This window comes from Domibacillus sp. A3M-37 (assembly GCF_024213455.1).
In the GTDB taxonomy this organism is placed as follows: Bacteria; Bacillota; Bacilli; order Bacillales; family Domibacillaceae; genus Domibacillus; species Domibacillus tundrae.
Genome location: NZ_JANAVL010000001.1, coordinates 399,532 through 441,620, shown reverse-complemented (window position 1 = coordinate 441,620; position 42,089 = coordinate 399,532). Strand labels below are relative to the sequence as shown.

The window sequence follows — 42,089 nt, the reverse complement described above, 5'->3', positions numbered from 1 at the left end:
AAAGATGTGACAGCAAGCAGTGAAGGAACGGTGTATACAAGCAGTGCTCCAACGCGAGCAACGGTGGATGCAGAAGGAAAAGTGACCATTCCGCTCACATCAACAGCCGGGACAGTAACGATTACAGCTAAGATTGGAGCGTTCCAAAAAGCAGTAGTCCTGACTTTAGTCAAAGATCCAGCCAAAGAAATAAAAAGCCTGACAGTTACCCCAGGCACAGCAACATTGAAATTCGGAGCGAGTCAGCAGTTGACAGTGACAGCGACGATGGGAGACGGCAGTCAAAAAGATGTGACGTCAAGCAGTGAAGGAATAGTGTATACGAGTAGTGCTCCAACTCGAGCGGCGGTGGATGCAGAAGGAAAAGTCACCATTCCACTCACATCAACAGCTGGGACAGTAACGATTACAGCTAAGTATGGGACATTAATTAAAACAACTGTTATTACTTTAGTGAAATAGTGGTAAGAAAACTAATAGTGAGCTCTCTTTCCTAAAAAATACATGTAGAAGTGATTACACGGGAAGCCTGATAGTTAATTGGGGATTATATTCGATTAACACTAAGGTTTAACATATAATAATGTACCTATTTATATTTTTATGAATAATCTTATGTCTTTTGTATGATAGATTTTTCAGTTAGACAACTCATAGAGAGGTGGGTCAATGTGAAAATAAATCATAATATTATTGCTTTAAACACCCACCACCAATTATCGTCAAACAGCTCAAAAGTTAATCAGTCTATGGAGAAATTGTCATCGGGTTTACGGGTTAACAGAGCGGGTGATGATGCAGCGGGTCTTGCCACTTCTGAAAAAGTGCGCGGTCAGATCAGAGGATTAGCACAGGAACAGCGAAATATGCAGGATAGCATTTCTATGCTCCAGACAGCAGAAGGAGGAATGAAGGAAATCCATTCCTTACTACAAAGGGGCAGGGAAATATCGGTTCAAGCTAAAAATGACACGCTGACAGACAGTGACCGCAACGCCATCCAGGGCGAAGTGGATCAAATTGTGAAAGAAAGTGGACCGTATTGCAAACAGCAGGGAGTTTAATACCATTAAAGTATTAAATGTTACTTCGGCAGCCGATAATGCAGAAATGCAAAAGGCAGTCGAAGCCCTGCAGAAATATTGGCTGAAGAACAGCGAAGATTTAGTGCTCAACCATTACGGCCTGCAGGCAGGGACAGACGATGACCCCCTAGACATCCAGTTCATCCAGAACTCCGGTGATGGAAGGGTGGCATGGGTGCAGGACTCTTACTACACAACAGGCACGGACGGAAGGTACTTCAACCAAAAATTAGTCTTGGACATGAGCGATTTTTCACCTGTCTCCATGCCGAACGGCGGGGGATCGTGGATCTCGAACGACAGGATCATTGCCTATGAAATCACACATGCCATCATGGGAAGAACGACGAACATGCGGGATCTCCCCACATGGTTCAAAGAAGGTACGGTTGAGTCCATGGCAGGTGCTGACGAACGTCTAGCAGGAGACTCTAATAACGGAGCAAATTTTGCTGCACTAAAGAACGAAATTGATTCTTGGGACAGTACAAGTGCAGAATATTCAGCCGCTTATGCCGCAGTAAAATACTTAGATGCAAAGTTAGCGGGAGGAATTAAATCATTATTTGATGAAATTAAAGTAGGTGGAGCTGAAAAGACTTTCGATCAGGCGTTAAATGATCTTACGGGAACCACCGGCGGTGCGGCGACTTTCCTTGCTGATTTTAAGGCGAATGCGCTCCAATATCACTTCGGGCGATACCGATACAGGAGCCATAGGTGGGGGAAATGACAACGATACAGTGCCAGATACCCTCAATACTGATTTGCCAAATCCTTTAACAGCGTTTGTGGAGAATTGGCCTACCTTTAGCACGGCACCCATAGCCATGCGGTCTGGACCAGGGATTAACATTGAATTAGTCAATGTAACGAGCAAGTCTTTAGGTATTGATAATATTAATATCTTAAATAAAACAGATGATAACATATCCATCTTTGATGGAGCGATTGCCTATGTATCTTCTGAACGTTCCCGTCTAGGGGCATATCAAAACCGTTTGGAGAAAGCCATGGCTGTTTCGGCTATTTCTGAGGAAAACCTTACACAAGCTGAATCTCGTATACGTGATGTGGACATGGCAAAAGAAATGATGGAACAAACGAAGAATTCCGTTCTTTCTCAAGCAGCGCAAGCTAGGCTTTCTCAAGCTAACCAACAGCCACAAGGCGTTCTTCAGCTTCTTCGTTAATCTTCGCCCCGCGGCTTAGATTAGCTGAAAAGCAGGAGACTCTGGATGATTCCAGAGTCTTTTTTTTGTGTTATGCTGTTTCCTCTTCATAGGCAGGTTGTCGATATGGTGTTTTGTTTTTCATGATGCTATAAACAATGTTAACAAGTCTTCTTTCCACATAGACCATGGCTTGTTTCTTTTTGCGCCCCGAAAGTCCATCTTCGCCTCTGTATATAGAAATTGCAAAGGTAATAGAAAACAGTTTCATTCCCATTCCCAACCCTCTAAAGTGTAGACGGTAAAGAGTGAAAAGAACCAAAAGATAAATATATATTATAATTCTGAATCAATAATAAATCCCTTATTCCCTAACCGGAGTAAGGGCTATTTCTATTTGAGGAGGAGTTGTAATGAAAGAATACGGAATGAATGAGAAAGAGCAGCTGACTTTGTTTAAAATGCCCGTAGAAGGAAAAGGATATCTTTAATATGGATGTCATGAAATGGTTTGTCGAACAGTTGGAACAGATGACCGGTGAACGTGCGCTTCTAGAAGAAGTTGGATTTGAAGCGGTAGAACTGTACCACGATGAAATCGGGAATGAATTTATCCCGCTGGCCTATCTGGCGAAGCTCCCAGACCCGCTTCTCGTCGAAACGTTTGTCTACCACGACAGCGAAGGATGTAAGTGGATCGCGGGTATTGTTATAGGAGAGCATGGCGAAGGAGAGCTGTATACGTTCTGGATGAGGAACGGCGAAAGCGTTAAGCGTGAATTCACAAAGGAAAAGAGGGAGTTATGATGGAAGAAAGATACCATCGCATTGTTGTAGACGGAGAGACGTATTATAGAGAGTACTGCGAAAGGAATGACCGGTACGGGAACGAACTGCTCACAGAAGAAGAGCTGATTGAAACGTTGCTTGGGGAAGTTGTTGAGGATGAAATTACAGTGGATCATCACAGAGTTGAAATGCCCTTCGGCGCATGGTGGACCAAACCGACCAGAACCTAATCCGAAACTACATTCTATTTCTTGAAAGGCAGCTGAGTGATTGAGAGACTGCTCACGACATTACTAACAAGCATCTCACGACATTGCTAAGTACGACAAAGTATAACAGCGTAAAACTTAGTCATTCCATAGGTTTCTACCAAAAAGAAAACCGAAAAACTGACGACATTATTATAGTACTGGCGTGAGTGTGTAGCCTTGCGATTCGAAAAAAGGTGAACCTGGGGCGAGCTGCTTGTCGGCATTGCGCTCATTGCCGGGGTGCTTACAGTGCCAGCATTGATTGCGGGGGCGTTTATGAACTTGAACTTCTTGTGGACCGGCACAGTCAGTACAAACCCGACATTGCTTTTAATAGCGGTTGTTCTTCTGTTTGCGGCAAAAGGCGCGATGTATTATGGCGGCGACCGATTCTTGATGCCGGTGATGATGAAAAAAGTTCAGGAGTGGAAACAAAATCACCCGCGCAAGCATATGAAGAAAAGTGCATAACAAGAAAAAAGTATCTTTGAACCCAAAGATGCTTTTTTTCTGTTCACAAGCAGTTTGTTAGATTATCTAACAATAAATCAACGGAATTAGATAATAAAGATAAAAAATCTTTTATTTTTAGTTAAACTGCACAGTGACTCTTCAATATTTTCAGATTATACTGTAAATAGATTCATTGATGTTATGAAAAATAACATAAAGAGGTGAAGAGATGGAACTGGTTATTCAAGATGTAAAGAAAAGCTTTCGGCAGCAGCAAGTTTTAAGTGGAATTAATCTACATATAAAAACGCATGAATTCATTTGCGTGCTTGGTCACAGCGGCTGTGGGAAATCGACGTTATTGAATTTGCTGGCCGGGTTTACCCGCCCGGATTCCGGCAGCGTTGTGGTGGATGGCGAACCCGTGCAGAGTCCTTCGAAAGATCGGGGTGTTGTTTTTCAAGAGCACTCCTTATTTCCCTGGTATACGGTGCTTGAGAATGTTTTGTTTGGTCCGGAAGTTCAAGGTATCGATAAAAAGGAAGCAGAGCAAAAAGCGAGAAAGTATTTGAATATGACAGGGCTTGGTGAATATGCGGATCATTATCCCTCTCAGCTGTCTGGCGGGATGAAGCAGCGGGTTGGCATTGCCCGGGCACTTGCGGCGGAACCGAAAATCTTATTAATGGATGAGCCGTTTGGCGCGCTTGATGTGTTCACAAAAGAAAATATGCGCAATGAACTGATCGATATTTGGTCCAAGTTGAAAACGACGATTATTTTTATTACGCACGATATATCTGAAGCCATTTATTTAGCCGACCGGATCATTGTGATGAAGGAAGGGTTTGTGGCAAGTGATATGAAGGTGGAGATTCCCCGGCCGCGCCAATATACCGATGACGGGTTTGCGGAGATGGCTGTGAAAATTGAACGCACGCTCGTGCAGTAAAGGAGGCAAAAAACATGGAACAAGTAAAAAATGTGGAAAAGCCGAAGCTGCCCGTGACGACTGTTCCATTGAAAATTAATACTGAAAAAAAAGAGCATTTTGCGAAACGAATGATTCCAATCCTTACGTTTTTTATTGTATGGGAAATCGTTTCAAGGGCGAACATGGCACTAGAACTGGCGAATCCGATGTTTTTCCCGCCGCCAAGCCACATTGCGGTCCGGGCTGTGGAAATGATGCAGGAAGGCATTGTGTTTGTGAGTCTTCTGTCGAGTACGCTGCGCATTTTTGCTGGCTTTATTATCGGTGCAGCACTTGGCATTGGTCTAGCGCTTTGGATTGGAAAATCGAAGAAAATGGAAGAGTGGGCTACACCCATTTTAAATATGATTGGCCCGATTCCTTCTCTGGCTCTCCTGCCGTTGTTTATTATCTGGTTTGGCATTGGCGAAGTGCCGAAAGTGATATTAATTGCCTGGACAGTGTTTTTCCCAGTGCTGACGAATACGGTGGAAGGAATTAAATCGGTTAATTCCAATTACATCCGCTCCGCGCTCAGCCTTGGGGCCAGTGAAAGACAGATTTACCGGAAAGTCATCTTGCCTTCTGTGCTGCCGAATATTTTATCCGGCTGCCAGATCAGCCTTGGCCTTGCGTTTTCGGCACTTATTGTTTCAGAAATGATGGGGGCAACATCGGGTCTCGGCTACATTATTGTGGATGCCCGTAACTTCTTTAAATTATCGGATATGTATGTCGCGATTATTTTAATCGGCATTGAATACAGCTTGTTTTCATTCATGTTAAAACAAGTGGATCGCCGGATGCTTTCCTGGAGACAGGGTGGTTTTTCCCAGGCAGTTGAAAAATAAACTAGAGAACCGTGGAGGAAGAGAAAATGAAAAAATGGTTTTTACTGCTTGTCTCATCAATTTTACTATTTGCGTTAGCGGCATGTGGAAATGAAACAGAAGATGCGGACGCAACAGGTTCAGGATCAGGAACGGACGTGGAGTTAACTGATTTTACGCTAGTTGGTGTGCGTGATGCGCAAATTTCGTCCCAGCAAATTATTGCAGACAAAATGGGCTATTTTAAAGAAGAAGGGTTGAATGTAACGAATAACCTGGTGGAAAGCGGACCGGATATCGGGCCAATGGTTGCGGGCGGAAGCGCTCCGATCAGCTTGCAGACAAACTTCATGGATATTATTTTATCGTCAACAGGGGTTGGCGTGAAAATTGTAGCACCGCTTGCGCAAATTGCCGGAACACAGGCAGTGGTTGCGGGACCGGATGCCGGTATTAAGTCGCCGAAAGATTTGGAAGGCAAAACAATTGGTATCCCGACTGGCGCAGACGTTGTGATTGCGATCAATAACATGGCAGAAGAGTATGGCGTTGATATGGAGAAAGTGAAAGTGGCAAATTTAGCGCCGAGTGATGCGTTAACGGCACTTCAAAGCGGTGATATTGATGCGATGGCCGCTTGGGAGCCATTTATTACAAAAGGCATTGCAGCAGGAGGCACATTCTTATTCAGTGGCACATCGAATGCACTTGAAGGAGAAGCGAAGCCAGTGGACTGGATGAGTGTTCACACAACGCTTCAAGTAACGGATGATTTCCTTGAAGAAAATCCGAATACAGTGAAAGCAGTCATTCGCGCATTGAATAAAGCAACAGCGTATATTAATGATAACCGTGAAGAAGCTGTGGCGGTTTTAGCACCGGAACTTCATTTGTCAGAAGAAGAGCTGACGGAAATCATGAACAGGAACGTGTACGACATGACAGCAGACGAATCCTTTATCGACGGCAGCAACGGAACAGCTGTTACCGATTACTTAATGAGTGTCGGCAACATTAAATCCGTACCAGAGCAGTCCGACTATATTGACTTGTCTTTACTGAAAGAAGTCGATCCGACGCTCGTCACAGCAAAATAAAAAGTATGGCCTCCTGAAAAAAGGGGGCTCTTCTTTATTGGAGGAATCAGGAATGTATGATTTAATCATTCGAAACGGCATTGTTATTACGTCAAATTCAGAACAAAAAGCAGATATTGGCGTCCGGAACGGCGTGATCGAAGAAGTATCTGCATCGATTGGGGCAAATGCTGAAAAAGAAATCGATGCGTCCGGCCTGCATGTGTTTCCGGGAGCTGTTGATGTCCATGTTCATTTCAGCGAGCCGGGACGCGCAGAATGGGAAGGGTTTCGGACTGGTTCACGCATGCTTGCGTCCGGCGGGATTACGACGTTTGCGGATATGCCGCTGAACGGGATTCCGTCGACGGTGGATGAGGCGGCGCTGCTTCAAAAAGCGGCGGTTGGGGAAGAAAAGTCACTCTTGGATTTTGCGCTTTGGGGCGGGCTTGTGCCGGGGAATGTGAATGAGCTTGAAGGGTTGGCTGGTGCGGGTGCAATGGCGTTTAAGGCGTTTATGTCTCCAACTGGCAATGCGGAATTTGAAGCGGTGGGCGATGTGGATTTGCTGGAAGGAATGAAGCGGATAGCAGAGCTTGGGAAGGTGCTGGCGCTTCATGCGGAAAGCGGGCCGGTGACGACGTTTTTAGCGGAACAAAAACGCCGTGCAGGACTTGTCGGTGCCGATGATTACCTGGCAACGCGGCCGATTTCGGCGGAAGTGGAAGCGGTGGAGCGGGCCATTTATTATGCGGCGCTGACGGGATGCCCGCTTCATTTTGTTCATATTAGCAGTGCGGAGGCGGCGGCGGTGATTCAAAACGCACGCGCTGCTGGTGTGAATGTGACGCTTGAGACGTGCCCGCATTATTTGCTTTTGTCGCATGAAACGCTGAAGGAAAAGGGAGCAGTGGCAAAATGCGCGCCGCCGCTTCGGGAAAAGCCGGATCAAGCCAAACTTCGGGAGGCAATGAAAATGGGCAAAATTGATTTTTTAACCTCTGATCATTCGCCATGCACACCGGACTTAAAAGAAATGAAAGATGGAAGCTTTTTAGATGCATGGGGCGGTATTAGCGGCGGCGGGCAGACACTTCTTGCGGCAATCCAGTTTGCGAAAGAAGAGAATGTTCCACTGACGACTGTCGCCAAATGGACCGCTGAAAAACCGGCGGAGCGATTCGGATTGGCGCACCGAAAAGGCTGGCTTGCGCCGGGGATGGATGCGGATTTTGCGATCGTGTCGATGGAGCAGACGCATGTAGTGACACCGGACAATTTTTATGCAAAGCATCCGATCAGTGTGTATATGGGCGAAACCTTTCCGGCGTCGGTGCAGTCCGTTTATATTCGCGGACGGGAAGTGTTCACAAAGGAAAAAGGACCTGCTGAGGGGGCAGCTGGAAAATGGCAGCTTGATAGTGTCCGCCCCCCGGTTCTTTAAGAGGGCACTGTATGATATGCTTGTTCAAAAAAGGAGTTTATCTACATGATCTACCTCGTCCGCCACGGAGAATCAGAATGGAACGCGCTTGGACGTCTGCAGGGGCAGATGGACATTGGCTTAAGTGAAGAAGGCAGAAAGCAGGCAGCACTGCTTGGCGCTTATTTTAAGCAGGAAGGCATTTCGTTTGAGTATGTATTTTCAAGTGACTTAGACCGGGCCTTTCAAACGGCAAAGCTTGCGACGGCGTGGCTGCCGGTTGAATCAATTACGGCCAGCCGTCTTCTGCGAGAACGGTTTTACGGCGAGCTGCAAGGACAGCTGTTGACAGAGATTCTTGAACATGTGCCGAATTACGCGGACAATTTTGGTGGGCCGATGACTCACGGAATGGAATCGATTGAAGAAATGCAGGAGCGGATGGTGAAGGTCCTTTCGTCGATTTCAAAAGAAACCAATGGGGCTCTGGCGCTTGTTGTGGCGCATGGGGGCGCAATCAACGCACTCATTCATAAATTGACGAATGGACAGGCAGGAACAGGCCGCGGAAAGATTGACAATACATCGATCACACGGCTGTCCTGGGACGGAAAAAATTTAGCAATCATATCTGTAAATGAAACGCCGCATTTGAACCATGTAAAGGATACATTTGAAGGATAAGTGACCGGTGAAAACAACGATTTGACTAATACCACGAGAAATCTGACTGATAAAAGATGTTTATCGGCCGGGATTGCTTCTTTTATCGGTCAAATCAATTTTTTTACTGGTCACTTCTATTAATTACACAGGTCAAAAAGGATGCCACTCAAGAAGGCATCCTTTTTGATTTCATTATTTCAAGACTTTTTGACTATTATTTTATCACTACAAAATGGATTGTGGTATAATTTGGATATAAAAGAATGGGGGCGGAAAGATGGGAATTGGACGGATAGTGGGAAAAGGAGCGGGCTGGGCAGCTGGATCTGTACTTGGCGGCGCAGTGAAATTAGCAGGAAAAGCGACAAAACAGGACTGGCTGGAAGAAGCGGGGACGAGCGTGAAAAATGCTTCGACATCTGCGCTTGAAACAGCCGGACAGTTGATCGACGGCGGCGTCGGATTAACGGCGGGCGCGATTCGAAAAGATGAAGAGCAGAAAAAGCGGGCAATGAACGATGTAAAAGAGTCGGCAGGACGTACGGTGAAAGGAGTCGCAGGAACGGTGAAATATTCTGCTGTAAATGCGGCAGAAGTCGTAAAAGGGGCTGCTTCCGGTGATCGTGATCAAGCCATCAGCGGACTGAAAAACCTCGGCAAAGTCGTTGTTACAGCAACCGTGGCAGTCGGTGTGATTGATTTAATGGACGGTATTGATACGGCGGAAGCGGAAGCGGTTGAGACACGAAATGATCATTTAAATGGATTGGACCATACGGAGACGGGCGTACCATTCGTTGAAAAAATGGTCGAAATGCCGGATGGCCAGCTGGTGGAAGGTACATTCCCCGTGTTTTCATCCGTTTTTGATGTGCATATTGCTGAAGAATCTTATTTACAAAGTGATGCGGCTCATTTTGGTGCGGCGAACGAAGCGCTTTATGCAGAAATCGTCCGTGATCCGGGCGTTGCCACGCAAATGGGCTTTGGACCGCAAGAAGTTGGTCAGCTGTCACAGGGCGAAACACCGGACGGCCACACGTGGCATCACAGTGAAGAACCGGGCCTGCTGCAGCTCGTCGACCAGGAAACCCATCATGAAACAGGCCACACCGGCGGCCGGGAGCTTTGGGGCGGTGGAGAAGCACATCGATAAAACAAAAGGAGGGTGTTTAGCTTGAAAAAGTATTCATTTATCATGATGATTTTGGCTTTATTATTCAGTCTTTCTGCCCCACAGGCGGACGCGGCCACATTTTCAGATGTGCCGTCAACGCATTGGGCGGCGAAAGAGATTTCCTACCTGAGTGACCGCGGTATTATTAAAGGCGGGTCGAACGGTAAATATAACAAAGATGCGTCTGTCACAAAAGCGCAGGCAGCAGCGATTTTAGTACGGGCGAAAAAGCTGCCGCTTACAAACTTGCCAAACCCGGGCTTTTCAGATGTCCCGACGTCCCACCCATTTTATAAAGAAATTGCGGCCGCGGTGAACGCCGGCTGGTTTTCAAAAGGAGCTAAATTTCAGCCGGACAACCAGTTAAAGCGGATTGAAATGGCAAAAATTACGCAGCTGGCATTTAGCATTAAAGGATCTGTCCCGGTTCAATGGGAAGATATGAACTCATCGTATTCTGGCAATGCATACGTCACACCGCTGTTAGCGAGCGGGATCACGTCCGGTTATACAGCGACCACATTTAATCCATCTGCCAAAGTGACACGTGCGCAATTTGCGGTGTTTACTGCCCGCGCGATGGATGCAAATTTCCGCTTGAAAGTAGTGAATTATCCAAAGAGAGCAGCGGAAGGCATTTATTATCCACAATTTTCCGATACAACCAGCCAGAATGATTTTGCTTATTTAAACGACTATTTCCGTGAGGTCGGCTCTGGGCTTATGGCGGAGCAGAACAGTATTATGGAACTGGCTCAAGAAGACGACTGGATGGGTGAATACTATGAATTTGTCGTTGATTATTCAGTGCCGCGTGCGGATTTAAGCTATATTAGCGTTTTGTTTGAAAGCTATCAGTACACGGGTGGAGCACACGGCTATGAAATGCTGTTTGCGGATAATTATGATGTGAAAAATGACTACTTTATGAGCTTAGATGATTTAGCGCTAAAATCAGATTATGAGTGGTCTGTCATTAATCGAATTAATCAGCAGAATAAAGAAAACTATCAATACTTTGGCGGTCCGGAAAGCCTGGATGAATTACAGCATCAGTTTTACATGACGCCGTCGGGATTTGTCATGTTCCTTAACCCGTATGAATATGCACCATATGCAGCAGGCATTCGTGAATTTTTAATGCCATACTCAATGATACGATAAACAAAAAGCGTTCAAGGGAGTAGTTCTCTGGACGCTTTTTTATGTTAAACTCTAGCCCATTTTGCAATCGTTTGGATATCCGATGGCTTCGTGCGGCAGCACCCGCCCATCAGTTGGACCGGTGGAGGGTATGTTGGCTGTCCACCTCCATGTCCGGCGCACCGGACTATGTTTTTGTTTCCACGTTGTACAATTCGCCAATATTCGGGTATACGACAATTTAGTTTGTTGTCCCGGCTTTTATTCCTTGAATAAGCTCAGAAATGTACTATGGATAAATTTTGAACTTTTAGAGAGTGGAAAGAAGTGGAGAATAATACTTGAAAATTGTTAGAAAGAGTCGATACATACCTTATAAAGATCATGATGGAGGAGTAATGAGATTGGGAAAAACAAAAAGCATTGCATGGAAGTTGTCGGCATTAATTATTGGGCTGTTTCTCCTTTTGTTTGCGGTGTATGCCATTATGACGAATGTGATGCTTTACAATAAAAGCATGGAAGACTCTGAAGCTTATACGGTTCGGAATGCACAGCTGTCGGCGTCAAAAATTGGCGACCGTGTGGATGAAACGGCAGAGATGCTGCGCACGACAAAAACGGTACTTGAATCGCTTCATACTGAAGGGCGGTTGACCGCTGCGGATGCGCTGCGTATTTTACAGGCCAATTTAGCGGAAAATGAGCATTTATTCGGTGTGGCGGTCATTATTGAACCGGGAGAAGCGGTAATTGGGGGAAATATGGACCGGGCGCTTATAGATGGAGATCGGCGTTTTATTCCGTATGTATACAAAGGGGAAAAGGGTCTGGTGACAGAAGGCGTTACAGGATACGAGGAAGAGAGCACCGACTGGTACCACATTCCGAAAACGGAGCAGCGGACCATTTTAACAGAACCATATGAATATGAAGCAGGGGGCGAGACGGTCAACATGACGACACTTTCTGTCCCGCTGCTTGATGAATCCGGAACATTTATTGGGGTTCTGACAGCGGATTTTTCGGTGGGTTTTATGACGGAGCTCGCGGCTGAAAATGCACCGGCCAAAGGATATGCGCGCATTTTAACCGATCAGGGGGCGATTGTGGCAGACAGTAAGGATCCGGAACAAGTTGGTCAAAACATCGCGGAAACGAGTGATTGGGACGCCATTAAGCCGGAAATTGATAAAGGACAGGAATGGACGCTGTACGAGGAATCACAGCTGCTTGGCGGGAATACATTTAATGTGTTTGCACCCGTATTGGTAAGCGGAGTGGATGAAACGTGGTCTGTTCAAACCGTTATCCCGAAATCGAGCATTCTTGAAACATTTAACCAAACACTTTTGTTCACGATTATCTCGGCGATTGTCATGATTTTGATTATGGCAGTGGCGACGGCTCTGTTTATTCACCGCCAGCTGAAACCGCTTGTGTTTTTACGGTCATCGATTGAAACAGCGGCGACAGGGGATCTGACGCAAAAAGTGGATGAAAAATATTTGCGTAACGATGAAATCGGCGCGGTTGCTTTTGCGTTTAATAATATGCTGGACCGGGTGAGCGGTGTCTTGCAGACGGTTCGCTCTTCGACATCAAATTTAAATGAGTCGGCTGGCCATGTGCATCATGTTTTTGAAGAAGTCGTCGCATCTAGCAATGAAGTATCGGTGGCTGTGGATGAAATTGCGCAAGGGGCATCGAAGCAGTCAGAGGATACAGAAGATACCGGGAACCAAATGGCACATTTGTCAGACCGGATTGATGCGCTGTCCGAGCTGTCTGGACAAATGAACGAATTGTCACAGCAGGCGGGCGAGCGGGCGCAGGGCGGCATGGCGCAAGTGAAGCAGCTGCGCGAACACAATGCGGCAGCTAACGACATGAATGTGCAGGTAAAAGATCAAATGCAAGGATTATCCGGGAAAATTAGTGAGATTGAGACCGTGATTGAGTCCATTCATAGCATTACCGCACAAACAAATTTGCTGGCGCTGAATGCGTCGATTGAAGCAGCAAGGGCAGGCGAGCATGGGAAAGGCTTCGCGGTTGTGGCAGAGGAAGTGAGGAAACTAGCGGAGCAGTCACGCCATGAAACAGAAGTCATCCAAAAAACAGTGCAGGATATTTTGCAGGCGTCGACTCAAACATCTATTGTAGTAGACGAAAACTTATCCTTAATGGAAGGGCAAAATGAGTCAGTTTCCGATACGCAGGAAGCGTTTGAGATGCAGGCAGAAATTGCTGATCGCATCACACAGACAGTTGGAGAGCTGACGGAAAAATTAACTGAAATGATCGGCCAAAAAGAACAGGCACTGCTGTCGATTCAAAGCGTATCGGCGATTTCTGAAGAAACGGCGGCATCGGCCGAGCAAGTCAGCGCGTCGGCGGCCGAGCAGCAAAATGAACTTCAGCGTGTCGCAGAAGCAACGGAAAACGTGAATCGAATTGCCGGTGAACTGCAGGAAGCAGTAGACCGCTTTCGTATATAACCAAAAAGGCTGCCAGTTACGGCAGCCTTTTTGGTGTCCAATCAATGAAATGAATGCTCAGCACGGATTTTTTTCAAAAGGGCCGCGCATCCATCCGACACAAGGTCATATGTTTCTTGGAAGTCGCCCGTGTAATACGGGTCCGGCACGTCTTTTTGATGATCGGTCAAATCCAGAAACCGCATGATTTTCGGATGGTCCGGCTGGCCGAGCATCTCGCGGATGTTGGAGATATTGCTTTCATCCATGCCGATAACGTAGTCGAATTTTTCGAAATCGGCTGTATCCAATTGCCGTCCGGATAATCCTTCTGAAGAAATGTTATACTCTTTCAGTTTAGCCAGTGTGCCTTTATGCGGCGGTGATCCAATATGCCACGAGCTTGTTGCGGCGGAATCAACTGTAATGCGCCCGCTTAAATTTTCCTTTTCCACTACATCACGGAACATTGCTTCCGCCATAGGCGACCGGCAAATGTTGCCGAGGCAGACGAATAAAACATGAATCATGGCTTTCACTCACTCCTTTTCCACTCATTATACATCAATGAAGGTCCCGCTTCATAAGCTGCAAATCGATATAAAGCTGACAGCGTGTGTTAAAGTCATCAAAGTCAATCGATGTCAGTTCATCAATTTGATTCAGCCGGTATTTGAGTGTATTTGTGTGAATAAACAGCCCTTCTGCGGTCGGCTTCATCCGGCAGTTATTCATTAAATACACGTCTATCGTTCGCAGCAGTTCAGAGTGGCCGTCTGTATCTTTTTGACGGATCTTCAGCAAATCTTCGTTCACATAATGGGTTTTAAAATGGTAGTCGGAAATCGTTTCCAAATAGCGAAGAATGCCAAGGCGGCTGTATTCGACCGGGACCTCACCATTGCCATGCAAAAATTGGGCGGTCCGGCACACTTCAAGCGCTTCAAGATAGCTTTTTCGGAGCATCGCCATCGATGAATAGCTGTTGCCGATTCCAGCATAAAGCTGGTGATCTTGAAACTGGCTTTTCACGGTTCGGACGAGCACACGCGCACTTGAAAGCAGTACATCCGATGTCCCGCCAAGCATGACGGTTACTTGCAAATGATCGGTAAATACATGCGCTGGCTGATCCAGCGTATTGGCAAAAAGCAAAATCGTTTCATGCAGGTCATCAATCGTTTCTTCCTCAATCGAATCAAGTGTAAACACAGCCACGATAAACGAAGAAGGCAGCGCAATATTTAATTGCGCCGCTTCCCATTTCATTTCACTGTCGGTCCGGTACGACTGGTGAATCAATTTCTTGAAAAAATCATTTTTCTTTTCATCACGCCGTCGCGCCAGCCCATTTTTTTTATGCAGCACCTTGCCGATATGAAACGAAACGTCATGTAAAAAAGTAAGCTCATGATCCGTCAAAAGCGGTTCGGTTTCCTGTACCCAAATGTAGCCGAGAATTTGTTCTTTGTATTGGGCGCTGACAACAACACGCTGATTCAGCCCGATTTCTTTCATTTCCTTTACACGAAACGGCTTCGACATAGATTTCAGCTGATCGACAATGCCTTCGTCCATAAACATTTTCAAAATGGAGGTTGTCCAGCTTTTTGAAAAAATCGTCTGTTGATTCGCCTGGTCAAACTGTTCGATGTAATACGAGCTGTACGCCAAAAGAGAAAATTGCTCGTTTTCAACCACGACCGGTTTTTTTAACACACCGCTAATGATATCGGTCATTTCATTTAAATCGTTCAGCGAGAGAATTTTTTCAAGCGGCTGGTTTAAATCCATCACGGATTCGCCTCCTTATTTTGATTCTTTTAACGTCTGTTCAAACTCTTCAAACTGCTGCGCTGTTTCCACAGACGGTTTTGTCAGCAAGCTGACCACGACGATTGCAAGCAAGCTGGCCGCAAAGCCGGGAATCATTTCGTATACTGTGTCTGCTAAAGGTGTTTTCGTCCATAGAACAACGGTCACAGCACCGACAATCATGCCGGCAAGCGCTCCCCATTGGGTCATCCGCTTCCAATACAGGCTAAGCAAAATCGCCGGGCCAAATGACGAACCGAAGCCTGCCCATGCATAGCCGACAAGGTCTAAAATCGTTTTGTTTTGTTCCCACGATAAAATAAGCGCAACGATCGAGACAATTAAAACGGCCAGGCGGCCCAAGAATACAAGCTCGCGGTCCGAAGCATCGCGACGGAAAAATGTTTTATATAAATCTTCTGTGAGCGAGCTTGATGTAACCAATAGCTGAGACGAAATCGTACTCATAATGGCAGCCAAAATCGCGGAAATAAGGAAGCCGGCAATGATCGGATGAAACAAAATATCACCGAGTTCAATAAAAATCGTTTCCGGATCGGCAATTTTCATATTATTGTTTGTGTAATAAGAAAGGCCGACAAAGCCGGTTACCATCGCACCGACTACAGAGAAAATCATCCAGCTCATGCCAATGCGGCGCGCTTTTTTAATTTCTTTTACCGACGTTATAGCCATAAATCGAACGATAATGTGCGGCTGGCCGAAGTAGCCAAGTCCCCAGGCAAAAAGGGACACGATGCCGATAAAGCTTGTACCTGTAAAAATGTTTAAAAGAGCCGGGTCCACAGAACGAACGGTATCAATCGAAGGACCGATCCCGCCAACATGCATAACCGTCACAATCGGGACTAATACGAGTGCTAACACCATAATAATTCCCTGTACAAAGTCGGTCCAGCTGACCGCCAAAAATCCGCCGAACAGCGTATACGCAATGACAACACCGGCAACAATCCATAAACCGATATGGTAATCGAGGCCAAACGTAGTCTCGAACAAAACGCCTCCGGATACCATGCCGGATGAAATGTAAAATGTGAAAAAGACAATAATAACGAGACTGGAAACGAGACGGATAATTTTTGACCGGTCTTGAAACCGATTCTCAAGGTAAGCTGGAATCGTAATCGAATCTCCAGCAATTTCCGTATACATACGCAGACGGGGTGCCACATACAGCCAGTTCGCCCAGGCACCGAGCGTTAAGCCGATGGCGATCCACGAAGCGCTGATGCCGCTTGCGTACATGGCACCGGGCAAGCCCATCATCAGCCAGCCGCTCATATCGGAAGCACCTGCGGAAAGAGCTGTAACAGCAGGGCCAAGTCCGCGTCCGCCGAGCATGTAATCTGATAAGTTCGATGTTCGTTTGTACGCATAGTAGCCGATTAAGAGCATGCCGGACATGTATACAACGATCGAGACAATTAATGAAGTATCGACCAAATAAATCCCTTCTTTCAATTGGTTTTTAGAGTAAGAAAAAGGCTGCTTCAATATAAATGCATATGGATGGAGGGGCGCGATAACCAAAAAAGCGGCGCATTTTTTAACACGAATGACGCGATCTGGTTATATCTAGGATGTATAACGCTGTTCATTTGTTGTATCGCACTGGAATGAGTGGGAAATACGCCGGAAATCTGAGGAATTGCGCCTTCCATTTAAACAAGAGGTGTCTCTTAAGCCGGCGATGGCAGCGTAAGAGACAGCCTCCTTTTTTAAAGCATTTCTGATGTTGTTTTTGCCTGCATGTGAAGCTGGAGGTAATCAGGACCGCCGGCTTTTGAATCAGTGCCGGACATGTTGAAGCCGCCAAATGGCTGGTAGCCGACAATCGCGCCGGTACAGCCGCGATTAAAGTACAAGTTGCCGACATGGAATTCTTCGCGCGCTTTTTCCATGTTAAAGCGATTTGTTGTGATGACCGCACCCGTTAAGCCGTAATCGGTATTGTTGGCGATCTCTATCGCTTCATCAAAATCCTTCGCCTTTGAAAACGCGACGACCGGGCCAAAGATTTCTTCCTGCATTAAGCGGGCATCCGGTGCCACATCGGCGACAATCGTCGGCTGAATAAAATAACCGGCTGTATCGTCCCCGGTTCCTCCGGTCACAATGCGTCCTTCTTCCTCACCAATTTTAACATAACTCATGATTTTGTCATATGCCGCCTGATCAATAACCGGACCGACAAAATGATTATCGGCCGGATTGCCGACCGTCAGTTCCTTGGTCAAGGCGATCGCTTTTTCGAGCACTTCATCGTATACATCTTCTACAATGACCGCGCGAGAGCAGGCGGAGCATTTTTGGCCGGCAAAGCCAAAAGCGGACTGGACGATCGACTCGGCAGCAAGATCAAGGTCCGCTTCTTTATCGACAACAATCGTATCTTTGCCGCCCATTTCCGCGATGAGGCGCTTCATCCAAATTTGGCCTTCGCTTATTTTCGATGACCGTTCAAAAATGCGCAGTCCGACGTCACGTGAGCCGGTAAACGTAATAAATCGTGTTTTCGGATGGTCAACCAGGTAATCGCCGACTTCTGCGCCGCTGCCGGGAACAAAGTTAACAACACCTGGCGGAAGTCCCGCTTCTTCTAGTACTTCTACAAACCGCGCTGCGACAATCGGCGTCGTGGAAGCCGGTTTTAATAAAACGGTGTTGCCAGTGACAATGGACGCAACCGTTGTCCCGGCCATAATCGCAAACGGGAAATTCCACGGTGAAATAACGATGCCGACGCCGAGCGGAATGTAGCTGTATCGGTTAAATTCACCCGGACGGCTGAGCACCGGCGCGCCGTTTTTTAGCTCCAGCATTTGCCGCGCATAATACTCCATAAAGTCGATTGCTTCTGCGGTATCAATATCGGCTTCACGCCACGGCTTGCCTGCTTCTTTTGTCATCAGCGCTGAAAATTCGTGACGGCGTCTGCGAACGATTGCCGCTGCTTTAAATAACACATCTGCCCGGACGTCCGGCGAGACTTTTTTCCACATTTGAAAAGCGTTGGACGCGGCCTGCATCGCTTTTTCGGCCAGCCGCTGGTTCGCTTTTGACACCGAGCCGATGACTTCTTGTTTATCTGCCGGGTTGAAGGAAACGATTTTTTCTTCTGTTGTAATGCGCTCGCCGCCAATTACGAGCGGGTAATGTCCGCCGAGGCCGCTTTCCACTTTTTTAATCGCTTTTTTATAAGCGGATTGATTAGCTTCTTTTGAAAAATCAGTAAATGGTTCATGTTTGTATGGAATCATGGAATTCACTCCTCATTATTTTTGAGTTATGCCTTTAAACGCAAAGGCGATATTTGCCGGCCGTTCCGCGAGCCGTCTCATAAAGTAGCCGTACCAGTCCATGCCATATGGGACGTAGACGCGGACACGGTAGCCTTGTTTGACAAGCGCTTGCTGCAAGTTCGTGCGCATGCCGTACAGCATTTGAAATTCAAACTGGTCCATCGGAATTCGGTGCTTCCGCTGCATCGCTTTTGTAAACTCGATCATGTTTTCATCATGCGTCGCAATGCCAGTGTAGTTGCCGGCAAGCAAGCTTTGTTCAATGAGCTTCATATAGTTGGTATCCACGTCCGCTTTTTCTGGAAAGGCATGCTTTGGGCTTTCTTTATAAGCGCCTTTGACGAGCCTAAAAAAAGGCTTCATATGGCTAAGCGCTGCGAGGTCCTGTTCTGTCCGATATAAATATGCCTGGAGCACCGTGCTGACGTTTTCGTACTTTTCTTTGAATTGCTTAAATAAATCGATTGTCGCCTGGCAGCGTGTGACATCTTCCATATCAATCGTCACCATAATGCCGTATTTTTCTGCAGTCTCTAAAATCCGTGTCATGTTCTGTACGACAAGATCCCAGTCAATATCAAGACCAAGCGATGTCATTTTCAGCGACACGTGGGAGTCGAGCTTTTCATTGTGAATCATTTTAATCGTTTCGATGCATTCCTCGGTCCGTTCGGCCGCTACTTCAGGAGAGCCCACAAATTCACCAAGATGGTCAACTGTGACAGATAAGCCTTGCGCGTTTAATGCTTTAATACAGGCAATGGAACTCGCAAAATCAGTTCCGCCAATAATTTTACCGGTGGCGAAGTGGCTGCCTCTGCTTTTTGCCAATTGGTTTAGTGTTTTGTTTTTAGAAAGAAATAAGAAAAAATCTCTCGTCACCGCTTCCATGAAAAGTACCTCCTAAACGGAATAATGTTCTTATTCTTACTGTATGATCATTCCAATTTGTTTACAATGTTCCTGGAAACTAAAAATGTAAGCGGTCTATTGTGAGTAAGTGACAATCGCTTTGCATTTTTCTCACGAAATCCAGCTTCAGACGGCTTATGTCTGCCGGGACTGAACGGCCGCCTTGCGCTTTTTTATGCTAAAATAAAAGAAAAACTAGAGAGGTGTTTTCATGCTGGATCAGGCACGCAGTTTTTTGCAGTCGCACTTCGGCTATGATTCATTCCGGACAGGCCAGGAACAGGCGATTTCACAAGTGCTGGGCGGCGAAAATACGATATGCGTCATGCCGACAGGCGGGGGGAAGTCGATCTGCTACCAAATTCCGGCGCTCGTGTTAGAAGGTACAACGATTGTCGTGTCACCGCTCATTTCTTTAATGAAGGACCAGGTGGATACGCTGCTTGCGGCAGGCATTCCGGCCGCATATATAAACAGTTCGCTAAGCAGTGCGGATTTATATGAAACGATGAAATCTGCACGAAATGGAGAATATAAGCTTCTTTATATTGCGCCCGAGCGGCTTGAATCGTACTCGTTTGTAGAACAGCTAAAGCAGTTGACGGTTCCGCTTATTGCGGTGGATGAGGCTCATTGTATTTCCCAATGGGGACATGACTTCCGGCCGAGCTATCGTCACATTCAGCGCATGACGGATCTTTTTCCGAACGATCCGACGGTATTGGCACTGACAGCAACCGCGACGCCGCACGTACGCGAAGACATATGCCGCCTTCTTTCGATCGAAGAAAAAAATACGGTCATTACCGGCTTTGAACGGAAAAATCTATCATTTTCTGTTATTCAAGGCCAAGATCGCAATGGCTTTTTAAAAGACTATTTAAAGAAAAATGAAAAAGAATCCGGGATTATTTATGCGGCAACACGCAAAACAGTTGACCAGCTGTATGAACGTCTACAAAGAAGTGGTATTTCTGTGGCGCGTTATCACGGCGGCATGAGCGACAGCGACCGGGTTGACGAGCAGGATCGCTTTTTAACGGACGAAGCGACTGTGATGGTGGCGACAAATGCGTTTGGAATGGGGATCGACAAGTCGAACATCCGCTATGTCATTCATTTTCAGCTGCCGAAAAACATGGAAAGCTATTATCAGGAAGCGGGACGTGCCGGACGTGATGGACTCGACAGTGAATGTATCGTACTTTATTCGTCGCAGGACGTGCAGACGCAGCGGTTTTTGATTGATCAGGCACTTGAGCGCGAACGCATTCCGCAAGAGTTGGAAAAGCTGCAAGGGATGGTCGATTACTGCCATACCGAAAAGTGTCTGCAGCAGTTTATCGTCTCGTACTTTGGTGATCCGTATCCAAAGCCGTGCGGACGGTGCGGCAACTGTACGGATTCCAGGGACAGCGTCGATGTGACAAAAGAAGCGCAAATGGTGCTCTCGTGTGTCATCCGGATGGGGCAGCGATTCGGCAAAGCAATGACCGCCCAGGTGCTGACAGGATCGCGGAATAAAAAGCTCATTGAACTCGGTTTTGATGGGCTTTCCACGTATGGGATTTTGAAAAAACAAAGCGTGAAAGATGTGACCAGTTTTATTGAATTTTTAATTTCGCAGGAACTGATCGGGGTGGAGCAAAAGCAATTTCCAACCATTTTTGTGACTGAACAGGGACGAGATGTTTTGCTCGGTAAACAAGCCGTCATGCGAAAAGAAGCGGTCCGGACGAAAAAGATTGCAACAGACGATCCATTGTTTGATGTGCTGCGCGCCCTTCGAAAAGAGATTGCGGAAAACGCAGGTGTTCCGCCGTTTGTTATTTTTTCCGATAACACGCTTCACGACATGTGCGCCAAGCTGCCGATGGATGAAGAAGATTTCTTAACGGTGAGCGGCGTTGGCGAAAGCAAAATGGCGAAATACGGCGAAGCGTTTTTGCAGGAAATTAAAGCGTATAGTGAAGCGAATCCAGAGCGGCAAAAAGATCTGACTGCGGAGCCGGTGGCCGCAGCCCCGAAGAAAAAGTCCGTGAATTCGTACCTGGATACGCTGGAACTGCACCAAAAAGGGATGTCTGCTGAGGCAATCGCGGTTGAGCGGGAACTAACGGTCAGCACCGTAGAAAATCACTTAATTCAGTGTATGGAAGAAGGACTGAATGTGAATCTCGACCTGCTTGTGCCGTCAACGTATTACGAAGCGCTCCAAAAAGCGGTTAAGGAAGCGGGTGCGGACCGGCTGAAGCCGATTAAAGAGCTGGTGCCGGAAGATGTGACGTATGGCATGATTAAAGTCTTTTTGGAAATGCGGAGACGGAACCATGTTTGAGGTGAAAGAATTCCCTGAGTTTTCCTGGTCGTTCTCGCGCCATAAAACATTGATGACGTGCGCCAGGAAATATGGATACGACTATTACGCGGGGCATAACGGCTGGCTGTATGACGCCGATGAATCTGTGAAGCACGTGTACCGGCTGAAAAAGCTGAAAAACGTGCCGATCGCCTTTGGGCAAATTGTGCATGAACTCGCCGAAAAAGCGGTCCGTCTTTTTCTGGAGCACGGCTATGTCATGACGGAAGCGGAATTGATCGGACAAGCAAGGGAGATGCTGAACCTTGCTTATACCGACTCGCGCGACCGAAAGCCGCAATGGACGCAAAAGCCAGCTCGGTTTCATATGCTGTACGACATGTATTATGGCGGCGAATTAAACCGGATGGAAGCGGAAGAATACAGACGCCGTCTGCATATTGTTTTTCAAAACCTGCTTTGGAGCGGATCGTTTCGCGACATAACCGAACGCCCGCAGACGATGCAGTTTCAGCAAGCCGAAGAATTTCGCTTTATGACGGTTGACGGCGTAAAAATCTTTGTTGTTATGGATTTGCTGTACCGTGATTTGGAAGCGGGCAAATGGGTGATCGTCGACTGGAAAACCGGCAAAGAAGCAGACGATGACCGGAGCCAGCTGGCTTTGTACGCGTATTACATCATGCAAAAATACGGCGCAAGTGTGGAAGAAATTGAAATCCGCAACGAATACGTGCTGACCGGCGTGCAGAAATCGTATCGCTTGAGCGACGCGGATATTGAACTTATGCTCCAAAAAATGAAGCAAAGTGTTCACATGATGCGCCGTTACCAGCTTGATATGATTTCAAATGAACCGGTCGAGCTGGGGGACTTTCCGAGAACCGATCACGAACGTCGCTGTGAAACGTGTAACTATAAAGAAATTTGTCTGGCATCGTCTTAAGGGCGATGTCTTTTTTTATTTTAAAAAGAGTGTACAGGTGACAGTCACGTGAGAGAAGTGACTGATAAAATAGCAGGTTCGACCGATAAAGCAATGGATCTGACCGGTAAACTGATTTTATCGGTCAGATCGTCAGGTTTATTAGTCATTCCAAAAGATTTATCGCTCAGATCAACAAGTCCCGGTCTTAAAAAGAGTGAGCTTTTTTGTTGCGCAGTTATCAGTTTAGTATTAAACTGATATCATCAACAACGTAAAGGAAGTGAGCCGGATGCAGAAGAGAGAGCGGATGATCAGTATTCTGGCCTGGTTTCGGCTGTCGCGGTTTTACAATGAAAGCATTCGCCAGTCGAACCAATATTTAAAAAAGTGTGGGCTGTCGATCGCCCAGTTTGACATATTGGCGCAAGTCGGAGCGAACGAGCGCATCTGCCAGCAGGACCTGGCTGAAAAGCTGCTCGTCACAAAAGGAAACATGACCCATATGCTGTCGAAAATGGAGCAGATCGGCTGGATTCAGCGGGAGCGTGAGTGGAAAACGAAATACATTACACTCACAGAAGAAGGGCGTACATTGCTGGATAACGTACTGCCGGTGCAGGAACAGTTTCAAGCGGATCAGTTTGGAAAACTTTCAATAGACGAAAAAAAGCAGCTGCTTTTTTTGCTGAAAAAATTACAATCTTGAGGAGTGAATCACATGGAATTTAAAGGAATTCATCACGTGTCGGCGATTACAGCGAATGCGGCGGAAAACGTGAAGTTTTATACAGAAGTTTTAGGAATGCGGTTAATTAAGAAAACGGTCAACCAAGATTCCACATCTATGTATCACTTATTTTATGGTGATGAAAAAGGAAATCCCGGCACGGAATTAACCTTTTTTGAAATTCCGATGGCAGCAAGAAATCACAACGGCAATAACTCTATTTCAGGATTGTCACTCCGTGTGCCGAATGATGCAGCACTTGAATACTGGAAAAATCGATTTAATGAATTTGGCGTAACGTATCAGGATGTCATTGATCAGGGAGGGCGCAAAGCAATGCCATTCCAGGACTTTGAAGGACAGCGCTTTTTCTTAATTTCAGATGAAACAAATGATGGCATTCAAGGCGGTTCACCTTGGAAAAAAAGCCCGGTTCCAGCTGAATTCAGCATAATCGGTCTCGGGCCTGTTCATTTAACCGTTCCTTCTTTCAATCCAACCGCGGATACGTTAACGCAAGTGATGGGCTTCCGGGAAGTAAACCGTTATCCGTCACCAGTAGAAGGACAGCCGGATGTAATCGTATTTGAAACAGGCGAGGGCGGTACCGGGGCGGAAGTGCATGTGGAAGAGCGCAACGACCTGGCGCCTGAACGGCAGGGGCGCGGCGGCGTTCACCACGTGGCATTCCGCGTGGAGGATGAAGAAGAACTGCACAAATGGATCGCGCGCCTGCGCGAGGCACGCATCGGCAATTCCGGCTTCGTGGACCGGTTTTACTTTAAGTCACTGTATTTCCGTGAAGCAAACCGTATTTTGTTTGAAGTAGCGACAGATGGACCTGGCTTTGACACGGATGAAGAGCTGGAGCATCTCGGTGAATCGCTCGCGCTTCCGCCATTTTTAGAGCCAAAACGTGAGCAGATTGAAGCCCGTTTAAAACCGCTGCCAACAAGTTTTAAATAAACATAAATGACACAACAAATGATGGCATCAAATAGATTTAAAAAGCCCGGCGGTGCAGCAAAAATCAACGAATTTGCAAAGGAAATTCCCTAGAGATTCAGGCATCTCCAGAAAGTAAGTCAATCTTCCGCTTAGCCGGTTTAAAGGATGGCTTACTTTTTTTTTATACCAAAGTAAAAATCGATACAGCAAGCAAACCTGCATAAAATGTATGCAAGACTATAAAAACACGAGAGTAGCTCGTATAGACAGCAATAAAGAAAAATAGTATAATCTTATAGTTCAGAATTTTCAAAAAAGGGGTGTTGGGATGATTAAAAGTGAGTATTACATACAAGAAATCCATGGGCCTTATGAAAGTTATGATTTAGGTGATTTTCAGTTAGAAGAAGGTGGTGCCATTCAAAATGGCAAGCTTGCGTATGTGACGTTTGGTGAATTAAATAAAACAAAAGACAATGCCATTCTAATTCCCACATGGTTTTCCGGTACCAGCAAAATAATGGAGACCTACATAGGAAACGGAAGAGCGCTGGATCCAGAAAAGTATTTTATTATAATCGTTAATCAATTAGGAAATGGGCTTTCAAGCTCTCCACACAATACGCCGGCCCCATTGAACATGGCAAACTTCCCCAAAGTACGGATTAGTGATGATGTCCGTGCCCAGCACAAGCTTATTACTGAAAAATTTGGAATCGAAGAATTAGCTCTCGTTGTAGGCGGGTCAATGGGAGCCCAGCAAACTTATGAATGGGCAGTTCGTTATCCTGATATGGTTAAACGGGCAGCGCCGATTGCAGGAACCGCCAAAAATACGATTCATGATTTTTTATATGCGGAAACATTAATCGAAGCAATTACATCTGATCTAAATTGGAATGAGGGTAACTATCAATCCTGTAAAGACGTTTCAGGCGGGCTGAAAAGACATGCTAAATTATGGAGTGTCATGGGACTGAGCACTGAATTTTATAAACAAGAAGCCTGGCGCTTATTTGGTGTGAACTCTTTAAATGAATTTATATATGACTTTCTTGAACCCTTATTTTGTGAAATGGATCCGAATGCTCTTCTTTGGATGGCATGGAAATGGCAGCGGGGCGATGTGAGTAGAATGACAGGTGGCGGCCTTCAAGAAGCACTTGGGAGAATCAAAGCAAAAGTCTTTGTTATGCCTATTGATTCGGATATGTTTTTTCCGCCAAAAGATTGTGAAGATGAGCAAACATTAATTCCAAATAGTGAATTTAGAGTCATTAAAAGTATCTGTGGCCACTACGCTTTGTTTGGAGCAGAAGGAACAGCTTATTCCGAGCAGATAGATAAACACCTTTCTGAACTTTTGGCCATAAAGATTTAACATTCAGAGTTATTTTGTAATCGCTTTCTTTTTTTTAGGTGTGGGATTTTTTAGTATAGCTTGATACTCTAAAACATCGATAAGTACGGCCGGATACGAACCTGAACAGCAACATTCCTACTTTAAAGGGGGAAAACCTTTGAATGCTACGCTTTCATGGCAGCAGTTTGTACTTCACGGAGAAACGGATAAAGACATTAGGAAAGAAATTTTAGATTCATGGAGAAAGTGTAAACAATTAGGTATTTCTCATGAATTGGATCAAGTAGTAAGTCATATCAGCAATAATGAATTTGCAAAAAGGCGTGAAAAAAACGAAGATCTGTTATCAGCGACCGCTCCGGTTATGAGAGAATTATACAGTTGTTTAAAAGGCGGCGGCTACTTGCTTTTACTCGCTGATGCGGATGGGTATTTAATTGAGATGATGGCGGATGCAAAAGCGCAGCGAATATGCGATCCCGGGGGGATTTACCCTGGTGCAAGATGGATGGAAGATAGTGTCGGTTCTACAGGACTTTCTATCGCTCTTAGAACCCGCACCGCTATGGCCACATCAGCGATGGAACATTATTGCACAGCTTTTCGAGTGTGGGATTGTTCGGCATGCCCTATTTTTGTAGATGGCGAGTTTGTAGGTGTGTTCGATGTGTGTCGGGTAGGTCCTGGAAATGATATACGTGAACTGTACACATTAGCGATTTCGGGGGCACGGGCTATAGCGGAAAGAATGCACCATGAGAAAAATAGAATAGAGGCAGAAGTATTATCCCAAATTCTCACTCACTCCGGGGATATTAATTTACAGTCCACTGGTATTCTTTCATTTGATAAATGGGGCAGGATGATATACAAAAATAAGTTAGCGTTTCAATTTATCCAATTACTCCAGCAGGAACATTTTTCGAATAGAAGGAACGAGCACTCTATATTTAATTATTTGAAAAATCATGTAAAAGAGAAGAACGAAGAAATTGTTTTGAAGGGGAAAAGATACCTCATAGAATCAAAACAATTAACGAAATGGAATCAAGACATAGCCACAATCATTCTAATCAAACCCGAAGTTAATAAGCAAATTTTCTATTCTACAGCAAAAAACACACATCAGGGCCAATCACACATTCATAATACCTTTCAAACAAAGAATACTGTTTTTAATAAAACCTTAAATAGAATAGTGAAAATTTCCAAAAGCAATGCGAGTGTTCTTCTTAAAGGGGAAAGCGGTACCGGTAAAGATTTCATGGCGCGGGCAATACATCAGGAAAGCAGCAGGTATAACAAACCTTTTATAGCGTTAAATTGTGCTTCCTTACCGAAAGAACTAATTGCTTCTGAGCTATTTGGCTATGCTCCAGGGGCCTTTACAGGAGCAAACAAGAAAGGGAACATCGGAAAAATAGAAGCAGCAAATGGAGGTACTTTATTTTTGGATGAGATTGCTGATATGCCTCTTGACCTTCAAGCGATTCTTCTCCGTACATTGGAAGAAAAACAATTAACAAGAATCGGAAGTACCATTCCTGTCCCCGTAGATGTACGATTCATTGCAGCATCCCATAAGTCTTTGCCATTATTAGTTGAAAAGGGGGAATTTAGGGAAGACCTGTTTTATCGTCTTAATGTATTTACTGTTCAGCTTCCCCCATTACGAGAACGGCCGGAGGATTTAGAGTCATTGATTAATAGCATGATTTCCTCATCTTGTAAAGAAGCTCATCGTAAAATCATAACCTTCACTCCACAAGCAATTGAACTTCTTAAAAGCTATCAATGGCCCGGTAATTTACGTGAGCTTCGGAATTTTATTGAGCGAATTACTTATCTTCATGACCAAGACCAATTTGACACATTACAAATACAAGACTTTTTGGATGTAGATGAAACATCCATATTCTCTTTAAATGAACGTGAACAGATCCAATTGGCATTAAGAAAAACAAAAGGAAATCGGGCACAAGCTGCCAAAGAGCTAAATATTTCACGAAGTGCTTTATACCGTAAATTAGAAAAGTACAGCATGTAATGGCTAGCAGTATTATTGTCTGTGCAAAAGTCAGTGACCGCTGATTTTGCACAGACTTTTTTCTTTTATCGTTTTTATAACATGTCCCGATGCCCGGACACTGATCGCGCTGCGGAACAGGTACTGCACATAAATTAAAGGGGCAAAACAATAAAAGAAGCTGTAATATCCTTCTATTAAACTCTTCATCATTTTGGCACACATATTGCATTATAAAAAGTAGTAGAGGAATAAAAGCACTCTACTAAAGCATAGTTAAAAGGAGGAATTAATTATGGCAGTTGCTGCAGAGTACGAATGGTCCACTCGTTTTCAAGAAGAGAACGATAGAAATGAAGAATTAAGTGCACACGGAAAGTTTTTTACCTGCTCCTATTTATTGGACATGGAAACAAAAAAGATTCTTATTCGAACACATTCAGGGAAAATTGACACAATTAACGTTGATCCTGGTCCACTTGATCATTATCAATTCGCCATTCGTGCCAGTGCAGATACATGGAGAAAGTTTGCGATGCCTACACCACCTCCAATGTATCATGGTATTTGGGCAGCAAGCTTCCAGGGTGATATGAAATTGGAAGGTGATCTGCTTGTTTTAATGCAAAATCTTCGGTGTCTCACAGCTCAACTAGAAATTCTTCGAGTTGTTGGTGCACCAGTTTAAATATAATAGATGAGGGGGAAATAATAATGCCAAAAGCTAAGTTTTCACCTGTTACAGGCCGTTATGTCACTATTGAAGTTGAGGGAGATGAATACAAAGTATTTTATTTGGAAAATGGGAGCGGTCAGCCCATTGTTTGTCAGCACACGGCGGGTTGTCACAATCATCAGTGGCGGGGGCTTCTTGAAGATGAAGAGTTCACTCAAAACTATCGCGTTATTGCCTATGACCTTCCTCGGCATGGAAAATCCGATCCGCCGCTTAACCAGGAGTGGTGGAAAGAGGAGTATAAATTAACTGCTGATTTCTATACGAAATTTATCGTCACCCTTTGCGATGCACTCGAGCTGGAAAACCCTATTTTTATGGGGTCATCTTTTGGCGGAAACGTGGCTCTTCAGTTGGCCCTTTACTATCCTGACCGATTTGATGCTGTAATTCCTGTAGAAGCTGCTGACTATTCCCCAGGGTTTTATTTGGATTGGTGGCAGCATCCACATGCGAACGCTGCTCAAGTGTGTGCAAGTGGCGTGTGGGATCTCATGGCTCCACAATCACCGGATAAAGATCGCTGGGCAACATGGTTTTATTACTCTCAAGGATCAGAGGCTTTTAAGGGTGACTTGTATTTTTACTCCGTTGATCACGACCTAAGAGGAAAGCTTGACCAAATACAAGGGGATAAGGTGAAAGTAGTAATGCTTACAGGAGACTATGATTATTTAACTACCCCTGAAGATGGACGGCGTACTGCCAGCCAAATAAAAAACGCAGAATTTATTGAAATGGTTGGTATTGGCCATTTTCCGATGAGTGAAAATCATGAATTATTTCGAAGCTATTTAAAAGAAGCATTGGACATGATTAGCGCAGCAAATAAAGCAAAAGCGTAAAATACATGCTCATATCGGATTACTAGCACAAACCATGGCGTTGGTTTGTGCTAGTGTTTTTTATTTTACAGCAGATTCGATTTCGTTAAATGCCCAATGATCAACCGGCACATCTTTAAATGTTGCGCTGTTTTTATCCAGGGTATCGCGGCTAAACAATTGATGAAGTACTTTTACTGCTTCGGCACGGGTAACCGTTTTTCAGGACGGAATTCATCGTTGCCATACCCGTTCATTAAGCCGGCAATGGATACTGCATAAATAGCATCATCTGCCCAGTGATCTTCTGCCATATCGATGTAGTTTAACGTTGATGGCTGAGCATTGCAGTAGGAAGCAAAAGCTGCATCTTCACAGACAGAATTCATGTAGCGGTTTATAATCGTCGCAAACTGAGCGCGTGTCAGCGGATCAGCAGAGCCAAACATACCATTAGATTTTCCTCTAATCAGGCCTTCAGCGGAAATGGCCGCAATCGAATCTGCAAAGCGGCTGCCGGCCGGTACATCCTTAAAAGGCGATCCGGAACCGGAAATATCAAGATTGCCTGCTAAAAAGGCGGTTAATTCTCCGCGTGTGACAGGTTGATCTGGACGAAACGTCTCATCTGTAAATCCATTTATATATGCTTTTTTGCCGAGCGATGAAGTGCTGTGGTATTCAAGGGCGGATACGGTGCCGCTCACTTCGTTGCCGACAAGCAGAATCGGTTTTTTCGTTGGGCTTTTTTGGGCCGATATAAAATCAAAGCCTTCCGGTGCGACATCGCCGGCAATTTTATCGCTAAAATCACGTGTGTTTGTATAGTTTAAAAAGACCGGGTTTTCCGGGTCGGAAATGTCGTACGTCATCACACCGCCGATGCGCTCAAGCCCAATCATTGCCACAAGCTTTCCATCAATGATGCCCGTTTTAATTTCTTCCGGCTCCGGTCCTTTTTTTGCACTGCGCTTGTCCATTTCATCGTCATCGTTTGACCAGTTAAAGTACTCCGGCAGTCGTTCAGCCGTAATCGTTTCAAAATCGCTGCCACTGTCAAAGACCTGCTCCAGCGTATCTGCTTTCCAGATCGAGAACGAACGGCTTCCTAATGTGTAAATGGCATCCGTGCCGCGGTCCGTCAGCACTTCAAGCTTGTCATACGCATCTGTCTGTTTCATGTCACTTTCCGCGAGATTTTCTTTCCAATCGCCAAAGTCCGCCACATTTACGAACTCTTCCCATTCCGTCGCGTCTCCTTCATTGGCTGTCAGTAAATAATCTTCTCCGTTGACCGTCACAGTGGAAATGGCATCTGGCATATAGGCACCGAGAACAGGAATAGGCTTAATGCTAATGTCGCCGTCGCGGACCGCATCAAGCGCGTTTTCTTCTTTGGAATGATCTTTGTAGCCAAGGGAACGGATGGATTGAACGGTTCCATTCGCCACATTTATGGCTGCCACCGCGTTATTTTCCTGCAGCGTCACATATGCTGTCGAGCCGTCACTGGACAAAGCGATGTACTCCGGTTCAAGGTCTGTTGCGGCTGAACCTGTCCGGATATGAACATCGTCCGCAATAATCGATTCATCTGTGAACGATACTTGCTTTGCCGAGCCGTCTATTGTATTCACAATCGTGACTGAGCCTGCCGGGTCCACGCCGTTTTGGAGTCCCATACGCGGCTCGCCTTCATTGGCACTTAAAAGATACTGCCCGTCTTCAGTAAATGTTACCATATCGGGTTGTATGCCGGCTTCATATGTATGAAGAACTTTGCCATTAAGATCCATGACGATGATTTTTCCGTTTTTCGTGTAGTCTTCGTGCTGCACGGCCGCCGCAATATGGTCGCCGTGAATCGAAATGCTCGTAATGTCTCCATATGTAAAGGAATTAGAGTTGACGAGCGCCGGCACGTTAATTTCTTTCTTTTTCGTCATCGTCCCTTTTTGGAGCGTCACAACATCGATTTTTTGATTTTTGCCGTTAATCACATAAAACGTATTACTGCCGGCATGGTACTTCACGATTTCTGCAACGCCGCCGTCTTCATCCGCTGTTCCTGATGTGTACGAAGCAATTTTTTTTACGGTGACATCGTTTTTGTAGGCAGCATCCGCCATTGCCGGCGCGAATAATGAAGCCGTTAATACGGCAGGAGCCATCCATTTGATCCAATTTTTCAATGGTATTCCCTCACTTTTTTCTTTTTAGCATAGCGTTTTCATATAGCGTCCGTGTGAACACAATGTAAACGTTTTGTAAAATAAGACGAATTGTCCGGATTTTGCTTAACAAAAAAAAGAACAAACCGATATAAATAGAAGAAAAAGTGTGCGGAGGAGGCAAAACGATGGTTGATCGTATAGGAGAAAGTGCAGCGCCGGCAATCGCCAAACCAATTGGAACAAAAGAAGTAAAAGAAGTAGAAGTGGGGCAGAAGCCTGTCACAGAGCCGGCAGAACAAAGCATTCTCTTAAAAGAAGAGGAGCTGCAGAAATTCGCCGACCAGGTCAATGCGTTTTTGCAGCCGAGCCAGACACACGTTCAATTTGAATACCATGAAGATCTGCAAGAATATTATGCGGTCATTGTGGACAACAACTCAGAAGAAATCATTAAAGAAATTCCATCGAAAAAAATATTGGATATGTATGCGGCAATGACAGAATTTATCGGATTATTTGTCGATAAAAAAGCGTAAGGAGGACGAAGATTATGGTGCTTCGCGTAGGCGGGCTCGCAAGTGGAATGGACATTGAATCCATCGTAAAAAATCTAATGACGGCAGAACGGATGCCCCTTGATAAATTAAAACAACAGAAACAGACGCTCGAATGGCAGCGTGATGATTACCGGAAAATGAACACATTGCTTCTCGACTTCCGGACGGAATTGACGCAAATGAAGCTGACATCTAAATACCGGTCGAGCTCGGTGACGACATCAGATGACACAAAAGTGAAAGCGACAGCGGCTACATCTGCTTCTCAAGCTTCATATAGCATATCGAGTGTATCTAAGCTTGCTGAAGCAGAAAACTGGGTGACAAATTCTATCGGTACAGTTAATGGAACCAAAGCATTAAGTACACAGCTTACACCTGGAGGTACACCAGCCTGGGATTGGGTACCCGGTAAAGTTGAAAGCAAAACAGTGACTAGTACAGGAGGTTCAACAGTAAGTCTTGGTGTGCCAAATGGATCTATTCAATCGGATAAAGCAGCCGATATGTCTATCAAAGTAAACGGTGTTACTTACGAGATGGTGGCGAGTATTGATGATTTGGCGTCAGGAGAAAACCAAGCAACCATTGATGCCAATGGAAATATTACATTTAGCCAATCGATTACGGCGGGAGCTTCAGTGAAAATTGACTATATCTCCAAAGCGGCAGTGGGTGAAACATATGCGAACTTCTCTATTACTACTCAAACATCAAAAGATGAAGTAAAAGAAAATATTCTTTTTAACTCATCAGAAACATTAAATCAAGTAGTGGATAAAGTGAATAAATCAAATGCGAATGTTTCCATGTTTTACGATACAGCAACGAATCGTATATCTTTAATGCAAAAAGAGACGGGAGATTTTACAACTGGAACAGCAAATAATATTTCAGTTGTCGGAGGCTTTGCTCAATCAGCTCTGCAATTCGGTTCTGCTGCAGTAACAAAAGGCAGTGATGCTGAATTTACGATCAATGGTCTTACGACGACACGTCATTCAAATACATTTGACATGAATGGAGTATCGATCACGTTGAAGAAAAAGTTCACATTAGCAGAGGGAGCCGCAAGCTTATCTGTTAATAAGGACTCCAATGCCATCTACGACAACATTAAAGGATTTATCGATAAATACAACACCCTGATCGGCGCGGTCAGCTCGAAAACATCGGAAGAACGGTATCGTTCTTATACACCGCTTACAGATGATCAGCGTGAGCAATTAGGTGATAAGCAGCAGGAACAGTGGGAAGAAAAAGCGAAAAGCGGCTTGCTTCGTCGTGACTCTATTTTAACCAGTGTTGTGAGTTCGATGCGGGGCAACTTCTCTCAGCCGGTGTCGAACAGCGAAACGAATGCCATGTATAAGCAGCTTGCGTCAATTGGTATTACAACAACCGCTAACTATTTAGAAGGTGGCAAGCTTCAGATTAATGAAGCGAAACTAAAAGAAGCAATCAACACGAATCCAGATGCGGTTGAGGCTCTGTTCCGCGGCGGCGGAGATTCAACATCTGTCGGTGAAAAAGGAATTGTGCATAGATTGTATGACACAGTCAATGCCACAATGGACCGGCTGAAAGAGCGCGCCGGCAACTCTTTTTCGACAAACCAGCAATTTGCACTTGGCCGTCAGCTTTCAGGTATCGACAGCGGCATTAAGCGATTCGAGGATCGTTTAACGCAAGTAGAAGACCGGTACTGGAAGCAGTTTACGGCAATGGAAAAAGCGATACAAAATGCAAACTCGCAGTCTTCTTATTTGATGCAGCAATTCAGCTCGTAATAATATAAAAAAGGAGTGTCTTTCTTTGGCAATTACTAATCCACAGCAGGCATATGCAAACAACTCTGTCACGACAGCATCTCCAGGCGAATTGACACTGATGCTTTATAATGGATGCATTAAATTTATCCGTTTGGCAGAACGTGCCATGGCGGACAATAATATTGAGCAAAAAAATATCAATGTACAAAAAGCGCAGGCGATTATCCGGGAGTTAAGTATTACATTGAAAACCGATACGGACTTGGCTAAAAACATGCTGTCACTTTATGAATTTCTTCACGAACGCCTTGTTGAAGCGAATATTAAAAATGATCCGGCGATTTTAAAAGAAGTTGAAGAGTTTGTCACGGAATTTCGGGATACATGGAAGCAGGTTATTCAGGAGAACCGCCGCATCCAGCAAGTCGGTGCAGGCGGGCGGGTATAATGACGCCCGTTCATGACTGTCACAAAATGACGAAACGGCTGCTGGATCTGCTTGAAGCGGCCAATCAAGATCGTGACAGTCAAATTGAGCAGGCAGAAAAGCTGCTGGATGAGCGGGGGGAGATTCTTCCGAAGGTTCAGCCCCCTTTCACCGAAGAAGAACAGCAGCTCGGCCGGGAAATTAATTTAATGAATCAAGAAATCGAAGCGCATCTTCAAAAGCTGAGCCAGGCGGTAAAAGAGGATTTGCGTGAAGTCAGTGTGAAAAAGCAGTCGATGGGCAAATATTCGAATCCGTACGAGGCTTTACAGACAGACGGTGTTTTTTATGATAAACGCAACTGAGTGATCCGGTGCTGAAAAAGCCCGGATTTTTTTGTGCAGAAAATTATTTGAAAATTCGACAAATTTTTTTGTGGATTAAGAAGGATTATGAAGGGTATGTAAAGAATAGTTAGAGTATAGCAATTAGTTGAAGGAGGAGTTCCGCATGATGAACTATAACATTCGTGGTGAAAATATTGAAGTGACTCCGGCAATCCGTGAGCACGTAGAGAAGAAGATTAGCAAGCTGGAGCGTTATTTCACCGAAACTCCTAATGCGAATGTACATGTCAATTTAAAAACGTATCCTAACACGAATGCAAAAGTAGAAGTTACGATCCCGATGAAAAATCTTGTTCTTCGTGCTGAAGAGCGAAATCCGGATTTGTATGCGGCCGTTGATTTGATTACTGATAAACTTGAGCGCCAAATCCGCAAACATAAAACAAAAGTAAACCGTAAATTCCGTGAAAAAGGCGATCCGCAAGATTATTTTGCGGTGCAGGCTGATAGTGCGGTAGCAGTGGAAGAAGAAACGGATGATATGCAAGTAGTCCGGACAAAACAATTTGACTTGAAACCGATGGATTCTGAAGAAGCCGTCCTTCAAATGAACCTGCTTGGCCACAGCTTCTTTATTTACACAGATGCTGAAACGAATGGGACAAACATCGTGTACAAACGAAGCGACGGAAAATACGGCTTGATTGAAACAAACTAAATGAATGGACGAGAAGCCTGCAGCAGACGCGGGCTTCTTTTTTGTGTCTGCGATTCATGATATGATAAAGAGCGTGATTTTGCACGAGGAGGAAAATATACATGTCAATTAGACGAAATGATCCGTGCCTGTGCGGCAGCGGAAAAAAATATAAAAAATGCTGCGGGAAAACGGAAGGCACGGCAATTACAGCGGTTCTTGTGGAAGAATCAAGCACGATCCAGCGGGAATTAATAGATTATGCGATGGAACATCATTCCGCCATGCTGAAAAAAGAATTCCAGCCGTTGCTGCAGTCAAATGAAACACTTCGGCAAAATGAGCAGGTCTTTTTAGTGACGTTTGAAATTTGGGCCATTTTAACCCGTACGATCAAAGGGAATGAAACGATTTTAACAGAGTTCGTCAAGCGGCGTGTGCCTTCGATCCCACGCCAGCGTACAGCGGAGATTGTCTCATCTTGGATCGACTACCGCTTTATGGCAGGTGTCATTGAATCATGTGATGGCCCGATGTATGAAGTGCGCGACATTTTAACGGATGAGACGTACTCCATTCGCGCGCTGAAAAGCGTGGACCTTGTGGGGGCTTTTGTGACCGGGGCACTTTTGCCGCATGAATCGGACTACACATTCTTTATGACCGATTTTCATTTTGAAGCGGCGCATGCGCAGGCGATGACAAAAGTGATTGGAGAGATGTATAAATCTTCTTCGTTCGATGATACGCAAGCCTTTTTCACACACGATTTCGCGGCAGTGATGGATACATTGTTTGCGGTTTATGAAAAAGGACATGCAGCGGTTGATTTGACGACACTGACATGGACAAAAGAGGCACACCGGGAGACGGCTGAACATATTGAATCGTCGTTTGAACAAGAACAATTCGGACAGTCTGTTGCACAAATGGCCGTGCTGCTTTGGAATTATTATTGTGCAAAAGAAGATCCTGCGGTTCGGAAGCCGGAAGTGTTTACGGCTGCCTTGATTGGCCTTCTTCAAGCGCACGGTTTATTAGAAGTAAAAGAATCAAAAGCAGCGATTGCCGGACGGTATTCCATTTCCGCGTCAACACTTTCGAAACGACAGAAAGAAATGGAGACAGTGCTTGAAGAGAAGCTGCAGGCAGCCGACAGCGGGCGGAAATAAACCATATAAGTATACGCTCACCTTTAGAAATGGTACTATTAACTAGGAAAAATGCGAAGGTTTTGCCCTGTTGAACCTGAAAAGGAGCGTTTGAAATGGGTTTATTAGATAAAGTATTTGATGCAAATAAAAAAGAAGTAAAAAAGCTTGAAAAAATGGCAGGAAAAGTTGAAGCGCTGGCGGATGAAACAGCGGCGCTCTCTGATATGGCATTAAAATCGAAAACGGAAGAATTTAAAGAGCGCTATCAAAAAGGTGAGTCACTGGATGACTTGCTGAATGAAGCGTTTGCGGTTGTACGGGAAGCAGCGAAACGAGTACTTGGGCTTTATCCGTACCGCGTGCAGCTTATGGGGGGGATTGCCCTTCATGAAGGCAATATTTCCGAGATGAAAACGGGTGAAGGAAAAACGCTGACGGCGACGATGCCGGTTTATTTAAACGCGATTTCCGGAAAAGGTGTTCATGTTATCACGGTCAATGAATACTTGGCGTCCCGTGATGCGGAAGAAATGGGCCATCTTTATGAGTTTCTTGGCTTAACGGTTGGCTTGAACTTAAACAGCTTATCAAAAGAGCAGAAAAAAGAAGCATACGAATCCGATATTACGTACGGAACGAACAACGAATTTGGCTTCGACTATTTGCGTGACAACATGGTGCTGTACAAAGAACATAAAGTGCAGCGGCCGCTTCACTTCGCGGTTATTGATGAAGTTGACTCCATTTTAGTCGATGAAGCGCGGACCCCGCTCATTATTTCCGGCCAGGCCGCCAAATCAACGCAGCTTTACATTCACGCGTTTTCATTTGTCCGCACGTTAAAAGAAGAAGAAGATTTTACCGTTGACATTAAAACGAAAAGCGTGCTGTTAACAGAAGAAGGGATGACGAAAGCGGAGAAAGCGTTCGGCATCGAAAACTTGTTTGACTTAAAACACGTTGGCTTAAATCATCACATTACGCAGGCGTTAAAAGCTCGCATTACGATGCACCGGGATGTTGATTACGTCGTACAGGACGGCGAAGTGGTCATTGTTGACCAGTTTACCGGCCGTTTAATGAAAGGACGCCGCTACTCAGACGGGCTTCATCAGGCGATTGAAGCAAAAGAAGGCGTCAATATTCAGAACGAAAGCATGACGATGGCAACCATTACGTTCCAGAACTACTTCCGTATGTATGAAAAGCTGTCCGGAATGACCGGTACGGCGAAAACGGAAGAAGAAGAGTTCCGGAATATTTACAACATGCGGGTTATCGCGATTCCGACCAACCGTCCGGTTGCCCGTGATGATCGCGCAGATTTAATTTACGCGACGATGAACGGCAAGTTTATGGCGGTTGCGGAAGACATTTATGAACGTTACCAGAAAAAGCAGCCTGTCCTTGTCGGCACAGTTGCGATTGAAACATCTGAACTTATTTCAGCTCACTTAAAGAAAAAAGGGGTTCCGCATAGCGTATTGAATGCGAAAAACCATGAAAGTGAAGCGGAAATCATTTTAAATGCCGGTCAGCCGGGCGCGGTCACGATTGCGACGAACATGGCCGGGCGCGGGACCGATATTAAACTCGGCGACGGCGTAAAAGACCTCGGCGGCTTGGCAGTCATCGGGACCGAGCGCCACGAATCACGCCGGATTGACAATCAGCTCCGTGGACGTTCCGGACGGCAGGGCGATCCGGGTGTGACGCAGTTTTATTTATCGATGGAAGATGAATTAATGCGCCGTTTCGGCTCGGATAACATGAAATCGATGATGACGAAGCTCGGCATGGATGATACACAGCCCATTCAAAGCAAAATGGTTTCCCGTGCGGTCGAATCTGCACAAAAACGCGTGGAAGGAAATAACTTTGACGCACGGAAGCGGCTTCTTGAATATGATGATGTATTACGCCAGCAGCGTGAAATTATTTACAAGCAGCGTGATGAAGTGCTGGAGTCCGAAAACTTGCGCAGCATTTTAGAGGACATGGTAACAAAAGCAATTGCAGCGACCATTGCGGCACATGCGAACGACGACGAGGCAGCGGAACCGTTTAACGCAGAAGGCATTGCAGATACTGTGAATGCGAACCTGCTTGAAGAAGGTGCTGTTTCAGCAGATGAACTTCGCGGACAGGACCTCGATACAATCAGTGGCATCATTACTGAAAAAGTGATGGCGCGCTACAACAACCGTGAAGAACAGCTTGGTGCTGAGCAAATGCGTGAATTTGAAAAAGTCGTTCTGCTTCGTGCAGTCGATTCAAAATGGATTAACCATATCGATGCGATGGACCAGCTTCGCCAAGGCATTCATTTACGTGCATACGGCCAAATTGATCCGCTTCGCGAGTATCAAAATGAAGGCTTTGCGATGTTTGAGCAAATGATCATAGCGATTAATGAAGAAGCATCTAAATACGTCATGAAAGCGGAAATCCGCAGCAATCTTGAGCGGCAGGAAGTCGCAAAAGGCCAGGCGGTCAACCCGAAAGAAGACGAAGGCGCTAAAAAGAAAAAACCGCTCCGTAAAGCACCGGAGATCGGCCGCAACGAACTATGCCCATGCGGCAGCGGCAAGAAATTCAAAAGCTGTCACGGTCTTCAGGAGTAATCTCGCACCAAACGTGGCGAAAACCGCACAAGACGCAGATGAGTCGCACAACAACGCGAGCAAATCGCACAAAGCGCAGCCGATTCGCACAACCAATTGAGAAAGTCGCACTAAATGCGGCCGAACTGCACCAAACTTTTAAAACTAACCCGAGGTGGATCACATGGAACTATTTGAAATTCGCAACACGCTTGACAATTCAGCCGAAAAACTGGCGGACTTCAGGGGGTCTCTTTGACTTAGAAAACAAAGAGGCTCGAATGGCGGAACTTGAAGACCGCATGCTTGACCCTGAATTTTGGAACGACCAGAATGGTGCCCAAACGGTCATCAATGAATCGAATGCATTGAAAGAGATGGTCAATGAATATAAGGACCTTGTGGAGACACAGGAAAACCTTGAAATGACTCATGAGTTATTAAAAGAAGAAGATGATAAGGATTTGCATGAAGAACTTACTGCGGAAATGAAAAAATTCAGTACACGTCTTGAAAATTATGAGCTGCAGATGCTGCTTAGCGAGCAGCATGATAAAAACAATGCGATCCTTGAGCTGCATCCGGGCGCCGGCGGAACCGAGTCACAGGACTGGGCATCGCTGTTGCTTCGCATGTATACACGCTGGGCGGAAAAACGCGGCTTTAAAGTGGAAACAATGGATTACTTACCGGGCGATGAGGCGGGCGTAAAAAGCGTCACCCTGCTTATTAAAGGCCACAACGCATACGGCTATTTAAAAGCGGAAAAAGGCGTTCACCGCCTCGTACGGATTTCACCATTTGATTCATCAGGCCGCCGTCATACGTCTTTCGTATCGTGTGAAGTGATGCCGGAATTCAATGAGGAAATCGAAATCGACATCCGGACGGAAGATTTGAAAGTTGATACGTACCGGGCGAGTGGTGCCGGCGGTCAGCATATTAATACGACGGACTCCGCTGTCCGGATTACCCACATCCCGACAGGTGTCGTTGTGACGTGCCAAACTGAGCGTTCGCAAATTAAAAACCGTGAACACGCGATGAAAATGCTCAAAGGTAAATTGTATCAGCGCCGGTTGGAAGAGCAGGAAGCCGAGCTTCTTGAGATTCGCGGCGAGCAAAAAGAAATCGGCTGGGGAAGCCAAATCCGTTCATACGTCTTCCATCCATATTCCATGGTGAAAGACCACCGGACAAACGAAGAAACAGGGAACATTCAAGCGGTTATGGATGGCGATATTAGTGCATTCATTAACGCCTATCTTCGCTCCCGTTTATAATAAAATGAAAAACCACCTGAGCCATTTCGGTTCGGTGGTTTTTTTTCTGTCATTGTGATTGCCGATCCTGCTGCTCCCAATGCGCGAGCGATGGGTACGGATCAAATGCCCACTCGGTTCGGCCGTTGTATTTGTACATGCCGTAGTGAAGATGAGGAGGGAATAAGCCGGATGTGCCCTGCTTGCCATAGCCCGAACTGCCGACATATCCAATGACAGTACCAGGCTTCACAATCATGCCTTCCTTAATGTTTTCTGCAAAGCCGGATAAATGGGCAAAGTAATGGTACACATTTTGAGCGTCACGTATGCCGATTCGCCACCCGCCATAATCGTTCCACCCTTTTATTTCAATGACTCCGTATGTTGTCGCTTGGACAGGAACACCATAAGAAGCGAAAAGATCCGTTCCTTCATGAATGCGCCGTCCGCCCCAGCCCCGATTATCGCCCCATGTGCTCCTGTAGCTATAATTATGCCCAATCGGCAGCGGAAATGAGTGATCATCAAGCTGAATCGTATCAAAGCGGTGATAAAGCCTGGCAATCGTCATAATCTGCTTGACGGTTTCGTCTTTTTTATAATAGCTCTTTAACGATTTCTGAATGTCTTTTTCTGTGAAGCCGTTTTTCGTTAATACATGTGCCATTGTATAAAAGACATCGTCGGGATCATCGGGGTCAGCTTTCCCATCGCGGTTTCCATCCTGACCGTTTCCGCCAAAAAAAGAAATAAGCGCCGGTATTGTCGTCTCTTTTACCGGATTCAGTTTTCCCGACCAAAACGATTTAGAAAAATGAATGGCAGCCGGTCCATCTTTATCTGGAATGTCATCGCGAACGGCTTGAATATTTCGCTCGTATTGATCAATAGCGGCTAAATAATACCATGGGAGCATCGTCATTCGTTCGATTTTTTCATAATAGGCAGCTCGTTCATTCAGCTGTTTTTCCGCCGAAACGGGTACCGCACAGAAAAAATAAAGGATGAGGCAGGCCATTGGCAGCCGGCTCCACTTTGACATCTACATCCCTCCGTTCTTTTACCCCTATTATCGTACCCATCTGCCCGTCAACATTTCCTGTTACTTCTTGGATGAATAAACATGGCTTTTTTTTGCCACGCTACAAGTGTTCAGATAAAAAAGGAGGGATAAACATGACCGTTATTAATGACGTAAAACAAACGATGGCCGGTCTTAAAACGGTGCAGGCGAGCTTTGAAACATTCTCGCTCAGCACAGATAACCAGCAGGCGAAAAAGCTGTATGAGGATGCGTCAAAGCAAACGCAAATGATTATCGATCAAATTGGTCCGCGCGTTGACCAGATTATGCAGGAAGAACCGCAGTACCGACAATCGTAAGGATGTGAAAACATGGCAAATAATAAAAAAAAGACGCTGACGCCTGTTCAGCAGGAATACCAGGAGCTGCAAAAACAGCGGGAAGCAAAGCGGCCAGTTGTTCGAAACTGTGTGAATGCCTTTTTAGTTGGCGGCTTGATTTGTGTCATCGGCCAGGCGATTCAATACTTTTATATTTTCTTTTTTGATTTTACTGAACGAACGGCAGGCAATCCGACAGCCGGAACGATGATTTTCATTGCGATGATTTTGACTGGATTCGGGGTG

General features: G+C 45.4%; 42 protein-coding genes (1 of these 42 running past the window's edge). 34 read left to right on the top strand and 8 right to left on the bottom strand.

What is annotated here, in order from left to right:
• From NLX67_RS02310 to NLX67_RS22940, 4 genes are all read left to right on the top strand, one after another.
• Positions 1 to 462 (top strand): Ig-like domain-containing protein (locus NLX67_RS02310; RefSeq protein WP_254310202.1); only part of this gene is annotated, 462 nt, incomplete at its 5' end.
• A gap of 209 nt (positions 463 to 671) precedes the next feature.
• Positions 672 to 1,064, top strand: a complete 393-nt coding sequence (locus NLX67_RS02305; protein ID WP_254310201.1) for a flagellin N-terminal helical domain-containing protein — start codon at positions 672 to 674, stop codon at positions 1,062 to 1,064.
• On the top strand, positions 1,033 to 1,818 hold the full coding sequence (locus NLX67_RS02300; protein WP_254310200.1) for a flagellinolysin: 786 nt from the start codon (positions 1,033 to 1,035) through the stop codon (positions 1,816 to 1,818). Before NLX67_RS02305 ends, NLX67_RS02300 begins: the two co-directional genes overlap by 32 nt.
• Positions 1,760 to 2,278, top strand: coding sequence for a flagellin (locus tag NLX67_RS22940; RefSeq protein WP_305882015.1), 519 nt, complete (start codon positions 1,760 to 1,762; stop codon positions 2,276 to 2,278). The genes NLX67_RS02300 and NLX67_RS22940 overlap by 59 nt, the downstream gene beginning before the upstream one ends.
• A gap of 70 nt (positions 2,279 to 2,348) precedes the next feature.
• Here NLX67_RS22940 and NLX67_RS02290 read toward each other — a convergent pair whose 3' ends face one another.
• Positions 2,349 to 2,534, bottom strand: a complete 186-nt coding sequence (locus NLX67_RS02290; RefSeq protein WP_254310199.1) for a hypothetical protein — start codon at positions 2,532 to 2,534, stop codon at positions 2,349 to 2,351.
• A 215-nt stretch (positions 2,535 to 2,749) separates the two neighbouring features.
• Between NLX67_RS02290 and NLX67_RS02285 the strand changes: the two genes are divergently transcribed.
• From NLX67_RS02285 to NLX67_RS02235, 11 genes are all read left to right on the top strand, one after another.
• On the top strand, positions 2,750 to 3,064 hold the full coding sequence (locus tag NLX67_RS02285; RefSeq protein ID WP_254310198.1) for a hypothetical protein: 315 nt from the start codon (positions 2,750 to 2,752) through the stop codon (positions 3,062 to 3,064).
• Positions 3,061 to 3,276 (top strand): hypothetical protein, encoded by a 216-nt coding sequence (locus tag NLX67_RS02280; protein ID WP_254310197.1) that lies wholly within the window; start codon positions 3,061 to 3,063, stop codon positions 3,274 to 3,276. Before NLX67_RS02285 ends, NLX67_RS02280 begins: the two co-directional genes overlap by 4 nt.
• 270 nt (positions 3,277 to 3,546) lie before the next feature.
• Positions 3,547 to 3,768 (top strand): hypothetical protein, encoded by a 222-nt coding sequence (locus NLX67_RS02275; protein ID WP_254310196.1) that lies wholly within the window; start codon positions 3,547 to 3,549, stop codon positions 3,766 to 3,768.
• Positions 3,769 to 3,979: 211 nt separating this feature from the next.
• Positions 3,980 to 4,702, top strand: coding sequence for an ABC transporter ATP-binding protein (locus tag NLX67_RS02270; RefSeq protein WP_046178146.1), 723 nt, complete (start codon positions 3,980 to 3,982; stop codon positions 4,700 to 4,702).
• Between the two features lie 14 nt (positions 4,703 to 4,716).
• The gene (locus NLX67_RS02265; protein WP_052728238.1) at positions 4,717 to 5,574 is read left to right on the top strand and encodes an ABC transporter permease; all 858 of its coding nucleotides are present in this window, start codon (positions 4,717 to 4,719) and stop codon (positions 5,572 to 5,574) included.
• A gap of 26 nt (positions 5,575 to 5,600) precedes the next feature.
• The gene (locus NLX67_RS02260) at positions 5,601 to 6,650 is read left to right on the top strand and encodes an ABC transporter substrate-binding protein (RefSeq protein ID WP_254310195.1); all 1,050 of its coding nucleotides are present in this window, start codon (positions 5,601 to 5,603) and stop codon (positions 6,648 to 6,650) included.
• A 52-nt stretch (positions 6,651 to 6,702) separates the two neighbouring features.
• Positions 6,703 to 8,073: an allantoinase AllB gene (gene allB, locus NLX67_RS02255; RefSeq protein ID WP_254310194.1), complete on the top strand. Its 1,371-nt coding sequence runs from the start codon at positions 6,703 to 6,705 to the stop codon at positions 8,071 to 8,073.
• Between the two features lie 45 nt (positions 8,074 to 8,118).
• Positions 8,119 to 8,736 (top strand): histidine phosphatase family protein, encoded by a 618-nt coding sequence (locus tag NLX67_RS02250; protein WP_254310193.1) that lies wholly within the window; start codon positions 8,119 to 8,121, stop codon positions 8,734 to 8,736.
• A 259-nt stretch (positions 8,737 to 8,995) separates the two neighbouring features.
• Complete coding sequence (locus tag NLX67_RS02245; RefSeq protein ID WP_254310192.1) at positions 8,996 to 9,874, top strand: HNH endonuclease; 879 nt, start codon at positions 8,996 to 8,998, stop codon at positions 9,872 to 9,874.
• 21 nt (positions 9,875 to 9,895) lie between these two features.
• Entirely contained in the window at positions 9,896 to 11,059 is a 1,164-nt protein-coding gene (locus NLX67_RS02240) for an S-layer homology domain-containing protein (protein WP_254310191.1), read from the top strand.
• 377 nt (positions 11,060 to 11,436) lie between these two features.
• Positions 11,437 to 13,539: a methyl-accepting chemotaxis protein gene (locus NLX67_RS02235; protein WP_254310190.1), complete on the top strand. Its 2,103-nt coding sequence runs from the start codon at positions 11,437 to 11,439 to the stop codon at positions 13,537 to 13,539.
• A 41-nt stretch (positions 13,540 to 13,580) separates the two neighbouring features.
• On the opposite strand, the gene NLX67_RS02230 is transcribed toward NLX67_RS02235, so the two are convergent.
• The 5 genes from NLX67_RS02230 to NLX67_RS02210 form a co-directional block, all read right to left on the bottom strand.
• Positions 13,581 to 14,048: a low molecular weight protein-tyrosine-phosphatase gene (locus NLX67_RS02230; protein WP_254310189.1), complete on the bottom strand. Its 468-nt coding sequence runs from the start codon at positions 14,046 to 14,048 to the stop codon at positions 13,581 to 13,583.
• A gap of 34 nt (positions 14,049 to 14,082) precedes the next feature.
• Complete coding sequence (locus NLX67_RS02225) at positions 14,083 to 15,312, bottom strand: PucR family transcriptional regulator (RefSeq protein ID WP_254310484.1); 1,230 nt, start codon at positions 15,310 to 15,312, stop codon at positions 14,083 to 14,085.
• 15 nt (positions 15,313 to 15,327) lie between these two features.
• Positions 15,328 to 16,800 (bottom strand): sodium/proline symporter PutP, encoded by a 1,473-nt coding sequence (gene putP, locus NLX67_RS02220; protein ID WP_256519512.1) that lies wholly within the window; start codon positions 16,798 to 16,800, stop codon positions 15,328 to 15,330.
• Between the two features lie 275 nt (positions 16,801 to 17,075).
• A complete protein-coding gene (pruA, locus tag NLX67_RS02215) occupies positions 17,076 to 18,617 on the bottom strand; it encodes an L-glutamate gamma-semialdehyde dehydrogenase (RefSeq protein ID WP_254310188.1) in 1,542 nt (513 codons plus the stop codon).
• 15 nt (positions 18,618 to 18,632) lie between these two features.
• Positions 18,633 to 19,550, bottom strand: coding sequence for a proline dehydrogenase family protein (locus NLX67_RS02210; protein WP_254310187.1), 918 nt, complete (start codon positions 19,548 to 19,550; stop codon positions 18,633 to 18,635).
• Positions 19,551 to 19,782: 232 nt separating this feature from the next.
• On the opposite strand from NLX67_RS02210, the gene recQ reads away from it, so the two are divergent.
• From recQ to NLX67_RS02165, 9 genes are all read left to right on the top strand, one after another.
• On the top strand, positions 19,783 to 21,909 hold the full coding sequence (recQ, locus tag NLX67_RS02205) for a DNA helicase RecQ (RefSeq protein WP_254310186.1): 2,127 nt from the start codon (positions 19,783 to 19,785) through the stop codon (positions 21,907 to 21,909).
• A complete protein-coding gene (locus NLX67_RS02200; RefSeq protein ID WP_254310185.1) occupies positions 21,902 to 22,837 on the top strand; it encodes a RecB family exonuclease in 936 nt (311 codons plus the stop codon). The genes recQ and NLX67_RS02200 overlap by 8 nt, the downstream gene beginning before the upstream one ends.
• A 48-nt stretch (positions 22,838 to 22,885) precedes the next feature.
• The gene (locus NLX67_RS02195; protein ID WP_254310184.1) at positions 22,886 to 23,077 is read left to right on the top strand and encodes a hypothetical protein; all 192 of its coding nucleotides are present in this window, start codon (positions 22,886 to 22,888) and stop codon (positions 23,075 to 23,077) included.
• A 31-nt stretch (positions 23,078 to 23,108) separates the two neighbouring features.
• A complete protein-coding gene (locus NLX67_RS02190) occupies positions 23,109 to 23,525 on the top strand; it encodes a MarR family winged helix-turn-helix transcriptional regulator (RefSeq protein ID WP_254310183.1) in 417 nt (138 codons plus the stop codon).
• 12 nt (positions 23,526 to 23,537) lie between these two features.
• Positions 23,538 to 24,512 carry a ring-cleaving dioxygenase gene (locus NLX67_RS02185; protein WP_254310182.1) on the top strand — a complete coding sequence of 325 codons (975 nt, stop codon included), beginning with the start codon at positions 23,538 to 23,540 and terminating at the stop codon, positions 24,510 to 24,512.
• A 310-nt stretch (positions 24,513 to 24,822) separates the two neighbouring features.
• Positions 24,823 to 25,875, top strand: a complete 1,053-nt coding sequence (locus NLX67_RS02180; protein WP_254310181.1) for an alpha/beta fold hydrolase — start codon at positions 24,823 to 24,825, stop codon at positions 25,873 to 25,875.
• A 139-nt stretch (positions 25,876 to 26,014) separates the two neighbouring features.
• A complete protein-coding gene (locus tag NLX67_RS02175; RefSeq protein ID WP_254310180.1) occupies positions 26,015 to 27,904 on the top strand; it encodes a sigma-54-dependent Fis family transcriptional regulator in 1,890 nt (629 codons plus the stop codon).
• Positions 27,905 to 28,178: 274 nt separating this feature from the next.
• The gene (locus NLX67_RS02170) at positions 28,179 to 28,571 is read left to right on the top strand and encodes a hypothetical protein (protein ID WP_046178161.1); all 393 of its coding nucleotides are present in this window, start codon (positions 28,179 to 28,181) and stop codon (positions 28,569 to 28,571) included.
• A 26-nt stretch (positions 28,572 to 28,597) separates the two neighbouring features.
• Positions 28,598 to 29,464 carry an alpha/beta fold hydrolase gene (locus tag NLX67_RS02165; protein WP_254310179.1) on the top strand — a complete coding sequence of 289 codons (867 nt, stop codon included), beginning with the start codon at positions 28,598 to 28,600 and terminating at the stop codon, positions 29,462 to 29,464.
• 173 nt (positions 29,465 to 29,637) lie between these two features.
• On the opposite strand, the gene NLX67_RS02160 is transcribed toward NLX67_RS02165, so the two are convergent.
• Positions 29,638 to 31,635: a choice-of-anchor I family protein gene (locus tag NLX67_RS02160; RefSeq protein WP_254310178.1), complete on the bottom strand. Its 1,998-nt coding sequence runs from the start codon at positions 31,633 to 31,635 to the stop codon at positions 29,638 to 29,640.
• A 167-nt stretch (positions 31,636 to 31,802) separates the two neighbouring features.
• Between NLX67_RS02160 and flaG the strand changes: the two genes are divergently transcribed.
• The 8 genes from flaG to prfB all read left to right on the top strand — a co-directional run bounded on the left by flaG (position 31,803) and on the right by prfB (position 40,457).
• A complete protein-coding gene (flaG, locus tag NLX67_RS02155; protein WP_254310177.1) occupies positions 31,803 to 32,153 on the top strand; it encodes a flagellar protein FlaG in 351 nt (116 codons plus the stop codon).
• 14 nt (positions 32,154 to 32,167) lie between these two features.
• A complete protein-coding gene (fliD, locus tag NLX67_RS02150; protein ID WP_254310176.1) occupies positions 32,168 to 33,964 on the top strand; it encodes a flagellar filament capping protein FliD in 1,797 nt (598 codons plus the stop codon).
• 25 nt (positions 33,965 to 33,989) lie between these two features.
• A complete protein-coding gene (gene fliS / locus NLX67_RS02145) occupies positions 33,990 to 34,394 on the top strand; it encodes a flagellar export chaperone FliS (RefSeq protein ID WP_254310175.1) in 405 nt (134 codons plus the stop codon).
• On the top strand, positions 34,394 to 34,738 hold the full coding sequence (fliT, locus tag NLX67_RS02140; protein WP_254310174.1) for a flagellar protein FliT: 345 nt from the start codon (positions 34,394 to 34,396) through the stop codon (positions 34,736 to 34,738). The genes fliS and fliT overlap by 1 nt, the downstream gene beginning before the upstream one ends.
• Positions 34,739 to 34,883: 145 nt before the next feature.
• Positions 34,884 to 35,438, top strand: coding sequence for a ribosome hibernation-promoting factor, HPF/YfiA family (gene hpf, locus NLX67_RS02135; protein ID WP_254310173.1), 555 nt, complete (start codon positions 34,884 to 34,886; stop codon positions 35,436 to 35,438).
• Positions 35,439 to 35,539: 101 nt separating this feature from the next.
• Positions 35,540 to 36,589, top strand: a complete 1,050-nt coding sequence (locus NLX67_RS02130) for an SEC-C metal-binding domain-containing protein (protein WP_046178168.1) — start codon at positions 35,540 to 35,542, stop codon at positions 36,587 to 36,589.
• Positions 36,590 to 36,684: 95 nt separating this feature from the next.
• Positions 36,685 to 39,195, top strand: a complete 2,511-nt coding sequence (gene secA / locus NLX67_RS02125; RefSeq protein ID WP_254310172.1) for a preprotein translocase subunit SecA — start codon at positions 36,685 to 36,687, stop codon at positions 39,193 to 39,195.
• A gap of 163 nt (positions 39,196 to 39,358) precedes the next feature.
• Positions 39,359 to 40,457, top strand: a protein-coding gene (gene prfB / locus NLX67_RS02120) for a peptide chain release factor 2 (RefSeq protein ID WP_156153932.1) whose coding sequence is annotated in 2 segments (ribosomal slippage) — positions 39,359 to 39,430 and positions 39,432 to 40,457 — 1,098 coding nt in all. Because the reading frame shifts where the segments join, the coding sequence is not laid out codon by codon here.
• A 49-nt stretch (positions 40,458 to 40,506) separates the two neighbouring features.
• Here prfB and NLX67_RS02115 read toward each other — a convergent pair.
• Positions 40,507 to 41,481, bottom strand: a complete 975-nt coding sequence (locus NLX67_RS02115; protein WP_254310171.1) for a M23 family metallopeptidase — start codon at positions 41,479 to 41,481, stop codon at positions 40,507 to 40,509.
• 134 nt (positions 41,482 to 41,615) lie between these two features.
• On the opposite strand from NLX67_RS02115, the gene NLX67_RS02110 reads away from it, so the two are divergent.
• Both NLX67_RS02110 and spoVAC read left to right on the top strand, forming a co-directional pair.
• Positions 41,616 to 41,822 carry a DUF1657 domain-containing protein gene (locus NLX67_RS02110; RefSeq protein ID WP_254310170.1) on the top strand — a complete coding sequence of 69 codons (207 nt, stop codon included), beginning with the start codon at positions 41,616 to 41,618 and terminating at the stop codon, positions 41,820 to 41,822.
• 12 nt (positions 41,823 to 41,834) lie between these two features.
• A protein-coding gene (gene spoVAC, locus NLX67_RS02105) for a stage V sporulation protein AC (protein WP_254310169.1) crosses the window boundary here: on the top strand, positions 41,835 to 42,089 show its 5' portion. 225 nt of this gene lie beyond the right edge of the window; 255 of the gene's 480 nt are visible here — the first part of the coding sequence; its start codon is at positions 41,835 to 41,837; its stop codon lies off the right edge, out of view.

Bases quoted from the DNA above. Each gene is read 5' to 3' on its own strand.
- NLX67_RS02265 (WP_052728238.1), top strand. From the start codon at position 4,717: ATGGAACAAGTAAAAAATGTGGAAAAGCCGAAGCTGCCCGTGACGACT.
- NLX67_RS02235 (WP_254310190.1), top strand. From the start codon at position 11,437: ATGAGATTGGGAAAAACAAAAAGCATTGCATGGAAGTTGTCGGCATTA.
- NLX67_RS02285 (WP_254310198.1), top strand. From the start codon at position 2,750: ATGGATGTCATGAAATGGTTTGTCGAACAGTTGGAACAGATGACCGGT.
- NLX67_RS02245 (WP_254310192.1), top strand. From the start codon at position 8,996: ATGGGAATTGGACGGATAGTGGGAAAAGGAGCGGGCTGGGCAGCTGGA.
- fliT (WP_254310174.1), top strand. From the start codon at position 34,394: ATGACGCCCGTTCATGACTGTCACAAAATGACGAAACGGCTGCTGGAT.
- hpf (WP_254310173.1), top strand. From the start codon at position 34,884: ATGATGAACTATAACATTCGTGGTGAAAATATTGAAGTGACTCCGGCA.
- NLX67_RS02270 (WP_046178146.1), top strand. From the start codon at position 3,980: ATGGAACTGGTTATTCAAGATGTAAAGAAAAGCTTTCGGCAGCAGCAA.
- NLX67_RS02170 (WP_046178161.1), top strand. From the start codon at position 28,179: ATGGCAGTTGCTGCAGAGTACGAATGGTCCACTCGTTTTCAAGAAGAG.
- NLX67_RS02225 (WP_254310484.1), bottom strand. From the start codon at position 15,312: ATGGATTTAAACCAGCCGCTTGAAAAAATTCTCTCGCTGAACGATTTA.
- NLX67_RS02290 (WP_254310199.1), bottom strand. From the start codon at position 2,534: ATGGGAATGAAACTGTTTTCTATTACCTTTGCAATTTCTATATACAGA.
- NLX67_RS02180 (WP_254310181.1), top strand. From the start codon at position 24,823: ATGATTAAAAGTGAGTATTACATACAAGAAATCCATGGGCCTTATGAA.
- allB (WP_254310194.1), top strand. From the start codon at position 6,703: ATGTATGATTTAATCATTCGAAACGGCATTGTTATTACGTCAAATTCA.
- NLX67_RS02260 (WP_254310195.1), top strand. From the start codon at position 5,601: ATGAAAAAATGGTTTTTACTGCTTGTCTCATCAATTTTACTATTTGCG.
- NLX67_RS02230 (WP_254310189.1), bottom strand. From the start codon at position 14,048: ATGATTCATGTTTTATTCGTCTGCCTCGGCAACATTTGCCGGTCGCCT.
- NLX67_RS02165 (WP_254310179.1), top strand. From the start codon at position 28,598: ATGCCAAAAGCTAAGTTTTCACCTGTTACAGGCCGTTATGTCACTATT.
- NLX67_RS02185 (WP_254310182.1), top strand. From the start codon at position 23,538: ATGGAATTTAAAGGAATTCATCACGTGTCGGCGATTACAGCGAATGCG.
- NLX67_RS02210 (WP_254310187.1), bottom strand. From the start codon at position 19,550: ATGGAAGCGGTGACGAGAGATTTTTTCTTATTTCTTTCTAAAAACAAA.
- NLX67_RS02280 (WP_254310197.1), top strand. From the start codon at position 3,061: ATGATGGAAGAAAGATACCATCGCATTGTTGTAGACGGAGAGACGTAT.
- NLX67_RS02250 (WP_254310193.1), top strand. From the start codon at position 8,119: ATGATCTACCTCGTCCGCCACGGAGAATCAGAATGGAACGCGCTTGGA.
- NLX67_RS02115 (WP_254310171.1), bottom strand. From the start codon at position 41,481: ATGTCAAAGTGGAGCCGGCTGCCAATGGCCTGCCTCATCCTTTATTTT.
- secA (WP_254310172.1), top strand. From the start codon at position 36,685: ATGGGTTTATTAGATAAAGTATTTGATGCAAATAAAAAAGAAGTAAAA.
- NLX67_RS02200 (WP_254310185.1), top strand. From the start codon at position 21,902: ATGTTTGAGGTGAAAGAATTCCCTGAGTTTTCCTGGTCGTTCTCGCGC.
- NLX67_RS02190 (WP_254310183.1), top strand. From the start codon at position 23,109: ATGCAGAAGAGAGAGCGGATGATCAGTATTCTGGCCTGGTTTCGGCTG.
- NLX67_RS02110 (WP_254310170.1), top strand. From the start codon at position 41,616: ATGACCGTTATTAATGACGTAAAACAAACGATGGCCGGTCTTAAAACG.
- fliD (WP_254310176.1), top strand. From the start codon at position 32,168: ATGGTGCTTCGCGTAGGCGGGCTCGCAAGTGGAATGGACATTGAATCC.
- recQ (WP_254310186.1), top strand. From the start codon at position 19,783: ATGCTGGATCAGGCACGCAGTTTTTTGCAGTCGCACTTCGGCTATGAT.
- NLX67_RS22940 (WP_305882015.1), top strand. From the start codon at position 1,760: ATGCGCTCCAATATCACTTCGGGCGATACCGATACAGGAGCCATAGGT.
- flaG (WP_254310177.1), top strand. From the start codon at position 31,803: ATGGTTGATCGTATAGGAGAAAGTGCAGCGCCGGCAATCGCCAAACCA.
- pruA (WP_254310188.1), bottom strand. From the start codon at position 18,617: ATGATTCCATACAAACATGAACCATTTACTGATTTTTCAAAAGAAGCT.
- NLX67_RS02130 (WP_046178168.1), top strand. From the start codon at position 35,540: ATGTCAATTAGACGAAATGATCCGTGCCTGTGCGGCAGCGGAAAAAAA.